This is a genomic window from Lysinibacillus sp. HST-98 (assembly GCF_016757845.1).
Classification (GTDB): domain Bacteria; phylum Bacillota; class Bacilli; order Bacillales_A; family Planococcaceae; genus Lysinibacillus; species Lysinibacillus capsici.
This window is the reverse complement of sequence record NZ_JAENHX010000003.1, coordinates 288,358-345,764: the sequence shown is the minus strand read 5'-3', so window position 1 is coordinate 345,764 and position 57,407 is coordinate 288,358. Positions and strand designations below refer to the sequence as shown.

General features: G+C 40.3%; 65 protein-coding genes (1 of these 65 running past the window's edge). 11 read left to right on the top strand and 54 right to left on the bottom strand.

The genetic code is table 11. The features are described from left to right. Positions 1-128: 128 nt before the first annotated feature. Positions 129-683 carry a sigma-70 family RNA polymerase sigma factor gene (locus JIN86_RS10305; RefSeq protein WP_202341871.1) on the top strand — a complete coding sequence of 185 codons (555 nt, stop codon included), beginning with the start codon at positions 129-131 and terminating at the stop codon, positions 681-683. Next, positions 676-1,749, top strand: coding sequence for a hypothetical protein (locus JIN86_RS10300; RefSeq protein WP_202341870.1), 1,074 nt, complete (start codon positions 676-678; stop codon positions 1,747-1,749). Before JIN86_RS10305 ends, JIN86_RS10300 begins: the two co-directional genes overlap by 8 nt. Before the next feature lie 36 nt (positions 1,750-1,785). Here JIN86_RS10300 and JIN86_RS10295 read toward each other — a convergent pair whose 3' ends face one another. The 23 genes from JIN86_RS10295 to JIN86_RS10185 all read right to left on the bottom strand — a co-directional run bounded on the left by JIN86_RS10295 (position 1,786) and on the right by JIN86_RS10185 (position 20,758). Continuing rightward, positions 1,786-2,208, bottom strand: a complete 423-nt coding sequence (locus JIN86_RS10295) for a hypothetical protein (protein ID WP_202341869.1) — start codon at positions 2,206-2,208, stop codon at positions 1,786-1,788. Positions 2,209-2,844: 636 nt separating this feature from the next. Further along, positions 2,845-3,714 carry a DMT family transporter gene (locus tag JIN86_RS10290; RefSeq protein ID WP_202341868.1) on the bottom strand — a complete coding sequence of 290 codons (870 nt, stop codon included), beginning with the start codon at positions 3,712-3,714 and terminating at the stop codon, positions 2,845-2,847. 25 nt (positions 3,715-3,739) lie between these two features. Next, positions 3,740-4,285, bottom strand: a complete 546-nt coding sequence (locus JIN86_RS10285) for a GNAT family N-acetyltransferase (protein ID WP_202341867.1) — start codon at positions 4,283-4,285, stop codon at positions 3,740-3,742. Continuing rightward, the gene (locus tag JIN86_RS10280) at positions 4,275-4,808 is read right to left on the bottom strand and encodes a cysteine hydrolase family protein (RefSeq protein ID WP_202341866.1); all 534 of its coding nucleotides are present in this window, start codon (positions 4,806-4,808) and stop codon (positions 4,275-4,277) included. Before JIN86_RS10280 ends, JIN86_RS10285 begins: the two co-directional genes overlap by 11 nt. A 171-nt stretch (positions 4,809-4,979) precedes the next feature. Continuing rightward, complete coding sequence (gene mdh / locus JIN86_RS10275; RefSeq protein ID WP_202341865.1) at positions 4,980-5,918, bottom strand: malate dehydrogenase; 939 nt, start codon at positions 5,916-5,918, stop codon at positions 4,980-4,982. A gap of 47 nt (positions 5,919-5,965) precedes the next feature. Beyond that, a complete protein-coding gene (locus JIN86_RS10270; protein ID WP_004228984.1) occupies positions 5,966-6,358 on the bottom strand; it encodes a BMC domain-containing protein in 393 nt (130 codons plus the stop codon). Continuing rightward, positions 6,348-6,617, bottom strand: coding sequence for a EutN/CcmL family microcompartment protein (locus JIN86_RS10265; protein ID WP_004228986.1), 270 nt, complete (start codon positions 6,615-6,617; stop codon positions 6,348-6,350). Before JIN86_RS10265 ends, JIN86_RS10270 begins: the two co-directional genes overlap by 11 nt. Before the next feature lie 6 nt (positions 6,618-6,623). After that, positions 6,624-7,466 carry a phosphate propanoyltransferase gene (gene pduL, locus JIN86_RS10260; RefSeq protein ID WP_202341864.1) on the bottom strand — a complete coding sequence of 281 codons (843 nt, stop codon included), beginning with the start codon at positions 7,464-7,466 and terminating at the stop codon, positions 6,624-6,626. A 19-nt stretch (positions 7,467-7,485) separates the two neighbouring features. Continuing rightward, positions 7,486-7,758 carry a BMC domain-containing protein gene (locus tag JIN86_RS10255; protein ID WP_004228994.1) on the bottom strand — a complete coding sequence of 91 codons (273 nt, stop codon included), beginning with the start codon at positions 7,756-7,758 and terminating at the stop codon, positions 7,486-7,488. An 18-nt stretch (positions 7,759-7,776) separates the two neighbouring features. Continuing rightward, positions 7,777-8,547, bottom strand: a complete 771-nt coding sequence (gene fabG, locus JIN86_RS10250; protein ID WP_202341863.1) for a 3-oxoacyl-ACP reductase FabG — start codon at positions 8,545-8,547, stop codon at positions 7,777-7,779. Positions 8,548-8,577: 30 nt separating this feature from the next. Then, complete coding sequence (locus JIN86_RS10245; RefSeq protein ID WP_004228999.1) at positions 8,578-8,868, bottom strand: BMC domain-containing protein; 291 nt, start codon at positions 8,866-8,868, stop codon at positions 8,578-8,580. Positions 8,869-8,883: 15 nt separating this feature from the next. Further along, the gene (locus JIN86_RS10240; RefSeq protein WP_004229001.1) at positions 8,884-9,504 is read right to left on the bottom strand and encodes a hypothetical protein; all 621 of its coding nucleotides are present in this window, start codon (positions 9,502-9,504) and stop codon (positions 8,884-8,886) included. Between the two features lie 5 nt (positions 9,505-9,509). Then, positions 9,510-10,124, bottom strand: coding sequence for a phosphate propanoyltransferase (pduL, locus tag JIN86_RS10235; protein WP_202341862.1), 615 nt, complete (start codon positions 10,122-10,124; stop codon positions 9,510-9,512). A gap of 16 nt (positions 10,125-10,140) precedes the next feature. Beyond that, positions 10,141-10,422 carry a BMC domain-containing protein gene (locus JIN86_RS10230; RefSeq protein WP_004229005.1) on the bottom strand — a complete coding sequence of 94 codons (282 nt, stop codon included), beginning with the start codon at positions 10,420-10,422 and terminating at the stop codon, positions 10,141-10,143. Positions 10,423-10,436: 14 nt separating this feature from the next. Then, positions 10,437-11,918 carry an aldehyde dehydrogenase family protein gene (locus JIN86_RS10225; protein WP_202341861.1) on the bottom strand — a complete coding sequence of 494 codons (1,482 nt, stop codon included), beginning with the start codon at positions 11,916-11,918 and terminating at the stop codon, positions 10,437-10,439. A 15-nt stretch (positions 11,919-11,933) separates the two neighbouring features. Beyond that, entirely contained in the window at positions 11,934-12,224 is a 291-nt protein-coding gene (locus JIN86_RS10220) for a hypothetical protein (protein ID WP_202341860.1), read from the bottom strand. Positions 12,225-12,228: 4 nt separating this feature from the next. Next, positions 12,229-12,972: an HAD family hydrolase gene (locus JIN86_RS10215; RefSeq protein ID WP_103117885.1), complete on the bottom strand. Its 744-nt coding sequence runs from the start codon at positions 12,970-12,972 to the stop codon at positions 12,229-12,231. A 20-nt stretch (positions 12,973-12,992) separates the two neighbouring features. After that, positions 12,993-14,399, bottom strand: a complete 1,407-nt coding sequence (eat, locus tag JIN86_RS10210; RefSeq protein WP_202341859.1) for an ethanolamine permease — start codon at positions 14,397-14,399, stop codon at positions 12,993-12,995. Positions 14,400-14,424: 25 nt separating this feature from the next. Further along, entirely contained in the window at positions 14,425-15,444 is a 1,020-nt protein-coding gene (locus JIN86_RS10205) for a phosphotransferase enzyme family protein (protein ID WP_202341858.1), read from the bottom strand. Positions 15,445-15,487: 43 nt separating this feature from the next. After that, positions 15,488-16,753, bottom strand: a complete 1,266-nt coding sequence (locus JIN86_RS10200; protein WP_202341857.1) for a class-III pyridoxal-phosphate-dependent aminotransferase — start codon at positions 16,751-16,753, stop codon at positions 15,488-15,490. A 13-nt stretch (positions 16,754-16,766) separates the two neighbouring features. Next, positions 16,767-17,558 carry a DeoR/GlpR family DNA-binding transcription regulator gene (locus JIN86_RS10195; RefSeq protein ID WP_202341856.1) on the bottom strand — a complete coding sequence of 264 codons (792 nt, stop codon included), beginning with the start codon at positions 17,556-17,558 and terminating at the stop codon, positions 16,767-16,769. Between the two features lie 317 nt (positions 17,559-17,875). Next, a complete protein-coding gene (locus tag JIN86_RS10190) occupies positions 17,876-18,826 on the bottom strand; it encodes a stalk domain-containing protein (RefSeq protein WP_202341855.1) in 951 nt (316 codons plus the stop codon). A 162-nt stretch (positions 18,827-18,988) separates the two neighbouring features. Then, positions 18,989-20,758, bottom strand: coding sequence for a glycerophosphoryl diester phosphodiesterase membrane domain-containing protein (locus JIN86_RS10185; protein ID WP_202341854.1), 1,770 nt, complete (start codon positions 20,756-20,758; stop codon positions 18,989-18,991). Positions 20,759-20,970: 212 nt separating this feature from the next. Here JIN86_RS10185 and JIN86_RS10180 point away from each other — a divergent pair, with 212 nt between their 5' ends. Beyond that, positions 20,971-21,180: a hypothetical protein gene (locus tag JIN86_RS10180; RefSeq protein WP_004229027.1), complete on the top strand. Its 210-nt coding sequence runs from the start codon at positions 20,971-20,973 to the stop codon at positions 21,178-21,180. 35 nt (positions 21,181-21,215) lie between these two features. Here the strand turns inward: JIN86_RS10180 and JIN86_RS10175 are convergent, their stop codons facing one another. From JIN86_RS10175 to JIN86_RS10135, 9 genes are all read right to left on the bottom strand, one after another. Beyond that, positions 21,216-22,781: an amidohydrolase gene (locus JIN86_RS10175; protein WP_202341853.1), complete on the bottom strand. Its 1,566-nt coding sequence runs from the start codon at positions 22,779-22,781 to the stop codon at positions 21,216-21,218. Positions 22,782-22,799: 18 nt separating this feature from the next. After that, complete coding sequence (locus tag JIN86_RS10170) at positions 22,800-23,351, bottom strand: biotin transporter BioY (protein ID WP_202341852.1); 552 nt, start codon at positions 23,349-23,351, stop codon at positions 22,800-22,802. A gap of 140 nt (positions 23,352-23,491) precedes the next feature. Then, positions 23,492-24,154 carry a TIGR04104 family putative zinc finger protein gene (locus tag JIN86_RS10165; protein WP_202341851.1) on the bottom strand — a complete coding sequence of 221 codons (663 nt, stop codon included), beginning with the start codon at positions 24,152-24,154 and terminating at the stop codon, positions 23,492-23,494. Next, the gene (locus JIN86_RS10160; protein WP_202341850.1) at positions 24,141-24,659 is read right to left on the bottom strand and encodes a sigma-70 family RNA polymerase sigma factor; all 519 of its coding nucleotides are present in this window, start codon (positions 24,657-24,659) and stop codon (positions 24,141-24,143) included. The genes JIN86_RS10165 and JIN86_RS10160 overlap by 14 nt, the downstream gene beginning before the upstream one ends. 104 nt (positions 24,660-24,763) lie before the next feature. Then, positions 24,764-25,519, bottom strand: a complete 756-nt coding sequence (locus tag JIN86_RS10155; protein WP_202341849.1) for an ABC transporter ATP-binding protein — start codon at positions 25,517-25,519, stop codon at positions 24,764-24,766. Positions 25,520-25,524: 5 nt separating this feature from the next. Beyond that, on the bottom strand, positions 25,525-27,843 hold the full coding sequence (locus JIN86_RS10150) for an ABC transporter permease (RefSeq protein WP_202341848.1): 2,319 nt from the start codon (positions 27,841-27,843) through the stop codon (positions 25,525-25,527). Positions 27,844-27,899: 56 nt separating this feature from the next. Next, complete coding sequence (locus JIN86_RS10145; protein WP_202341847.1) at positions 27,900-28,550, bottom strand: TetR/AcrR family transcriptional regulator; 651 nt, start codon at positions 28,548-28,550, stop codon at positions 27,900-27,902. Positions 28,551-28,669: 119 nt separating this feature from the next. After that, positions 28,670-28,891 carry a helix-turn-helix domain-containing protein gene (locus tag JIN86_RS10140; protein ID WP_004229042.1) on the bottom strand — a complete coding sequence of 74 codons (222 nt, stop codon included), beginning with the start codon at positions 28,889-28,891 and terminating at the stop codon, positions 28,670-28,672. 10 nt (positions 28,892-28,901) lie between these two features. Beyond that, positions 28,902-29,372 (bottom strand): DUF2975 domain-containing protein, encoded by a 471-nt coding sequence (locus JIN86_RS10135; protein WP_004229044.1) that lies wholly within the window; start codon positions 29,370-29,372, stop codon positions 28,902-28,904. A gap of 165 nt (positions 29,373-29,537) precedes the next feature. On the opposite strand from JIN86_RS10135, the gene JIN86_RS10130 reads away from it, so the two are divergent. Beyond that, complete coding sequence (locus JIN86_RS10130) at positions 29,538-30,086, top strand: GNAT family N-acetyltransferase (RefSeq protein ID WP_004229045.1); 549 nt, start codon at positions 29,538-29,540, stop codon at positions 30,084-30,086. A gap of 51 nt (positions 30,087-30,137) precedes the next feature. Here the strand turns inward: JIN86_RS10130 and JIN86_RS10125 are convergent, their stop codons facing one another. The 3 genes from JIN86_RS10125 to JIN86_RS10115 all read right to left on the bottom strand — a co-directional run bounded on the left by JIN86_RS10125 (position 30,138) and on the right by JIN86_RS10115 (position 33,497). Continuing rightward, positions 30,138-31,586, bottom strand: coding sequence for a tetratricopeptide repeat-containing diguanylate cyclase (locus tag JIN86_RS10125; RefSeq protein ID WP_004229047.1), 1,449 nt, complete (start codon positions 31,584-31,586; stop codon positions 30,138-30,140). Positions 31,587-31,807: 221 nt separating this feature from the next. Then, entirely contained in the window at positions 31,808-32,998 is a 1,191-nt protein-coding gene (locus JIN86_RS10120; RefSeq protein WP_009370945.1) for a hypothetical protein, read from the bottom strand. Continuing rightward, positions 32,991-33,497 carry a sigma-70 family RNA polymerase sigma factor gene (locus JIN86_RS10115; RefSeq protein ID WP_202341846.1) on the bottom strand — a complete coding sequence of 169 codons (507 nt, stop codon included), beginning with the start codon at positions 33,495-33,497 and terminating at the stop codon, positions 32,991-32,993. The genes JIN86_RS10120 and JIN86_RS10115 overlap by 8 nt, the downstream gene beginning before the upstream one ends. Before the next feature lie 123 nt (positions 33,498-33,620). On the opposite strand from JIN86_RS10115, the gene JIN86_RS10110 reads away from it, so the two are divergent. Then, positions 33,621-34,046 (top strand): MerR family transcriptional regulator, encoded by a 426-nt coding sequence (locus JIN86_RS10110; protein WP_004229052.1) that lies wholly within the window; start codon positions 33,621-33,623, stop codon positions 34,044-34,046. After that, complete coding sequence (locus JIN86_RS10105; RefSeq protein WP_202341845.1) at positions 34,047-34,400, top strand: DUF4260 domain-containing protein; 354 nt, start codon at positions 34,047-34,049, stop codon at positions 34,398-34,400. Positions 34,401-34,662: 262 nt separating this feature from the next. Here JIN86_RS10105 and JIN86_RS10100 read toward each other — a convergent pair whose 3' ends face one another. From JIN86_RS10100 to JIN86_RS10065, 8 genes are all read right to left on the bottom strand, one after another. After that, a complete protein-coding gene (locus JIN86_RS10100; protein WP_202341844.1) occupies positions 34,663-36,438 on the bottom strand; it encodes a cation:proton antiporter in 1,776 nt (591 codons plus the stop codon). Positions 36,439-36,541: 103 nt separating this feature from the next. Next, positions 36,542-36,757: a hypothetical protein gene (locus JIN86_RS10095; RefSeq protein WP_048390387.1), complete on the bottom strand. Its 216-nt coding sequence runs from the start codon at positions 36,755-36,757 to the stop codon at positions 36,542-36,544. A gap of 109 nt (positions 36,758-36,866) precedes the next feature. Next, complete coding sequence (locus tag JIN86_RS10090) at positions 36,867-37,088, bottom strand: hypothetical protein (RefSeq protein WP_004229062.1); 222 nt, start codon at positions 37,086-37,088, stop codon at positions 36,867-36,869. Positions 37,089-37,097: 9 nt separating this feature from the next. Further along, positions 37,098-38,171 (bottom strand): LolA family protein, encoded by a 1,074-nt coding sequence (locus tag JIN86_RS10085; protein WP_237497209.1) that lies wholly within the window; start codon positions 38,169-38,171, stop codon positions 37,098-37,100. Beyond that, positions 38,168-39,616: a HAMP domain-containing sensor histidine kinase gene (locus JIN86_RS10080; RefSeq protein ID WP_004229065.1), complete on the bottom strand. Its 1,449-nt coding sequence runs from the start codon at positions 39,614-39,616 to the stop codon at positions 38,168-38,170. The genes JIN86_RS10085 and JIN86_RS10080 overlap by 4 nt, the downstream gene beginning before the upstream one ends. After that, on the bottom strand, positions 39,613-40,311 hold the full coding sequence (locus tag JIN86_RS10075; protein WP_202341843.1) for a response regulator transcription factor: 699 nt from the start codon (positions 40,309-40,311) through the stop codon (positions 39,613-39,615). The genes JIN86_RS10080 and JIN86_RS10075 overlap by 4 nt, the downstream gene beginning before the upstream one ends. Positions 40,312-40,596: 285 nt before the next feature. After that, on the bottom strand, positions 40,597-41,613 hold the full coding sequence (locus tag JIN86_RS10070; RefSeq protein ID WP_004229076.1) for an inorganic phosphate transporter: 1,017 nt from the start codon (positions 41,611-41,613) through the stop codon (positions 40,597-40,599). Between the two features lie 15 nt (positions 41,614-41,628). After that, positions 41,629-42,249, bottom strand: a complete 621-nt coding sequence (locus tag JIN86_RS10065; RefSeq protein WP_202341842.1) for a DUF47 domain-containing protein — start codon at positions 42,247-42,249, stop codon at positions 41,629-41,631. Positions 42,250-42,639: 390 nt separating this feature from the next. Between JIN86_RS10065 and JIN86_RS10060 the strand changes: the two genes are divergently transcribed. From JIN86_RS10060 to JIN86_RS10050, 3 genes are all read left to right on the top strand, one after another. After that, positions 42,640-43,401, top strand: a complete 762-nt coding sequence (locus JIN86_RS10060; RefSeq protein ID WP_004229080.1) for a sulfite exporter TauE/SafE family protein — start codon at positions 42,640-42,642, stop codon at positions 43,399-43,401. 101 nt (positions 43,402-43,502) lie between these two features. Beyond that, entirely contained in the window at positions 43,503-44,879 is a 1,377-nt protein-coding gene (nhaC, locus tag JIN86_RS10055; protein WP_004229084.1) for a Na+/H+ antiporter NhaC, read from the top strand. A gap of 217 nt (positions 44,880-45,096) precedes the next feature. Further along, positions 45,097-45,861 carry a class I SAM-dependent methyltransferase gene (locus JIN86_RS10050; protein ID WP_004229086.1) on the top strand — a complete coding sequence of 255 codons (765 nt, stop codon included), beginning with the start codon at positions 45,097-45,099 and terminating at the stop codon, positions 45,859-45,861. Between the two features lie 44 nt (positions 45,862-45,905). Here JIN86_RS10050 and JIN86_RS10045 read toward each other — a convergent pair whose 3' ends face one another. The 3 genes from JIN86_RS10045 to JIN86_RS10035 form a co-directional block, all read right to left on the bottom strand. Next, positions 45,906-46,226, bottom strand: coding sequence for a YnfA family protein (locus JIN86_RS10045; RefSeq protein ID WP_004229297.1), 321 nt, complete (start codon positions 46,224-46,226; stop codon positions 45,906-45,908). A 41-nt stretch (positions 46,227-46,267) separates the two neighbouring features. Further along, on the bottom strand, positions 46,268-47,002 hold the full coding sequence (locus JIN86_RS10040) for an urease accessory protein UreH domain-containing protein (protein ID WP_202341841.1): 735 nt from the start codon (positions 47,000-47,002) through the stop codon (positions 46,268-46,270). A gap of 76 nt (positions 47,003-47,078) precedes the next feature. After that, positions 47,079-47,933 carry a LysR family transcriptional regulator gene (locus tag JIN86_RS10035; RefSeq protein WP_202341840.1) on the bottom strand — a complete coding sequence of 285 codons (855 nt, stop codon included), beginning with the start codon at positions 47,931-47,933 and terminating at the stop codon, positions 47,079-47,081. A gap of 111 nt (positions 47,934-48,044) precedes the next feature. Here JIN86_RS10035 and JIN86_RS10030 point away from each other — a divergent pair, with 111 nt between their 5' ends. Further along, complete coding sequence (locus JIN86_RS10030; RefSeq protein WP_202341839.1) at positions 48,045-48,812, top strand: sporulation protein; 768 nt, start codon at positions 48,045-48,047, stop codon at positions 48,810-48,812. Between the two features lie 68 nt (positions 48,813-48,880). After that, positions 48,881-49,555: an HAD family hydrolase gene (locus JIN86_RS10025; RefSeq protein ID WP_202341838.1), complete on the top strand. Its 675-nt coding sequence runs from the start codon at positions 48,881-48,883 to the stop codon at positions 49,553-49,555. A 41-nt stretch (positions 49,556-49,596) separates the two neighbouring features. Here the strand turns inward: JIN86_RS10025 and ptsP are convergent, their stop codons facing one another. The 8 genes from ptsP to JIN86_RS09985 all read right to left on the bottom strand — a co-directional run. Then, positions 49,597-51,309, bottom strand: a complete 1,713-nt coding sequence (gene ptsP / locus JIN86_RS10020) for a phosphoenolpyruvate--protein phosphotransferase (RefSeq protein ID WP_202341837.1) — start codon at positions 51,307-51,309, stop codon at positions 49,597-49,599. Further along, entirely contained in the window at positions 51,306-51,572 is a 267-nt protein-coding gene (locus tag JIN86_RS10015) for an HPr family phosphocarrier protein (protein ID WP_202341836.1), read from the bottom strand. The genes ptsP and JIN86_RS10015 overlap by 4 nt, the downstream gene beginning before the upstream one ends. Beyond that, entirely contained in the window at positions 51,569-52,273 is a 705-nt protein-coding gene (locus JIN86_RS10010) for a glucosamine-6-phosphate deaminase (RefSeq protein ID WP_004229307.1), read from the bottom strand. The genes JIN86_RS10015 and JIN86_RS10010 overlap by 4 nt, the downstream gene beginning before the upstream one ends. Before the next feature lie 20 nt (positions 52,274-52,293). Beyond that, positions 52,294-53,004: a sugar isomerase domain-containing protein gene (locus JIN86_RS10005; protein WP_004229309.1), complete on the bottom strand. Its 711-nt coding sequence runs from the start codon at positions 53,002-53,004 to the stop codon at positions 52,294-52,296. Between the two features lie 66 nt (positions 53,005-53,070). Next, on the bottom strand, positions 53,071-54,231 hold the full coding sequence (nagA, locus tag JIN86_RS10000) for an N-acetylglucosamine-6-phosphate deacetylase (RefSeq protein WP_202341835.1): 1,161 nt from the start codon (positions 54,229-54,231) through the stop codon (positions 53,071-53,073). Positions 54,232-54,328: 97 nt separating this feature from the next. Beyond that, on the bottom strand, positions 54,329-56,272 hold the full coding sequence (gene nagE / locus JIN86_RS09995; RefSeq protein WP_004229313.1) for an N-acetylglucosamine-specific PTS transporter subunit IIBC: 1,944 nt from the start codon (positions 56,270-56,272) through the stop codon (positions 54,329-54,331). A gap of 179 nt (positions 56,273-56,451) precedes the next feature. Then, positions 56,452-57,393: an ABC transporter permease gene (locus JIN86_RS09990; RefSeq protein WP_004229314.1), complete on the bottom strand. Its 942-nt coding sequence runs from the start codon at positions 57,391-57,393 to the stop codon at positions 56,452-56,454. Beyond that, positions 57,371-57,407, bottom strand: the end of a protein-coding gene (locus JIN86_RS09985) for an ABC transporter ATP-binding protein (protein WP_202341834.1). The gene runs 884 nt beyond the window's last position; the window shows 37 of its 921 coding nt (coding positions 885-921); its start codon lies beyond the right edge, outside the window; its stop codon occupies positions 57,371-57,373. The genes JIN86_RS09990 and JIN86_RS09985 overlap by 23 nt, the downstream gene beginning before the upstream one ends.

The following is a 57,407-nucleotide window of genomic DNA, read 5'->3' as shown; positions in this document are numbered from 1 at the left end:
CTATTGAATAATAACATAAAAACCACTCATACTCTCTTTTACTGCTATTACAAATCACTCGTTATTATAGTAAATTGATTACAACCAAATAGCACCAACTCCGTCTAATAATTGAAAGGGTGTGGAGGATGCTTGAACATGTGAGAACATCAATAGAAGTTAGCAGTGAATGTAGTAAGGAGGAGAGGCTTGAATGGTTGATGAAGGCATACGGAGATGACATAGCACGTCTTGCCTTTACGTATATAAAGCACAAGCAGCTTTCGGAAGATATTGCGCAAGAAGTGTTTATAAAGTGCTATGAACATTTAGATAATTTCAGGAATGAATCTTCCTATAAAACATGGTTATATCGAATTACTGTCAATCTATGTAAAGATAAATTAAAAAGCTGGTCTTATAGAAATATTGTTCTGACAGAATTTTTCTCAAAAATTAAGAGTACTAGTCAATCCCCTGAGTTGGAATTAGTCGGACAGGAGGATAAACGATTACTTTCTGAAAAGATTCTTGCTCTACCAATACGGTACAGAGAACTTATTATTTTATATTATTATGAAGAGCTGTCCTATAACCAAATAGCTGATTTGTTAGATTTGCGTTTACAAACCATTAAGTCTCGACTTCATAGGGCTCGCCTTTTGCTCAAAAAATCAATGGAAGGGTGCAAGATAAATGAATGATATGTTTAAAAATATAGGCAAGGCATTGGATGACACGGCATTCAAGGACATTCATTTTAATGAGAAACATAAAGAAAAAGTAAGGCAGAGGCTTCGAAAAGGTCACAAGAAACAGCCCCAATTTCAATCCATTTTCAATCATTTGTTACCTATAGCTGTCATTGTTTTTTTTCTTATAGGGGCTAGCTATTTTATGGTCACGGAGCTGACAGAACAACCAGTTGCTAAGGGAGACCGTTCACACGAACCTACAATGGAAACTTCTCTTTATCATCCCCCGATCCAAGAAGAATTTTATGGGGATATGACGAAAGAGGAAGTCGTGAGTAAATTATTAAATTCGATCGATTATTTTCACTCTGCAGCTGGAAAATTTGAAGAACATAAAATTTCTCAAGACGGTTCCACTAGAACATTAGGTGTTACTTATAAAATAAGTACCAAAAAAGAAATTGGAGGCTATGAAAAAATAATCGCTTTAGATGATAACACGACGGGAATCAAGAACGATACACAGGAGTATTATTATAACAACAGAAAGAGCTGGTTAAAATATACAGCACTTAATGGACAAAAAGTTTCTACAGTTAGTGAAACGAAACAGAAATCAAAACGAGACATAGTTACTCCTGAGCAAGCTTTTAGTATAGACTTGAAATATCCGCCTATTTCATCTAATAAATTGAGAGAAAGACCTTCATTTGGAAGTTCAAGTATGTCGTTGTTCGCTTATGAGAAAGCAGCTAGTTATTTAAGAAATATGGAACATTGGGAGATTGAAAAACAAAATGAAGCGTTGTTAGGTCATAATACAATCGTATTAGCTGGGAAAATGGATGAAACGGTGACAAATAGTGAAAATTTAAAAGGCACGACAGAAGCGTTTCGTTTTTGGGTGGATAAAGATACTGGCATTCTCGTTAAAAGTGAAACATATGACCAAAATGGTGAGCTGACAAGCTATGTTCATCCAGAAAGGCTTGAAGTGAATGTGCCGATTGATCCACAAGAATTTATTCCAGACTTAGAGGGCTATCAGCTTCCTAGCAAACAGAAAAAAGATTGAGGCTTATTGCTTCAATCTTTTTTCTGTTTGAAGGTTTTAGTTTCTCAACATCATCAAACATTTCTCATCGATTTCTACCTCTTCTACTGGCAGTTGGTCTAACGAAAGTTCGAATTTTTTCTCATGGTCCTCCCCTTCTTCTCCTATCCAGCAAATGTAGATTTCGCAATAATCTCCATTGGGAAGGAAATTCTTTAGAAAGTCACAAACATGAAGAAAAGTTTTTTTGGCTTTTTCATAGTTATGTGGGGAAGACACTTTATTCTCGTTATGCATTTGCCAAATGGGCTCTCCCTTTGTTTCGATTTCATATACATAGGGTGTTGTAAAATGCTTTGCCTGTACAATTTGGCGATTCTCTTCTACTGAGAAAAAATAATTTATGTCAACTTCTTTTTCTGAATAATCATCCTGTATTTCAACTGGAAAATTGAAGCCTATATAGATTACCATACTCATATTTTGCTCCTCCTATTAAAAAAACCCTGTAAATGTACAGGGTGTCAGCAACGTAGCTGTTGATCGTGTAAATAGATACGCTTTTGGGTTCGTGCTTCTACGAAATTTTCTTGCATCACCATTTCTTGGGCCACGCTTTGAAGAAATTGCTTGAAGGAAAAAGGCTTCAAGCGACGGGCTGTCCGCTTCTTTTTGTGAGGCTTGCTACCGTAGTTGGTCTACCGTGATGGCTGTTGCTTTGATGGTTTGGTGTTGCGGCGGTGTTTTTGGTTCAATATAGAGCGTTGTGTAATACGCATCCGCAATGACAATCACGTAAATAATGAATAGTAATCGTTTTGTTCAATGGTTCAAAAAAATCATTTCTCCCTTTTTTATAGCTGACAATGAAAACTTGTCTACTTATCATACGAGCAATTGATCAAAAGGTTTCAAAAATATTTAAAGGGAGACAAATTTCTGTCTCCCTCACGCCTCTAAACTTCTACCACCATCATTTTCCCAGCGATCAATGTCCCAGTGATCCTCATCTTTTTCTCTCCTAATACCCATCGCATTCAATGGAACGAATGACATTTTGTCCCTCACCCTTTTCAAGCGTTCTTCTCTAGTTTATGAAGGGAAAGGGGTTTTCGTTCATCGTAAAATAGGCTTAATTTTAAAGCCTAAGGCAATCGCAGCTCCAATGCAGCTAAACAGACAGCCTAGAATTAAATAAATACTGAGTGTCGATTCGCCGATGACAACAGACGCAATACCGCCAATCACGGGGAATAATGCAACCATATAGCCACTTTTTGCCCCGCCAATTCGTTCGACTAGTTTTAAGTAAAATAACCATGCGAAAAAGGATGCAATAAGCGTTAAATACAAGAGCGCCGATAAGTAGGTAAAGGATTTGGGTATTACGACTGTTTGTCCCTGTAGCCAAACAATGGCACACATGACTGCACTGCCCACTGCAAAACCAATGGCATTCGCATAAATCGGGTTGATTTGATGCTTGGCATTTCGGGCAGAGCTTGCATCCCCAATTGCTGTCAGGACAGTCCCTACGAAGGCAATTAACACGCCTTTTAACTCCATATTATGTAAAGATGGATAAATCAGCACCCCCACGCCAATGACGCCTAAAATGCCGCCAATTAAAACACGACGATGCAATGGCTCCTTGAGAAATATCCGTAGAGCGATGGGTGTTAGTATGACTTTTAATGAAAAAATTAATGTGACAATCGCAGCCGAGCTCCATATCGTCGCATAATACAGCGCTAAATAGCTGAATGCAAAATTACAAACGCCAAAAACGATGATAAAAGGTACATCGCGCTGTTGTGGTTTACCCTGAGGTTTCAAGAACCAAGCAAGGATGAAAAATAAAAGGGCTGTCATGACTATACGATAGGTTAAAGATAATTCTAAACTGACTGGCGTTCCTTGAATCTTGACTGCAATAAAATTAAGACCCCAGACAATTAAACAAAAGATATACATAAAATTTGTCATACTGTTTCAAATTCCTTCTACGTTGCTAGTCCTGCCATCTTCCCATAATGATCGTGTGATAGAACCTGCCATCTGCAAGGCATTTATCATTTTTCAGAATGCCTTCCACTAAAAAGCCCATTTTTTTATAGAGCTGTATCGCTTTCTCATTGGTTTCTAACACTTCTAGTGCTATTTTGCGAATACCATTGGCATCTGCCCAATCAATGGATTCTTGCAGCAAGGCTTTTCCGATGCCATAGCCCCAAAACTCTTTACTGACTCCAACACCAAAGGTTACTTTATGGGCAAGCCTTTTGAGTGGAGAGCCCTCACATCTTGAGAACCCAACGATCCGATCACCGACAACCGCTACTAAACATAAATTTTTTGAGCTTTCGCTATCCTGTTGAATAAGCCGCTCAAAGCCTGCTCGATCAATCAATGCCTCACCCTGTTCACGATCGAAGTTTTCCGTTTCACCGTCTAATTGCCAGCGTAAATCCGATAAGGCTTGAGCATCTTCACGTCGGGCACAACGAATTGTATAGGATAGCTCTTTTATCTGGAGCTCTTTCTGATCAATCAGCATGTTGGAATCCTCCAATTGACTGAATCCGCACAAAACGATTATGCCAAACGGATTCGTGATGTTGAATAATTTGTGGTGCTGCCAGTACATTACTATCTAAGGTGCTATGTGCATCTTCTATTAAAATATTATGATGGTAGCCATGACTAAAAGCACTACGGATTGTTGTATCAAGACAAAACTCTGTTTGAGCACCCGCGAAAATCAATTGCTCGATGTGATGCGCTTGTAAATAAGCTGCAAGCTCCGTTTGATAGAAAGCGTCCCACGTTGTTTTTTGAATCACTTGATCCTCCGCCTGTCTAAGTAATCCATGATAGAGTTCCCAGCCTGGTTGACCTAATGCAAAATCCACATCATCTACGTCTGTATGCTGAATAAAAATAACGGGGACTTCGTTGCACCGTGCCCATGTAATGGAGGCATTAATATTTTTGATAATAGCTTCACTGTTCCAAAGATTTTGCTGGCCATCTAGAAAGAAAGCCTCCTGTATATCGATAATGATGAGTGCCTGTTTCATCGTATCCTCCTTTGTGCATCAGTAGTAACTTTTTTAATTGTACAGAAAACGATCTTCCATTAAAAGAAAATTTTGCACAACAAAAAGCACCTTTACAACATCGTAAGGTGCCTCAACTATGTAAAGTACCATCTAATACATGCCACTATTAGATGGTGTCATGCGCTTGCATCATTTGATATAGGCTAATGTTTGATAAACTTGGTGAACCGAATGATTAAATGCTTGCTGTTCCTCTTCGTTTAAATGCAATTCAATTACACTTTCAATACCAGCTCCCCCTAAAACAACAGGGACACCGATGCAGGCATTGTCTACTTGATATTCGCCCTGTAAATACGTAATGATGGGCATTACTTTCCGTTGATCCTTCACAATCGCTTCAATCATTTGGACAATGGCGGCGGCTGGGGCATAGTAAGCACTGCCATTGCCAAGTAGGGCGACAATTTCGCCTCCACCTTTTCGCGTTCGCTCCACTAATTGCTCAATCTGTGCATGTGGCATTAATTTTTCTAGTGGTATTCCTCCGACATACGTATAGCGAACGAGTGGCACCATTTCATCCCCATGCCCACCCAAGACAAAGCTCGATATATCCTCGACAGCAAGCTGAAGAGCTTGTGCGATAAAGGTATTAAAGCGCGCTGTATCTAAAACGCCTGATTGTCCCATGACACGATTTTTGGGAAAACCCGTTGTTTCCAGACAAACAAAGGTCATGGCATCGACAGGGTTACTTAAGACGATAATATAGCTAGTTGGTGCATAACGTTTGATCTGCTCGCTTACCGTGCGGACGATTGCCGCATTTGTATGAATTAAATCCTGTCGTGTCATGCCAGGCTTTCTTGCAATACCTGCCGTGATAACCACAATATCAGCATGAGCTATTTCATGATACTTTGAAGTAGCCGTCACCTGTACGTTAAATCTTTCTATGGGTCCAGTTTGGAGAATATCTAGTGCCTTCCCTTTCGCAGCATTTTCGAAATCTGGTAAATCGATAAGCACAATATCCCCGATCTGTTTCTGTGCGACCATTAACGCTACGGTTGCACCTGTATGTCCAGCGCCAATGATGGCGATTTTCGGTCGCCTAAAGCTCATCTGCCTCTCCCTCCTAACGACATAGATTCATTGCTAAAGATCGCCGATTACTTATCTGCCTGCTCATCCTCGACAAGTTTTGTTTGCTGAGGCTTCTGGCGAGCGCTTGTTTTTTTGGCTGCTGTCTCCGTCGCTTTTGTCGCTTGTTTTTCATCAATAATCGCTGTGAATACTTCATTGGCTGCTCGTGGAATTACATGTGCGCTTAGTAGCTTGCTCGTTCGCGTTGCTGCCGCTTTGCCAGCCTCAACCGCAGCCTGTACTGCACCCACATCTCCCTCCACAATAATGGTTACGATACCACCGTCTACTAACTCCTGTTTCACTAATTGGACATTGGCTGCTTTTAGCATAGCGTCCGCAGCCTCAATGGAGCCAATCAAGCCATACGTTTCGATCATTCCTATCGCTTCTGTCACTGTGTTCACCTCACGATTCATCTGTGCCATCTATAATGCCAACAACAATGGCATCAATTGGACAAATACTGGTCGTAGAAAAACTTCGTACGGCAGCACTGCCCATTGTTAAAATGACATTATCCCCAACACCTGCACCTATACGATCTGCAGCAACAATTTGTTCATCACTCAGTTGACCATCCAGCTTTATTGGCTGGATAATGAGTAATTTCAATCCCTGTAGCCCTTCCTCTTTACGTGTTGCCCAGATATTTCCGACCACTGTTCCTATCCGCATGCATCCTCATCCTTTTTCGTGAAACTGAAGTTCAATTTCTAATTTTTCAACGGCCTCCTTCGCCAGTGCCGTCAACCTTGCCTCTTTGGGGACTATCACTGTCTCACCTTGATAACGGCTTACATCATTTGCCGTTATAATCTTTTGTTTAATTTCAATTGGAGGACGGACGAAATTATTGTAAGGCTCTCCTGCCATCTTACCTGTTATAATTGTACCTGTTTCGCCCTGTTGGATGAAGCCTGCGTTTGCTTCATCGGTATCTATATGCATTTCTAATTGATAGTGATCAGCCACACGAATTTTCACTTGCTCAAAGGTAATGGGACGTCGCCCTTGCACCTTAACGGAGACATATTGACCGTTTTGAACACCTAACTGCTGTGCATCAGCAGGTGCCATATGAATATGTGCTTGTGCGATAATGACCCCTTCTTGTAAAATCAAACGTCCCCTGGGTCCTACCAGGATACAGCTAGCTGAGCCAGCAATTTCGCCCGATTCACGCAAAGGTGGTTGAATTCCTAGGGCAATCGCAGCTGTATGACTAATTTCAATTTGTGTGAAGGTGCGAGCTGGACCTAATACACGTACATTTTGAATGCTTCCTTTTGGTCCCACCACCTGTAGCGTTTCATGTGCTGCAAACTGGCCGGGTTGAGCTAACATTTTTTTCACATTTAACGTAGCACCTTTGCCAAATAGCTGCTCGACATGCTCTTGTTGTAAATGAATATGCCTTGCAGAGATACCTATAGGAATTTCATTTGATGTAGGAGCTGCTTCTTTTTTAGGTAGTAATTCGGCTATGACATCATTAACAATTTGCATTATTGCTTGTTCATTCATATAGCCACCTCACTCATTATTACACTTTTAAAATCGCTTCCAATTCTGCATGTGGTCGCGGAATGACATGTACAGATAATAACTCTCCAACACGTTGTGCAGCTGCTGCTCCTGCATCTGTTGCGGCTTTCACAGCCCCTACATCCCCACGAACAAGTACCGTGACAATACCGCCACCCACATGGACTTTACCAACAATATTCACATTGGCAGCCTTGACCATTGCATCGGCCGCTTCAATAGAGCCCACTAAGCCCTTTGTTTCAATCATTCCTAATGCGCCTGAATTCATTTCGTATCCCTCCTTCATTTAAAATGCCTCTGCATCCTCAGGTAATGTTTGGCCACCATCAATAATGATCGATTGACCCGTAATAAAGCCTGCCTCCTTACTACTAAGGAACAATGCAGCATACGCTATATCCTCCACACGACCAAGGCTCCCAAATGGAATCGCCTTCGCCATCTTTTGTAGATAGGATTCACCAAGACCATCTAAGCCTTCTGTTGCAATATTTCCTGGTAACACGGCATTGACCGTAATATTATAAGGGGCTAATTCAAGAGCCGCAGTCCGCATAAACCCTAATTGAGCTGCCTTACTTGCGGCATAATGTGTCCATCCAGCATAGCCAGTCACCGGACCCGTTATCGATGAGGTAATAATGACCCTGCCAGCATTCGCTTTCTTTAAATGGGGCACGCAAGCTTTGACAGCAAACATCGTTCCTCTGGCATTGACATTTAATACCTGATCCCAATGGGCAGTCGTCATGTCCTCTAGTTTCATGGAGGGAAAAATACCAGCATTGGCACATAAAATATCGATGGAACCAAAGGAGCTAGCAACCTCCGTAGCCATGCTTTCAACAGATTCATAGTTTTCAACATCAACAGTAGCAGCAGAAGCTGAGTATCCTTGCGCTTGTAATTGATTTGCTACATCTGTGGCAGCTTCCATACCTCTTGCCGCAATCACCACATGAGCGCCCTGTTCCGCAAATACGGTAGCAATCCCCTTCCCAATTCCTTTACTACCACCAGTAACTATGACAACCTTCCCCGTTAAATCGACCTTCAACTCGTTCCTCCACCTTTCCTTTTCTTCATTTTAAGTACTTGGCTTTTTCGCAATTTCTGTTACTAATCCATTCACCGCAATATCTGGCCTTAAAATAGTCGAAGAGGCAATCCATTGGTTGGCTGCTTTAGCTAGTTGCGTACCAATGGCTATCGCTTCCTGAATGGCCGCTGTGTCCCCTTCAATGGCAATGGTTACTAGAGCCAAATCGATGGTTTCTTGTCGAAGTATTCGAATATCTGCTGCTTTGAGCATAGCATCTGCGATTTGTATTGAAATCGCAAGCCCTCTTGTCTCCACAATACCAATCGATTTCATCATGTAACAACACTCCTGCTAATATCTTTGTATCGTCATCCCTTTTTCCTGAATCATTTCTTGTGCTAGTGGCGTAAGTTTTGTGTGGGCAGGCAGTGTCAGCTGTTGTCCCTTGTACGATTGAAGCATCTCTGCTGTCAAATAGTTTGCCACTATAGTCGAACGAGTCGGTTCCTCTTGCTGCTTTAAAAATCGAATAAGCTGTGCAAATAACTGAATGTCACAGCCAAACTCCTTTAGGCGCTCTATATGATGCAACAACATTTTCATGTAAGGATTCGGTTCCTTTGCTGTGATAACAGCAGATAATTTTTCATTAGGAATTAAAATTGCTGTTCGATTGTTCACCAGCAACTCAGACAGATACAAGGCTGCCGGTGTAGTAGGCAAGCCTTGGGCACTGCTGACGATAAATGTTTGATCCACTTCGAGAAAAACAATAGCATCGTAGAATAGCTGAGTGGGACTGATGGTATCATTTGCCTGCCACTCCTCAACATGGCAATAGCTTTGTAATACGTCCACCTGTTTCTTAGAAATGGTCGTATGAGAATGGACAAGCAAAAGTCTTTTATGCTTTTTTTCCATCATCGATGTGACTACTTCTTCGATGATTCTCTGTAATTCTTTTATATCCATACCTGTCACTCCATTTTAATAAGCTTGCCAATTGAATACTGTTGAAGAGCGGCGGCATTCGCCTCATCTGTATCTACATGCATCTCAAGAACGAATGCTGGTGAGACGCGTATGACCACATTCATTAATCGTAGTTGACGTACATCCCCACAGATTTCTACCGTCACGATTTCCTTATCTTGGACATTGAAGGCAATAGCATCGGATATATCCATGTGGATATGTGCTTGGGCAATAATCAATCCTTGCTTTTTATGGAGAGTTCCTTGAGGCCCAATCAATGTAATCGATTCAGATTTTTCTAAGTCGCCTGACATACGAATCGGTGGTGTTACGCCAAGCTTGATGGCATCCGTTTGACTGATTTCGATTTGGGTTGCATTGCGAAATGGGCCTAAAACCCGAACCTTGTCAATTTGGCCTTTGGGTCCTTTTATCGTTAGAACATGCTGTGATGCAAATTGACCTGGCTGGGAAAGTTCCTTCCAGCTCTGTAACGCTGCCTCTCTACCAAATAAATAATAGAAATCCTCCTCATTAACATGACAATGACGGGCAGAAATCGCAATCGGGATACTTTGTTTGGTAACTTCAGTGGCATGTATTTGCTTGTTTGTCATCACACTCCCTCACTTTTCACTTAGGTAAAATTGCGTATAATTCCGAATGAGGGCGTGGAATAACATGTACCGATAATAGCTCACCTACTCGACGTGCGGCCTCAGAGCCTGCATCCGTCGCTGCCTTGACTGCCCCGACATCACCTGTCACCAGCACCGTCACAATACCGCCACCAACATGGACTTTCCCTACAATATTGACGTTTGCTGCCTTTACCATGGCATCTGCCGCCTCAATTGATCCGATTAATCCTCTTGTTTCAATCATGCCTAAAGCTCCATTTATCTCTACGCTCATTTCCTTTTCCTCCTCTAATTACTTAGCTTTGTGAGTACTTCCTCTACAACCTTTTCAATGGTCAGCCTGTCAATAGATACCCCTTCAATTGTTTGCATCGCTGGAGCCTGTATATTTTGTGGATGCTGTGGGGGAGGAATCGTTAGTGCCTTCACACCATAGGCCACTCTTTTTTTATTTAATAAATGATGTGCAGAAATATTATCACTCGTAATATTTCCCCCATAGGCCCCACAGCCCAATGTAAAGGAAGGCGTTAAACTTGTCGTACCGCCTGCAGCTCCAACAGATGCTAAAGTATTGACTACTATTCTGGACACGGGCATTTGAGCGGCAAACTGCTTAACAAAATGTTCATCCTGTGCATGAATAGCCAGGCTATGTCCTCTCCCTCCAACATCAAGCAAGCGACGGCAAATCTTTACGGCTTCTTCCTGCGAACGAGCCGTATAAAGACCTAGGATGGGAGAAAGCTTTTCCATGGAAAATGGATACTCCTTCCCAATCTCCTGTTCCTCCGCCACTAATACGCGTGTATGTCGAGGGACATCAATATTGGCCATTTGGGCAATTACGGTTGCTGGCTTCCCAACAATTTGGCTATTTAATGTACGAGCTACTGGTGAAATCACCTTTGCTAATTTTTCCTTGTCCTGCCCACTAAGAAGGATGGCCCCATTTTCTGCTAACGCGGCCATCACCTGCGCTTTTACCTCCTGATGCACGACAATAGCTTGCTCTGTGGCACAGATCGTACTATTATCAAATGATTTACTATCGATAATTTGCTTCATTGCCTCGTTCACATGTGCTGTGCGATCAATATAGACAGGAACATTCCCAGGGCCAACACCATAGGCTGGTTTCCCTGAGCTATAGGCAGCTTTGACAAGCCCTGCTCCACCAGTTGCTAGAATGAGCTGTACATCACGATGATGCATTAATTCCTCTGTTCCTTTTATTGTTGGATGGCTAATCCATTGAATAAGTCCCTCTGGTGCTCCTGCATGAACCGCTGCCTGCTGACAAATTTTCAATGCCTCGATGGTGCAGTTGACTGCTGTTGGATGAGGACTAAAGACAATGGCATTTTGCGCCTTTAAGGCAATTAGCGTTTTAAAAATGGCTGTAGCAGTCGGGTTCGTGACAGGTGTAACTGCCGCAATAACACCGAATGGATAAGCAATTTCCACCTGCCTTGCTACCCTATCCTCGTGTATAACGCCAATTGTCTTTTCATGCCGAATGGCTTCATAGACACCTTGAGAAGCCAACTCATTTTTTATTTTTTTATGTTCAATAATGCCCATCTTTGTTTCTGTAACAGCTAATACAGCAAGATTTTCTGCCTGTTTATACGCAGCTTGGGCAATGGCCTCGACAATTCGATCGACCTGCTCTTGCGTAAAGCTGGCATACATTTTTTGCGCAATCGAAGCTGCTGCTATTCCGTCTCTTGCCTCTTGTATCGAAACCAAATCTTGGTCTCTCACCATATGACGAACCTCCCGTCAGGTAAATTTTTTTAGGGCAATTAAGTCGCTCGAATTAGCTACTGAGACAGTGCCTGATGATTGCTGGTGCAGACTTTGCCAATGCTGTAATTCATGCGTAGATAATGCTTCATAAGCAGGTTCAGTTGTTTGCAGCGTCTGATGTTGGTTTTCTTTTATTAATCGAAATGATTGCCATTCCTGTAATTCATCATTTGATAACGTTTTAGAAGCTTGTTCAGGCTGAGAGCCTTGCGTTAGTTTTTCCAATACCAATTCAGTAATCTTGGCAATTAGCTGATTGTCCATATGCTCACTCCTTTTCGATTAGCATGGTGAGAACAGATTCGTCATACGCTTCAATAATTGCGGTTGCATCAGGTAAATAATCCTTTGGGTATGTGGCACTAGGAATGATGCCAATTGAAAAGCACATGCCAGCATTTTTAGCAAAGAGCATATCTGCATTCGAATCGCCAATCATCACGGCTTTCTTAAGCGATACTTGAAATTGTTCCTCTGCCACATATGCTAAGTCTGGGAAGGGCTTACTGGATGTAGCTTGGTCACTTCCTAGAACGAAATCAAACAAAGCTAATAACTCTAGCTGTTGTAAATGTGATTTGGCTCGTGCCGTTTGATCAGCTGTAATCACCCCTAATTTCATCCCTTTATTTTTTAAGGTTATTAAGAGATTACGAATACCTGGTAATGCCTGTACCTTGCTATTTTCCTGCTGCGATGTGGCTAAGTTGGAAGCTGCTCTTGCCAGTGTTACCCCTTTGCTCCATGGGATTCCCTGCTGATAGAGTAAAAATGCCACGATCGTCTCAGCTTCTTGTATACTTCCAATGGCTAGAGGACTCGTTGGGTCAATCGTTGCTCCATTGTCGTTAACCCCTATGTTTCTTAAAAAAGTTTGTAAGGAAAAACAGATTTTTAAGTCTGAATTTTCTGTTAAATTAACATATAAATTTTTTGCCCAGGCAATCCATAAAGAATCCATTTCAATAATTGTTCCATCCTTATCAAAAATGACCCATTCCACTTTTGTCATAGGAAAACCCATCCCTTTATTTATTCTCGTATAGCCTCTATTGGCGATACCGGTACTTGCACCTCTACCTGCACCGTAGTGTCCTTGGCAAAGCGTTCCTCTGGTGCATCTTCATTAATATGGTGTCTTGCCCACACCCAATAATAGATCGTTGCCACAGCAAAAACAGCCAAACAAACGATGAAAAAAGTCAAATTCGCAAAGAAGCTCGCAAAGATAGCAATGACGGCTAGCACAAGTGAGACAATAGGCGTAAATGGATACAGTGGTGTCTTAAAGGTACGCACTAAATGAGGTTCTTTTTTACGCAAAATCAACACCGATAAATTCATCGTAATATACGATACTAATGCCCCAAATGTAGAAATTAAAATTAAATCATCTGGATTAAATAAAATGACTAACACTAACCCGATAAAGCCTGGCAAAATAATAGCCATATATGGTGTCTGACGCTTTTTATGCATCTTCGATAACATGCTTGGCAAATAGCCTGCACGTGATAAAGCATAGACCTGACGAGAGTAAGCCAAAATCACACCCGAAAAGCTTGCGATTAGTCCTACTAAGCCAACCGATGCTAAAATCTGCGCCAACCAATACGTATTTCCAAACACAGCGGCAATCGCTGCTGGCAACGGATCTTCAGCAACCGTCATAACATCGATGCCTGCTAGCCCAATGGCAACAGTTGTTGTCAAAATGGATAAAATCAGCAAGGTCACCATACCTGAAATTAACCCCTTCGGCATGTCCTTCTGTACATCTCTCGTCTCCTCCGATAACATAGGCAACATCTCGATTGCTAGGAATAGCCACATCGCATAGGGCAATGCTGACCAGATACCTTTAAATCCACCTGGTATAAGATCACCACTCTCAGGGAATAAATGCCCTACATTAATTTGCGGCAATCCAACGAAATACATTAATACTAATAACCCTAACGCGATAAAGACAAGCACCATTTCAATTGTGGCATATTCTTTAATGCCCATAATGTGAACACCCATGAACAGAGCATACATAAAGGCAGCTGCCACAACTGTCGGTACGGCTGGAAATAAAAAGCTAATATAACCTCCAATACCAATCGCGATAATTGGTGCGGCAATGACATATTGCAGCACGACACCAACCCCTGTAATAAAACCGATATAACGACCCATCGCCCGTCGAGCAAAGGAGTAAGGGCCTCCTGCATAAGGTAACATCGTCGATAATTCAGAAATACCTAAGGTCATCGTTAAATACATAATCGCCATAAATAGTGTCGCAATGAGCATTCCTAAAAAACCAGATTGACTTAAACCAAAATTCCAGCCAAAGTAGTTACCAGAAATCACAATGCCGACGCCAATTGTCCATAAATGGATGGGTGTAAGGGCTTTCTTTAATACGATGATTTCATCCTTTTTCGAAGACATGTTATTCGCCACCTTTTATCGTTATTTAGTTGTTACAGTCTTGATACTTTTCTACATAGGCTTTCACTAAATCATCACTCTGAAGCGTGTAATTTTCACCAAGTAAGCGCGTTGTCTCATTATCTCGACTTCCAATCCACGAAATAAGCTGTAGTCTTCTCATTAATATAAAAGTTGGGATCATCTCTTTTTCTTCGTCTGTTAATAATCGAATTTTGCAGTAGCCCTTAACCCATGAAGCAATCAACTCATCAAGATACGGCATATGCTCAATAAAGCTCACTGATGTGGCTAAATCATATAAAAACCAACCAAAACCACAATCATCAAAATCAATCACTTTAATTTCATCCCCATAGATGAGTAAATTAGCTAAGCGTAGATCCGCATGGATAAGGCCAAATTTTGTTTTATCTTTCCCAAATACCTCAAGCTTCTTTTGAATGATATGTGATGCTTCCTCATATAAAGCGATTCGTGCAGGGGTCATTCCAAGTCCATCCTGCCATCTCGCCCATTTCGGAGATTGACCTAGAATCGTATCATAATCCCATGTCATGCGCTGAAAGGCTTGGTAATAATCATGCTGCTCGATTGTATGTTTATGAAACATGGCTGTTATTTCGCCTAATGTTTCAAATTGCTGAATTAAATCATCTTCATTATTCTCATCAGGAGCAGTACCCTCCAAAAATGTAAATAATGTGCTATAATAGATCGTGTCATTATACGAATGAGCATGTACGTAGTCACCGTCATCTGCTCGCATCGGTAATGATACATCAATAGGAGATTGCTCATGGAGCGAGTTTAACCAGGCAATCTCCGCTTCGATTTCCTCTTTTTTATGGTAATTTGGTCGGCTGATCCTCAGAATATATTTTTTGCCCTGCCCATCTTCTACGAGATACGTTGCATTTTCGGAATAATCAATCATTTTACATGATGCTTCTAGTAAACAACTAAACTCCTTTAATGCATTATTTGCTGCTTGATGAAAGTTGGAAAGGACCAATTCTAAATCTATGAAATCCATTTGACCCATCTAGAAAACCCCCTGTTTACTAAATTGATAAGCTTTCTTTCCTTTAATAGCGTGCAAATTTTACAAGCTGCGCTGCTTCTTTAATGCCCGCCTCACATTTTTCAAGCAATTCATCACAGTACGCTTTATCACATAATAGTCCTGGCTTAAATTGCAACACACGTGTATCCAGCATTGAATAAATAGCCCATACCCCATGTTTGTACAAGGAGCTCATCACATATTTAGCCCCTTCAGGATGATTAAACTCTAGGCCCATAACAACGCCAAGCTGACGAATGCCCACAAAGAAATCTGGATATTGTTGTTGAATACGCTCTAAGCCACTTCGTAGATAACGAGCAACATATTCTACATTCTTTACTACTTCAGGACGTTGGGAGATTTCTAATACTTTCATCGCCACTACACAACCAAGTTCTGCTCCACCAAATGTAGAAATATGGGCTAGTCCATCTTCTTCCATCCAGCCGCCTGCTCGTTCATTGACTACTGTAGCTGCAATTGGATAAATACCGCCACTTAGACCCTTTGCTGTCACCAGAATATCTGGTTTCACACCATAGTGCTCAATACCCCACAGTTTACCTGTTCTCATTAAGCCCGTTTGCACCTCATCTGCAATATATAATGTTCCGTATCGTTCACAAAGTGACTTGACATCAGCCAAGTAATTAGCAGTGGGCAAGGGGAAACCATATGTCGCAGGGATGGTCTCGATAATTACGCTTGCTACATCCCCTCTAGCAAGTTCACGTTCCATTGCCGCCAGATCATTGAATGGCACGTGCACAAATTCATGTGGACTGCCCTCACTTAAAAACGGTTTTGAATAGCGTTCATTGCCAAGCGAAACTGCAAGACCTGTGTGCCCATGATATCCATTTTTAATGGAAATCGTTTTCTTACGTTTTGTAGCATAACGCGCACACTTTAGGGCAACATCAATTGCTTCACTTCCACCACTAGAGAAAATAGAATATGTTAAGCCTTCTGGTGTGCAGGCTGCTAATTTTTCAGCTAACTGTGCACGTGCAGTAGATGGAAAATGATGATTACCAATGTCAAAATAATTGGTTCCTTCCACTAATGCAGCAATGACTTCTGGATTACGATGGCCAAGGTTATATGTTCCGCCATTGAGATGCGCATTCATTAATTTTTTGCCATCCACATCGTAAAAATAATAGCCCTCTCGTTTCCCGATAACGACATCAACACCATCGATTTGCCACTGTTTCGTTTTTCCTGGATTCCACCAGTCAATTGATTTTTGTAAGGTTGCCTGTTTATTTGCAAAATAGTCCATAGTTTCCACCTTCCTATACATTGACGTCATCCAACATTTCACCTGCAATGAATAATTCCACTTTTTTCTGCTGTAATCGTTCCTGCCATTGTGTGGAGCTCTTTTGATCTGTAATCACCATCGAAATGTCCTCTAAATGACAAATATGCGCAAATGTAGAGACACCAAATTTCGTATGGTCTGCTAAAATAATCGTATTTTCTGCCCGCTCTATTAATTTCTTTGAAATCGCTGCGCCCGTAATATCATAGTCGGTAATACCATCAGCTAACGAAATCCCACCTGCAGCAACAAAGGCTTTATTTGCCTTTAGTTGATTAAAAAATAAATCAGCTAATGGACCTCCCATAAATTTTTGTCGATGTTCATATTCTCCTCCCGCAAAGAGCACCTTCCCTTGAAAGCATTCTGCGGCTAATGATAAAACTGGGAGTGAATTTGTGACGACAATGACGTTGGGCTTATCACCTAAATAACGAACGATTTCATAGGCTGTTGTACCATGACCGATAAAGATAACATCACCGTCTTCCACAATACTTGCAGCAGCCTTACAAATCCTTCTCTTCTCTATATTGTTAAGTGACGTTTTCTGTTCAAAGGTCCTCTCATACTTTTCCTTTGCCTTCACAGCCCCCCCATAGACTTTGTGTAGAAGCCCTTCCTTCTCCAATCGATCCATATCTCTACGTATAGTCTCGCCTGATACATTTAATAGCTGCTCTGCATCACTTACCTTCACTTTTCCTTCTAAATCTAAAATATCTAAAATCACTTTTTTACGTTCCTCAAACGAAAGAGACATACATCATCACTCCAAACACAAAGTTAAATCCAACAAAATCCACAAATCCAACACTTTATTTCTGTATTTATGTGGATTTGTTTTGAATTTTAAATAATAGTTTAATAATTGTCAATACTCTGAATCTTATTTTCTGTATGATTTTTTCTCTCTAAAGCCACTTATTTCTCTTAAGCGTAAAATGAAAACGCCACAAAAAACCAATTTCAGTTGTCTCATAATGCTCTCTAAACCTTTTTCAAAATATTTTTCTACAACTATTTTTTCCCATAAAAAATCCCCCTTCATGGTAGAAACCATAAAGGGAGATGACGAGATTATTTTGTTAATTCCTCTACAAATTCAACAGGTACATATGTTTTGCCGGATTCTAATAAAGCAGGGGCTACTTTAAATTGGCGAAGCGCTTTATTATAACCATATTCTTTTTGACCTCGTGTAATTGTATACGAAAGGGCTCCTTTTGAAACAATGGCACCTTTTGGCGTTACTTCTACTTTAAAGCCTAGCTTTTCAGCGATTAAGCGTAGCGGCACCATTTTTGTCCCATCTACTTCGTAAAAGTCTTTATTGATAATTTCTTGAACCGCTGAATCAACTGGAGCTGGTTCTGGTGTTGGAGCTGGATCCACTTCAACAGGCTCTTCCTTCTCAATTGTATCTAATACGATCACTTTTGATGGCGGTGTTTGAGCAGGGATGCTCATCGTTGCGATTGTGTAGAACACCACTAAATGCTGCTCTTTTAAATCGCCCACTTTCACATCTTTGCCAGTAGCACTTGCTAGCTTCGTGTCTTCCCCAACATTTAACTTAAGGTTATTTTCAGTATCCACTAAATCTTTATTGAAGAAATCTACTTCCACGCTACCCATTTCTTCTGTTTCTACAATGATTACTTCTGGGTTGTATTGTGGTGGATAAATCGCAAGCATCGGCTTCTTGGCATAAGAGTAAGCTGAGACCTTATTTCCTTTTTGAAGCTTGGCTTCTTTTCCCATATTGTCGAAAACTAATGAGTCTTTATTGGCAATCACAATATTTGTATTGTCACCATCCACCACTGTATAGTATGTGGCATTTTCACGTACTTCTACGTTTTCAACAGTACCTGTCACTTTAATAAAAATAGGCTGCACTTGTTGCACTGAAGTTTCTGCGTTAATCACAGTAGGTTCCCCTTCGTTCGCTGATGCAGTTGGAGCTCCAATCGCGCCCCCTAATAATAATGCTGACATAGCAAATGGTACGACCTTCGTCATTTTCATACAAAAAGCATCTCCTTCATTTTCCCGAATTCAATAAAGTAGTCGTATACAAAAGAAAAAGGTTACAAACTGTCTCCATTTTTATGGCTAGAGCTTTGCTTTCGCGGGTATCTACCTTCTCTTCGCGGATATTCGCTTCTTTGCGATTTTATTCTTCCCCCATCAAAAGATAAATCTCAGCCGATTCAGGATGCGTTGTAAGAAATATTGGTTTTCGCCTTGCTGAGTTCTTAGTTCGCGGGCGACGTCAGGATGGTCGGTGATGACGCCGCTGACATTCTTTTCGATGAAGGTTTGTAGGGAGCGATCGTCATTGAGTGTCCAAACAAATAAATCGGTCGGATGTTGCTTCAATTCTTCGATAAGCTGCTCCGTTACCCAGGATTCCTCCAGTGCGATAAAATCAACATTTTCCTCCATTGGTCCAATATTGAGTGCATAGACAATACCGACGCGCAAATTCGGCACCAATTTTTTTAATTGTGTCATTTTTTGTCCATCAGCGGATTGCACATAGTAGGAATCTAGCACCTTGTATTTTCGTAGCTTCTCTACTAATTTAGGTAAAACATCTTCTGTTTCCTGACCATGCACCTTTAATTCGATTAGTAGCGCCACATCTAACGCTTTGGCAATTTCAATACAATCATCTAATGAAGCAATTTTATCGCTAAAGCCATTTTGATGAATGGTTAACGTTTTTAGTTCGCTCAGGGTCATATTCGCAATGACACCATTTTTACCTGCTAACCTTCGTAATGTTCGATCATGGAAGACAACGAATTCCCCATCCACAGTTTGTTGAATATCGATTTCAATTAAATCTGCCCCCGCATTGGCTGCACTCACCAATCCACTAATTGTATTTTCTACATTACCTGCTACATAGCCTCGGTGGGCAATAATTTTGGTATCTGGGGCATAGACACTTTTCTCTAAGGAATTGATATTCATCATACTTAATACGAGAAACACAATGCCACTGATCAACAGCAATGGCTTATAGCGCCGCTTCCGATGTGTAGTAGCGCTGATTTTGCCCATCACTGGCGTATTATACGTAATGGCGACCATAACTTGTGAAAACATCGCCTGCAATAAACTAAATAGCACCACAAAGACTATTTCTAAAAAGGCTAGTGTCAGCCCAGCCGTAATCAAGGCTGCACTTGGTATTAAACGTTCAATTAAATAGAGTGGAAACGTAGCGACCACTGTTATACCAAGCATCATCAACAGATGACCTGTTAAAAGCATAGCTAATAGCACGACTAGTTCAAATAATCCACGCTTGGAAAATCGCCAGCTTTGCTTAAAAGAACGCAAAATAGAGATGTGCGGCTGGATTGTAAAGATAGGTAACGTTAAGATACTTCGAATGCCTATCATCACAATGCTGCTTGCCACCACAGCATATGCTAGCCTACCCGCTCGACTACTCATGATTTCTTCAGTTAGAAAATGTGGTAGGGAGATGGATTGAGTCAATGTAAGGGGTAGCATAAAGGAAGCTAGTGGCATTAATAGCGCTAGATAGACGATGAGAAATAAAACTTGCACACTAAAAAAATAAACAACCTTGCGATTTAATTGTTGCCATAAAGGAAGAAATCGGTAGCGAAGTCCTCGTTGCTGATGAAAGGCCATGAGAAATAGAAAGCCCATCTCATAATATACAAATAATAAAAACAGCAAAATTAATAGACAAATCATTATCATCACAAAGGGATGCGTCACAAAGCTTTGCCAATTTTGCTCAGTAATATGTGTAAACCCAGTTACTCGTAGCATGAGCTTCAAGACGATAGAGGTTACAGGGATCATTAATAAAAACTGAAAGATTCTAATTAATGCGAAAACCTGTACATAATCGAATCGATAAACATAAATATTATGGACAGCCTGTCGCATTACTTGTCCTGCCTTGTGCACATACTCACCCCTATCATGCTGTTAAAATCGCTCACTACTAACGTATGTTTTGACTGCTATGGCCCATTCCTCAAAGCCAATAAAATAGCACTCCTCTACACCAAAGTAGGTGTCAATTTTTGTATTAATCGTGACATTCACCATTTTTTTGAAACTTTTTAACATGTCACCCTGTATATAACTAGATACCCACTACAGAAAGGAGCGCAAACATGAAATTCAACCTTGGTGATATCATTAGTACAACCGTTCTTTTATGTATGTTTCTAGCAATCTTTTTCGTGATGATCCATATGATCAAAAAAATGAAATCCACTGCCCCTGTGTCTCCTCCACCAACCATGCAACAGCAAGTAGAGGACTTATCAAAACGTGTGTCGACCTTAGAACAACAAGTAAAACAACTAGCTGACAAACAATAGTCCCATAAAAAAAATCGCTGTGAAGGATAACCTTCTCAGCGATTTTCATATACTATCTGACCATTCACAACCGTGCATGCGACTTGAATGTGTGGAAGCTGCTCCATCTCTACTGTAAAAACGTCCTCTTGTAAAATCGTAAAGTCTGCTGCAAAGCCTTCTGCAATTTTGCCACGCATAAATTGCTGTCCAATGATTTCAGCCGCCCCTACTGTGTACAAACGGACTGCCTCAAATCGGGAAATTTTCTCATGAGGGTTATAGCCATCATGTGTCTCCCCAAAATTTCTTCTAGTGACAGCCGCATAAATACCATACAACGGGTTTGGCACTTCAATCGGAGCATCACTGCCGCCTGCGACAATCAGCCCTCTGTCAAGAAGAGACTTTAAAGGATGTAAGCCCTGTGCGCGCTCCTCCCCAAGTCTCGATAGCTCTGCTTGGTATTCTCCCTGTACAAACTGCGGCTGCATATCCACTGCCACTGGTAATGCAGCTAGCTTGGCTAAAAGTTCCTCATCGACTAAGCTACAGTGAATCACGCGATCAAGCTGACCTTCCTGAGGAGGATATGCCGCAAAAACGTCTAAAATCGTGTCTATTGCTAAATCGCCAATGACATGCACGGCAACGGTTTGTCCATATTGACGTGCCAGCTGAACATAGCTTGTTAATTGCTCAGTTGTATGAATAAGCATCCCTGCATTGTCCGGATCATCACAGTAAGGCTGACGTAGTGCAGCCGTACGACCTCCAAAGGCTCCATCAATAAAAATTTTCATCGCACCAAACTCCAAAAATGGTGAGGAAGCTAAATCCATCTTCGCAACCTCTTCAAAGACTGTATGATGCTGTAATAAATGCACCTTAAAGGATTGCTGTACCTCTACTATTTTGCGATAAGCCTGAATCGGCTGGCCTGGCGGTCCATAATAGCTTAAATCCTCTGAATGTCCCCCTACTAAACCATAGGATTGCAATGAGGTCACCGCCTTTGTCAGTGCATCCTCAATATACGCAGGTGTAATATGTGGCATCTGGTTAACAATTAAATACAATGCTGCATCCTTTAGTATCCCTGTGAGCTGACCATCTACTTTGTCAATGACACCCCCCTCTGGCGAAGGAGTCCTATTTGTAATTCCTGCAAAAGCGAGTGCCTTGGAATTGGCTAGGATCAAATGATGACAGCTCCGTTTAATGATTAAATGAGCATCTCCAAGGGCATCTAGCTCCGCTAAGGTCGGGAAAATGGGCTCCACAAATTGGTTTTCATTTAGTCCAATCGCAATGACCCATTCATGTGCTGACGCCTCAGCCATTCGCTCCTGAAGTTTCACAAGTAATGCCTCTTTACTCGTAACCGCCGATACATCAAGATGCTTGAGCTTTTCCCCGTAGCCAATAATATGTAAATGACTGTCGACAAAGCCTGGAAACATGATATTGCCCTCTAAATGTTGGATAGAAGCAGCTAGTGGCGACAAGCTCTCCACTGAGCCTGTCGCCACAATTTTTCCATCTTCAACAAGGACTGCATCCACTGTTTCACCAACCTGAGCCATTGTGTAAATCTTACCACCTGTCCATAATGTTGCCAAAACAATTCCTCCCATGTCCTATGCTATTGCTTCAATTAAGTGCGCTCTTTCTAAGCGACGACGAACAATTACACCAATCCATGCTGCAAGTACCGCTTTGACAATACCCACCACGATAAATGGTGCAACACCACCCATAAAGGCAGCTGTCCATGTATAATCTGCTACAATTTTTAACCACACTGTCCCAAACGCTAATGTAACAATCATCCCAATGATATTCGCAATAATAGCTTGAGTAAATGCAATACCAAATTTATCTAAGTATAAGCCCATAATAATAGCTGTGGCAAGGAAGCCTACAATATATCCACCTGTTGGACCAACTAAAATCCCAAGTCCACCTGACATACCGCTAAATACAGGTAAACCTGCTGCCCCTAGTAAAATATATAACAGAACAGATAACGTGCCTAATCTTGTCCCTAAAATCGTCACGATGATTCCAACCGCTAACGTTTGACCTGTAATCGGGATAAGTGGTAGTGGGATTGTTACCTGTGCTAAAACTGCGATTATTGCTGCCCCAAATGCTGCTAACACATATTGATATGTACTTCCTTTTTTCAATGTAAAAAGCCTCCCCTTGTGCGTTAACTAATAATAAAAATAAGTTAACACAAAGATAAAGCAAATGAAAACCATTGTCAATCTATTTTAGAATAAAAAAGAAATTGCTAGATTAGCCTAGCAATTTCCTGCCGAAATCATTACCATAAAGGTTCATTCATCGGATCTTTCTCTTGTAGCTTAAACACATATGGTGCAATTTGATAATGGTAAAAGAACATGCCCACTAAAAAGAAAATGAGACCAATAACAAAATGATGGAAAACATGCTGCAACATAATCAGCAATGGCACTGGCATCGTCATTACACCACTGATTTGCATGGATTTTTTTGTGCGGTATTGTTTTTGTCCACAATGAGGGCACACAATTTCACTATTTTTGCGATATAATTTACGTGCATCCTTCTCAGACCAACTCTCCCCACATTCAATACAAACAGGTACACCATATCCCTTTTTCAATAGATAGCGTTTGACAATAAAGGTCACCCCTATAAAAATGCTCAATAAAATAAAGCCTCTTACATAATCCGAAGCAAAAAGTGACCACCAATGCCAAGTATCCAACTGTAGGGTAGCCGCATGATGGCTTGAACTCTGTTGCCCCTTCTGCTGTGTCAAGATATAGCTAAAACCGATAACAAAAATAGTAAAGGTTGCGAATACGATACGATACGTCCATTGACTACCTGCTTTGCGTTGAACTTTTCGTTGTGCTTTCTCCGCGATTACTTGTTTGCGCTGCTGTGAGAGCTTGACATCTTGTAGCTCCTTTAATAGTTCCTCTTTAAATTGATTCATGGCGTAGCACCTCCCAATCAAAGTCACCCATTGCTGTTGCTAATTGTTTACGAGCTCGCTGTAATCTTGTGCGAATCGTTGCTTCTGGACAGTGTACAAGCTGTGCAATTTCCACTGTCGACATCTCCTCAAAATAATACAAAATCAAGACCTCTCGATAGGCAACTGATAATGTAAACAATGCCTCTACCAGCTCTTTTTTTACAGTTTTCTCTAGCATCTCCTTTTCAGGTGTCATAGCCGTTGTGCGTCCTATGATCTTTTCAAACAATGTCAGTCGTTTACTTTTCCAACTTCGTAAATAATCGTGACTTCGATTAACCGTCATTTTCACTAGATATGTACGTAAGGATGCTTCCTGACGAAACTGTCCCTGCTTCTGATAAAAGGCGATGAACACGTCCTGCACGATGTCCTCCGCCGTTGCCTTATTTTTCACATAGAGATAGGCGACCTTTAGTAAGTAATCACCGTGCTCCTCGATTATCTGTTCAATAGCCATCATTGCCCTCACCTACTTTCTAAACTACTGACGGTCACCATAATGAATGCGATTCATTTTATCAAAAAAAAATCCGTAATTTTTAAATCATTACGGATTTCTTCAAGCTAAATACCTATTTTTTGCATAGTAGAGACAACTTTGACCATTCGATCATCTAAATCGGTGCCTGTGAATCGAGGCAATCTCAGTTCATTCACGATAGCGCCATCAGACATAAAAAGGATACGCTCTGTTCTTGCGGCAATTTTTGGGTCATGGGTCACAAGCATCACCGCTGTGCCTTCACTATTGATGGAGGCTAATAAATCCATGATTTCCTGAGCAGACGTTGAATTCAATGCGCCTGTGGGTTCATCTCCAAAGATCACTTGCGGGTTGCTAATCAAGGCGCGGCAAATGCCTGCCCGTTGAAGCTGCCCACCAGAAACCTGTGTAATATCTCGCTTTGCCAAGTCTGCAATCCCCATTTTGTTCATAATCTGTAGTGCCCTTTCTGTCAAGGCCCTCACATTTTTTCGCTCATCACGCATCGCAGGTAACAGAATATTATCAAGGATATTTAAGCTTTTTAGAAAGGTCGGCTGCTGAAAGACAAAGCCCATTTTCGTTCTACGCAAATCAGCTAGTTCTTTGTCACTTAATGTCGTTAAATCCATTCCATCAAAGATGACCTGACCTTGATCAATACTGTCCATCCCGCTAAGGGCATACAACAGTGTCGATTTACCACAGCCTGATGGGCCCATAATGGAAATAAACTCTCCTTGATTGATTGCAACTGATACATCCAATAAAACGGGATGCTGTTCTTTGCCTACCTGAAACGTCTTTGCTATTTGCTCACCACTTACTATATTCATAGGTTCTACTCCTTTATATGCTCAATAATTTTTACCTTACCTGCCCTTGACGTACCAAATAGCGTAGCTAGCAGTACAACGCTTGTAAGCGCTAGTGGGCAAAAAACATAAGCTGCTAGTGGATTAATCATAAAATCAAATGATGCCGCCCCGAATGAGGCAATGACTGTACTAGTTAAATATTCACCTAACGTGTTTGCGAGCAACGTCCCCATCGAGATGGCAAGCAGTAATACAAAAATCGAACGTGCTGCATATTGTGTAGCTATATCGACATTCGTGAATCCTAATGCCTTCATAATAGCGATGGGCGCTTGATCCTTCGCAATCAGCATATTCATAAATAATAATGTCACGAGCACACACAGCAATAAGGCAATGACGAGTGCTGCACGAGCTGCCTTTTCGATGGCATGAATCGTCGTGCCAAAAGTTTGATGAATATAATCATCAATACCTGACACCTTGGCAAACGAGAAGGTTTTTGCATATTCCGCCCGTTTATCTGCAACAAGCGATGGATTAGCCATCGTACTATAGATGACACTCCACATGCTATCTGTAGACTGGTCAGAGAAAGCTGCCTTAGCAGTCTTACCGCCATTGGTAATATCTGAATAAATACCGCTGACCCTCAAATTTTTCTTCTCTCCATTCATGACCACTGCTAAACTATCGCCAACCTTTTTTTGAAGCTCCTCTGCATTGAGTACCGAAAGTGCCACTTCATTAGGAGCGACTGGAGCCTCTCCGTGTGCATATTCTAAGGGGAATATCGTATGGTCACCCAGCTCTATTTTTAGGTTTTGCGCTGTTCCGTCCTCGGCAATCGTTGTGAATTTTTTTGTTGTCAAAACAGTATAATTCTTAATGGATGTGTCATGCTCAAGCCTATCCTTCACCGCTGCCACCTGTTGTTCATTTTGCTTGCCTTGTGGGATATCAATTCGGATGTCACTGTTCCCAATACCCATATACGTAATAAAGCTTTTAGCTGCAATTGTGTTGTGTAAGTTTTGAGGGACGATAATAATAAATGTTGCCAATACTAATACTGCGAGCATTGTCGCATAAAGTGTTTTTCGTGATAATACATCCTTCATGCCAAGAAAAAGATTGATCGGTAGCCTTTTATTGGCGCTGAGGTTCAATAATTTTGCATGCTGCACTTTTCCTTGTGTTGTGCCAAAACGCATAGCCTGCGTGGCTGATAGCTTGCGAAACTGTTTGAGTACTGATCGTACATAGCTCATAATCACGAAAAATACGAGCAACAATCCCAGACCCGTGAACAACCAAATGAGTGAAACTTTGTCCGTTTCTCCCATGAACAGACGGATATTTTCTAATAGAATATCTCGAAGGAAAAAGGAACAGGCAAAACCGAGCATACAACCAATCACAGCTATAACGCCATATTTGGCTAGATACATTTTCTGAATATCTGCCACTCGTAAGCCAATTGCTTTCATCACACCGATTTCTCGATAATCCTCTTCTATTTTAGTGAGCAATGTAAATCGAATACACATAAAAGCAATAGCGACAACAAGGACACTGATGAGTAAGATAACAGCAATCATAAGGCCATCTGATATGGCATTCAGCATTTGAAAAAGCTTATAAGTAATGGTTGGTCCGTTTGCTTCTAGCCCTGCACTTGTATAGGCCTCTTCAAACTTCTTTAAATCCGCCAAATTTTTCAAACGAAACTCAATTAAATATTCAACTGTTCCCGCTTCCTGGATTGCTGCATAATCTTGTTCACTGACAAGAAAGCGTTTGGAGGAAGCCAGCATAGAGTTCATCTGTGAATCCCTTAGAAATCCAGCTATTGTAAAGGTTTGATCATGAACGATGACAGTATCCCCCAAGTCAGCGATGCCGTCCTTCCAATAGCTTACAGGTACATAAATATCACCATTTGCCACTTCAATCACATGACCATCAAGATCAAGTAAATAATCAAATTTCTCACTTTGTGTGCTGAAACCATTGTCCTGCACACTATGTGCCAAGGTGGTACCCGCAATATTGATCTTCGTGCCCTCCACATTTAGAAATTCATTCATTTGATATTCATCTACATATTTATTTTGCTCTGCAAATTCAGTCAGCCGCACTTGATCGATTTCCCCTGCATGCATCTGAAGAAAATGAGACGTTTCTGCTTGTTTCATCAGCGTGTCAATTGCACTTGTCAAATGGACAATAAGTACTGCTGATAGTGTGACAAGTAAAGCTGCTACCGCCACAAATAGCATGGTCATACCTGTAATTAGCTTGCTATTCGCCATATCATTTCGAACAATTTTCCAATACATAAGTCACCTCTTTGTATATTGTTAACCTCCATCAAACCTAACAAGACCTAAAAAACTTAGTTCGTACTGCCTTCTTCTTTATTTCCAAACATTTGCATCATATACAATAAGCTACCATTCTCCACCCCTAGCATTCGTTCAATATTAAAAATCAATGCCGGAATACGGGCAGCTCTTTCCTCATCTGTCATCAAGACGAGATCATCATCGAACACCGTATTGGTATAAGCGATAATCATTTCCATACACTCATAGGGATAAGGCGTTTGGTAAATACCTTGCTCAATGCCCTCACGAATAATGGCAGTGAGGATTGGTGGTACTTGATTGATGACCACTTGCTGTATTTTACGGTGCATCAAAGCATTTTGCGGCCTATGAACATGCTCCATCATTTCCTGTCCGCCCTGTTCATTTTGCATATTCAATGCCATGACAACGCGCAATATCCGCTCATTTACAGCTATAGTCTTGTCTGCTGCAACGTTTTTTGCCTTTGCTAGCATCGTGCTTGTATAACGCTCAATGAGCGCATCCATAATATCTTCCTTAGATTTAAAATGATAATAGAGGGTGCCTCGAGCAATGCCTACTTTTTCCAAAATATTACTCGTACTAGTGCCATCAAATCCCTTCTGTGCAAATAATTCATCCGCAGCATCTAATATTTCATTTCTACGTTCTTCCGCTTTTTTTATTTCCCTCATAAGACACCTCCTTATAATTGACCGACTGCCTGTCGATATATCTATTCTTTATACTAGCATAGGATGACTTCAGTTGGCAATAATTTCTACAAAAAAAAGAATCTGCTTTACGCAGATCCTTATTTTTGTAGTTCCTCGTTCTTCCGATATTCCAAAATATCGCCAGGCTGGCAATCCAATGCCTCACAAATAGCCTCTAATGTTGAAAAGCGGATGGCTTTGGCCTTGCCGTTTTTTAAAATCGAAAGGTTCGCCATCGTGATGCCAACTTTTTCTGAAAGCTCTGTAACACTCATTTTTCGTTTCGCCAGCATTACATCAATGTTAATGATCATTGCCATAGTATTCACCTCAAACCGTTAGATCATTTTCTGATTTGATATCGATGGCATTTTTTAGAAGCTTTTGCAGCACAGCAGCAAAGACTGCCACGACAAAGGAAGCAAAAATAATGACCATTCCAATAAGTATAAGACCTGGGGCATCGTCTACTTCCGCAGCATAGTATATCAGTGGCATGCCAACCACGTAAACACTACTAATAAGAATTGCACAATATTTGATCTTAATTAAAGCTTTCACTGACAGCTCTGAAAATGCAATGTTTTGGTCAATATAGCTTAATAGCTTGATCGTCGTAAATAGCGCAACAAAATAAGCAATAGCCGTTGCATAGACGCCAATTAAAGCAACAATGGTTAGAATGGGAGAATGCTCCACTGTATTCAAAGCAACACGAGGCACCACCCATACACATAAGGCAAGAACGGGTATACCTATTAGAAAAACAGCTATCTTTAAAAAGAGCGTTTCTCGTTTCATCTTACGCACCTCTTTTATTTATTCTCCTGTTTAATTTACCACATAATTTATCGTTTTTCAATAAATTTTTATTCCAATTCAAGATATAATAAGATATCCATTATTTGGTTTACTTTGCTTTTTATTGTGCTATAATCAATCCAACCATTGAAAAGGGGGTATTCGATGATTTATTCGCCAACCGAAAAGACGATAGAAACGACACGTTTAATACTTCGACTTTTTACGCAAGCAGATGCCCAAGAAGTAAGTGTTTTATGTAACAATTATGCGATCTATAAAAGCACATTGAGTTTACCATATCCTTATACATTAGAATGTGCATTATCGTGGATTTCCACGCATCAACAAAACTTTGAGGAAAATCGAAGTTACGAATTCGCGATAACAGACAAACAAAGTGGACAATTATATGGAGCGATAGGACTGTCAAATCAATCCCAACATCAAAGAGGAGAAATCGCTTATTGGATTGGAGAGCCCTATTGGGGTAATGGCTACGGAACAGAAGCTGCTCAAGCGATGATTGAATTTGCCTTTCAGGAGAAACAGTATCATCGTATTTATGCCCGGTATTTCCATTCCAATCCCGCCTCTGGGAAAATTATGGAGAAATGTGGCATGCGCTATGAGGGAACATTAAAGGATCATATTTATAAAAACGGTACTTTTGAAGATATTGTGTTTTATGGCTTGCTTAATCCATCACACTAGCAACACGTTTACGAAAGAGGCACTTCCCGCGTAGATATGCCTCTCTCTCTTTTAAATACCATTTCCCACATCGCAATAATGATTATAGTGCGTAATTTGGTTGCGGCCGTTACGCTTTGATTTATAGAGCGCTTCATCCGCATGCTGGATAAGCTCTTCTACTTTCTGAATTTTGCCATGATCATTCGTACTGACACCTATACTAAATTCCAACTGAACAGTTTGATTATTCACTGTTAGTGACAGTGCCGTTAAGGTTTGATACAGGTTGTCAGCCAATGTTTGCACTGATTCACCTTCCTTTACTTGACTCAACACAATGAATTCATCCCCACCAAAACGGGCAACAATGGACTCAAAGGGCTGAAAATAGTCCTGTAAAGTTTTGGCTGTATTCGTCAAAGCATCATCGCCAAATAAATGGCCATTCATGTCATTGATTTCTTTAAAATGGTCTAAATCCACCATCATCAAGGCCAATTGCTGATGATTTTCAGCCGCCTTTTCGACCATCTTTTTGGCCTGTTCATCAAAATAGCGACGATTGTAAATATTGGTCAGAGGATCAATATAGGCATTTTTTTCAAACTGCTTCTTATGATCGTTATATTCCATTTCAAACAATACATGTGAATAGTTTTCACGCTGGATTTCTAACAAAATATTTATATATTCCTTTTGTATCGCACATAATACAATTTTATTGCCTTGCTCCTCAATGAGCTTCACTAAAGAATTATAAATTAGTTGAAGTAGAGAAAGGTCATTGTTTTGTAAAGCATAATGCTTTGTCTTTTGATATAAATCGATGGCCTCACTTATACGTCCCTGTCTTTCACACAGGAAGGCATAGGCATTGAGTACCTCAAGTTGTACTTTCGAATAGGGTGGATGATGAATCGTTGCCATTAATTCTTGTAATATCGTATTGGCTTCCTCAAATTCTTCAAGCCAAATAAGTGCAACAGCTAGGTTTGTCTTCGGATGGATAATCCCTGTATAAGGCTCTTTATGCTTCATTTCAAACGCATTCGCATAATATAAACTCTTTAAGGCAAATTCCTTAGCTGTCCGATAGCTTCCCATGGATATTTCTAAGTCGCTCAGATTGTTATAGATTTTCCCCATGCTCTCCACGTGCTGGATTGCTTCAGCAATTTTTAAGCCTTTCAGCATCAACTCTTCTGATTTCTTTAAATGACCAAATGTTCCCCAATAAATGGCTGCTAAATTGTAATATTGAATTAAATCAATATCGTTGCCATGTTGAAAGGTTAACTCACGATATTGTTCAAGGACACTTATAGAAAGCTGTAAATCACCCGTTTGAAAATAACTGGCACAGCTATAACGTAATAGAAGGATAGCCTTATCATACATTTCAAGCTTAATGGCACTTTCAATTGCGGCACTACTTATTTCTATATATTCTAAAAAACGATCCGCATTATATAACTCATTAAGCGTAATCCATAGTTCTTCAAATTCTTGTGCGTTCATACCGCCCCTCCTTTTCTTCATCCTTACTTCTTTAATACTACCTTCGCCCTTAAAATATTACAATTCTTTGGACTCATTTATTTTTTTGGCATTAAGTAATTCAGCCTAATAAAGAAAATCACTGTGTATTTTTTCCTACATTCAATTAAAGGTTATTTTAACATGGTACTTTCACTATAATTTTCCCCTAAATAAAAAACAAGCCTCTTGCAAGAGACTTGTTAAGATTCTTCTATGCCTAGGATGGCTATTAATTCCTTCGCTCTATTGGCACTAAGGTGAATTTCTCCGCTACCAGCCTTTTGGAGATAAATTGAACCGCCATAGCCCTTCCACATTTCAATACGCACGCCTTCTACTTCAAATGAATATTCGGGTGGTCTTTTCATATAATTTGCGGGCTGCCAAGGGATATCCTGTAAAAACTGAGCAACCTCTTTGTTATTTTCTAGCTCAAGCATTTTTGTATTGATTGGCTCTAGTTTTTCCAGTTTAGATAATAAACCATATTTTCTGACGACCCCGTTTTCCTCCATACTGCCTGTTCCCATAGAAGTTAAAGTAATATAATCCCCCTGCTTGACAGGAAAATCATCCAGCACAGGATACCAATTGGCCTGTTCATATTTTTCAGCAAGTTGTTCTTCTGCCATATGATCAAGGTCCTCAGGAATCACCCCTTCAATAAATAAGAAAACATTCGATTCAACCTTTGCAACTGTTCCGACCATTGAAGAGCCATGTGAACTAGCCTGTAATACGATGTTATGCTCATTTTGAAAGGCTGTTGCCTGCTCAGTATAATGCGCTTGGAAATATCGTTTGGCATCAATATTGGCTACTTCTTGGTAAGCATAAAAAGTTGGATATTTTTCTTTATAGAAGGCATATAGCTTTGTTCTTGTTGTATACATTGGTAAAAGGGGCTCAAGATATGTTTCAACATACTGTTTCGGTGCTAATCCCTGAAATAGTGATTCGTATTCAGATGCTTGATAAAGCATTTCCAACTGTTCTACTTGCTTCTTGCTCTCCACCTCTAGCTCGGCCTTTGAATAATCAATCCCTAATGATTTTGCAAAATAGTAGGCGGCAACGAGCTTCTCATACGATAGATAGGCTTCCTCTTTATAAAATTCCTGCTCTTTTCCTGGCCACATTAGCCGATTAATACGTTCGAAATGCTCAAGCTGTCTTTCATGAAATAATGAGGATGTTTGCTCTGTTTCGTTTGTAAGAAGCTGCACCATCATAAACCCAACCATACAAAGTGTCAGTACAACGGTTAATAGGGTGAAACGAAAAGGCTTCCTTCTATTGATAGACTGTTGTAGTACATGTTTTTTGACTTGTTCTTTGCTTGCTGTCATATCACCAGCGACTTTGAGTAATTCCTTCTGTATTTCATTCATGTCTTAGCACCTCCCATTCCTCCTGCTTCAGATGAGGCTTTAATGCTTCTCTTGCCCGCTTCAGTCTTGTTTTCACCGTATTCTCTGCAATGCCAAGTAGCTGGGCAATATCACGAATCTTCATTTCTTCAAAATAATAAAGGATAATGGGCTCCCGATAGGTAAGTGAAAGCTTTAAAATAGCTGCCCCAATGTGAGACCGTTCCTCTGCTGCCACGAGCGCATCTCGTTGTCTATTCCCCTGAACAGGAAATATTTTTTCTTGTAATAGTAATTTCTTATAATGCCAGCTTTTTAAATAATCCTTGCTTTGATTAATCGTTAGAGTGGATAAATACGCACGCAACTTCCCACGTTCTTCATAGCCACGCTGGGAAAATTTAATAAAGACCTCTTGCACAATATCCTCAGCGGTTTGTCTGTTTTTCACATAAAAATAGGCGAGACGTAATAAATGTGCTGCATGTTCTTCGATTATTTCCTCAAGTATGCCGTCCACCTCCCCTTCTTACACTATAAACGACTTTCACTGAATGACCGTTTCATTTTTTCAACTTTTTTCCTCAAGTATCTTGACCTTGGAGCATACTCCAATGTTAGGATGAATTTAGGAGGTACTTACATGAAAATTAAACAATTCGCTGAGAAATTTCAATTAACAACGGATACCGTTCGCTATTATGAAAAAGAAGGACTCTTACAGCCGCAAAAACAAGACAATGGCTACCGTGTGTATAATGCCATGTGTGAACATACAATGAAATTTATTATCGTTTTACGTCAGCTAGGCTTTACGCTCCAAGAAATTAAACATTTACTGACTCTCGAACAAAAGCCTATTTCAACAGCATGTAATGAGGAAACGGTACAGCTATTTTCAACAAAGATTGCCCAGATTGAGCAGCAACTACAATTCTACCAGCATGCGCTTCATTCGTTACAACTGACAAAAACGTTAATGGCTGACGGACAATACGAAGAAAACCAAGAAAAAATTTCCTTACTCATAGAGGATATGTATCAAAATTTACTGGAAGGTCGTGGTTAAATGTCACTACGTAAAATCATCTCAATAGAATATATCCTTGCTTTCATCATCACTGTTTCTTTCTATGGTCATCTAAATTTTCCATGGCTTTATTTTATTGTGTTTTTATTGCTCCCAGACATCACCATGGTTGGCTATCTCATCAATACAAAAATAGGCGCTCTTTTCTATAATATGGGGCATAGTTTTGTGCTACCTGCCATATTGATGGTGATTGGTTTACTAACGACTACATCAATACCTCTGATGGCTACCCTGATTTGGCTCGCACATATTTTCTTAGATCGCGCACTTGGCTATGGTTTAAAATATGATGACGCTTTTAAGAAGACACATTTACAGCAGATTGCGTAATGAGGAGGAAAGTATGGCTAGCCATTTAACACTGCGATTTTTAGTAGAAATGGGTTAGAAAAATCTCCTAATTAAATGCTCTCTTGGGGTGGGATTACCATTATTCCTCATCGGAATATGGAGTTGCTCTCTTTAAGCTAGCTGTTCTTGTTTTATATAAAACAGGCAGAACACTAATTACAAGCATGGTCATTTTCAGTCAACTAGTCTCCTTTCTCTTGCATCAAAAAACCAGCCGCCCTGCACAAACAGGTGGCTGGTTTTAGCGAATTAAACTAATAATAGTATGTGGTTCATGTTTTATATCGTCATATTTATTGACCATATCCAACACGATAGCTCCATCCTGTGTTATAGCATACACCCAGACGGCATGAGGATTTTGTTCTACATAATCCTTCCATGTAAATACTTCTGTAATTTTCGTTTGACGAAGTTGTGCACCTTGCTCTATCAGTTCATTGAGCTGATGAATATCATGCTGTGCATCGACAAGAAGCTGTCCCCCGTACTTCCGTGAGTAATTTTTGGGGTCTGTAGAATGTAAAGCCGTTTGAAAAATATTGAGACGCCCTAATTCTGGAACAAAGTCTGCACAAACAAGGACATTATAGGCGTCCTGCTTTGTTGCTACAATTAATTGATCATATGGGGTTAAATCAACATAAAACTCAGTATGCTCGCTTAAAATATCACCTGTTTCCGTCTTAATACCATTTTGTCGAGCAGCAGATAAATCTTCCCATGCACGATCCATCATCAACACATCAATTCCGTTATTTTGCAGGGACGTTGCAAGCTGTGTTGTAAATGGAGAAGCGCCTACAATCACAATACCTTTCCCAGTGGAAGCTTGTAGATCTAATTTTTTCGCAAGCCAGCCAATGCTAAAGCCATGGGCAACCACTGTCGCAAAAACAAGTGCTAATGTGAGCGCTGTTAATAATTGTGCACTTTGAAAACCTACGTCTTGTAGTGCCGTTGTAAAGTAACCTGAAACGGTTAATGCTACAATCCCTCTCGGTGCAATCCACCCAATTAAGGCCCGTTCTTCCAATGTTAAGCCCGTATTAATGGTTGCAATCCAAATTGATAACGGTCTAACAATAAACATCATTGCTAGCACGAATAGTAGCATACGCCAATCAACGATTTGCCATAACGTATCGATGGTTAAAGACGACGTCAGCATAATAAAGACACTTGAAATTAAAATAACCGAAATATTTTCTTTAAAATGCAACAGCTCATGATGACTTGTTAAATGCATATTTGCCATCACAAGCCCCATCACTGTCACAGCCAGTAAGCCCGTCTCGTGCATGATGGCATCGCTTAGGGCAAAAACAAGTAAAATAGTAGCAAGTAACAAAGGTGATTTCAAAAACTCTGGAATTAAACCACGCTCCAAGCATTGCCCCATTACATAACCGACGACCCCTCCTAACAGGGCGGCTAAAAAGGCGGAAACAAAGAAAATGGTTAGAGATGTCCCACCTTCTAAATGATATATACCCAAAACGATCTGATACGCAAATAGCGCTAACAATGCGCCAAAAGGATCTACAACGATGCCTTCCCACTTTAAGATAGCTGCTGGTCGCTCCTTCAATTTTGCTTGTCTCAATAAAGGCAAAATAACGGTTGGACCTGTCACAATAAATAATCCACCAATGACAAAAGAGACTGGCCATGATAGCCCTGCAACAAAATGCGCGGCAGTAGAGCCTGCAATCCAAGCGATGGCTGCCCCTACTGTGGAAATACGCAATATGGACTTCTTAAAGCCACGTATTTCTCGAAAATCAAGGCTTAAACTTCCTTCAAATAATATAACGGCAACTGCCAGAGAAATAATGGTATGAAAAATAGGGCCAAATGTCTCTTTTGGAGACACTAACCCTGTAAATGGACCAATAATTAGCCCAGCGATACTCATAATGACAATGGCAGGCATGCGAAAACGCCATGCTAACCACTGTGAAAACAAACCGATAAAAATAATAAAAGGTAACTGAAATAGTAAATTGTCAAACATATGTACCACCTACAATATCCTAGGATGAATGTATATTCCCTCATTTTAGAAGGACTAAACCTGTTACCTTACATTATGTACGTATTGTGCCAAAATTATCACTTTACCTCATCATGACCATAAACGTAATCACATTATAAAGCGCTGGTGCAACCAAAGCGAAAGCTAAACATACCACTGCAGCCCATTTTGTGTTCTTAATACCACGATCATCGCCTGTCTTTAGATGATGAAAATAAGTTAATGTGAAATAAAAGCATAAAATCATAAACAGGGGGAAAATGAGTTGTTGAGCAAAGCCATGTAGAAATGTAGCCACTGAAGAAACCTCCTATTAATATCCTCTTTACATAAATATTGTAATATACCAACTCTATTTCTACCATAAAAAAAGCAGGATCCTCCACTCTGATCCTGCTCCTAATTATTTAGATGAATCTTTTTAACAATGATTCATATAGACCCACCATTAACAATCCAATTAATATTGGAATGAGGGATGTAAAACTGAAATAAAAGCCTACATCCTGATATTGTCCCGTAAAGTGAAATTGTAGCCAAGACACCTCATAAGTTTCCCCTACCCCATATAAGAAAATAGTGGTAAATAAAAATAATGCCAGACATTTTAGTCCTTGCGCTTTTTTCATAGTATCACCTCATTGTACAACGGTCATTTGTTGCGCATAGCTTAAAAGATCCTCAACTGTTAATTCTGGATTTTGCCCAACCATACTATATTGGTAGCCGTTTTCTTGCCAAGCAAGGGAACGGAAATTTTCACCATCCATAACAGTGCCTTTTTGTCCTCGAATATCTATTTCTTTTTCATTTAAAATGGGACCAATATCTGCAACACTAGCATCTGCTTTAAAAATCGTGACAAAAAAGGCTAGCTCTCCATCTAAAACATAATCGAAAGAGTATTCTGGTCGTTCCTCTATCCCTTTAACCATGGATATGTTGTCTAACGTTAGACCATTTACTTCTGGTACTAATAAAAACTTTTCAAGCTGCTGCTTTACGTCGTCCAATGAAACGGATTCAGAAGTATCCTGTCCGCTAATTTCCTGAATCGTTACATCCTTTGGTAGATCTAGTGTAAATTGTTGAGCATCTATTTTTTCACCAAAATTAATCTTAGAATATTCAGTGAGCATATGAGTCCCTGCACTATCTGTCTTCATTTTTAATGTCAGCCAAGTCTTTTTATCAATCCAAGCTTCAATATCGCCGAATAACGATTCCGTATTCTTCGTTTTTGCGACGATTTTATAGGTATCTCTACCTGCAACCTTCTCTTCTCCTGCTATCTTAATATCATGCGTATCTTTAACCATATTAAAAATAAGCTGTACCTGATCTTTAGGTGATTGCAAGCTGTCTAATTCGGGTTGTGAATAATCCATTGTGTAGGCTGTTTTTTCAGTGACATCATAGCTAATCACTTTAGCATCATTTTTGACTGTGATAACATGTTCACCATTATCGCCTGTCATTTCTATCCGTCTATTGCTATCCTTTACCCATTCCTTCACTTGAGCTTTACCACCTAGCTCTCCCATATCTAACGTATATTCGCCATAGTAAGTGAGTGGCTCTTTCGATTCTTGAAGGGCTTGGTCGATAATTTCCTGAGGTGTATAAGATGGCTCTGAATTACAGCCCACTAAACTAAATGTCATCACAGCAATTAAGCCTGCTGCTTGGCAAGATTTTTTCCAATTCATCATTCATTTACTCCTTTATAAGGTGGTAGCCAGCAAATTACCGCTGTTCCAATGTTCTCTTTAGAAAGCAGTTCGACAGTGCCACCATGTTTTTCAATAATTTGTTTTGTAATATTTAAGCCTAGTCCTGTTCCTCGTTCACCAGCCTTTGATCTCGCATAATCTGCTTGATACATAGGCTCGAATAATTTTACAATGTCCTGCTGTGGTATACCTCTTCCGTGATTTTGTACAATGATATACATACCCTCTTGCTTGTTTAAAGCCGACTTCAAGAAGTCAAAGCCCCATTTGGGATCATTTCCAGCATTGACTGCCGCTAAGCCGATTGTTGTCCCCTTTTCCCCATAACGCCATGCATTGCTTAATAAATTATCAATGACACGCTGAAGTTGTTTAGGATGCACAGCATAGAGCCCATCCACGGCACAGCAGACTTTTAATGTAAATCCTTCTTCCTCACATAAAGGTTCATAGTCAGACAAGGCCATGTCAAAAAATTCTTCTCCATCCACAGCAATGAGCTCTAATGTATAGTTCGTTGATTGAAGTAATGTAAACATCATTAAATCCTCTAGCATATGCTTCATCCGATCTGCCTTCGTAACGATGACCTGCTGATATTCTGCTTCCTGCTGTTCTGACAAGCCTTTATTTTGTAAAGATTCCGCATAGGCTTGGATGGCTGTAAGGGGTGTTTTCAAATCATGGGAAATACTTGCAATCATCATTTCTTTTTGCTGTTGTTCCGCTTTTAAAGAAGCCCGAGTCTTTTCAATTTCATCCTGCATCGCCTCAAATGTTTTGGCGAGTGCCCCAATCTCATCTTTTCTTACGCTTAGATTTGATTTAACATGCTGACCTTTCGCAAAATTACGCATTTGCTGCATCAGTTCACGTAATGGCCGATTCAATTTCCGATGAAGCAACAAGATGACAGTTAAATAAATGATAAGAAACAACAGAATCGTGCTTGCGATGACAAGCCACGAACGCTTTTCTACACCCTTTACCCAATCTGTTCGTAGTAATTGAATTTCATAGATGCCAAGCAAATCACCTTTTAGATATACAGGCTCCTTGTATGTAAAGGCGTTATATGCTTGCTGTAAATCATATAAACCATTTAACATACGCTCTTTCCCTACATAGCCCGTTAGCAAGGGGTTGGAGGAATATAAAACATAGCCAGATTTCGTATAGAGGGTAATCGCCAGCTGCTCATTGCTAAGTTCCTCTATCTCCTCAAAATCGGCATTTTTTTGATAAAGCACTGGATTGTCAACGACATCTTTTACCTGATTTAGCTCTGTCCACTTGTCAAAGTACTCCGCCACATTTTTATCTTGGTAATAAGCATTAATCCACACATAAAGGCTATAAGCTCCTACTATGGGTAATACCATTACAATAAAAAACATAATTAGTAACCACGCTTTTATTTTCATAATGGTTCACCAATAAAACGGTAGCCCTTACCCCACACAGTTTGAATGAAATTTGGGTTTTTCACAGAATCCTTGAGCTTTTCTCGCAGTGCCTTAATATGCACTGTGACAGTATGAGTGTCCTCTAACGTTGCTTGCTGCCAAATATGCTGATACAGTTCTTCTTTTGTAAAGGTTTGACTCGGATTTTTAGCTAGCAGCCTAACAAGAGCAAACTCCTTTTGAGTTAATGCAATTTCTTGTTGATAAACACATACTATTTGTCGTTGCCAATCTATTGTTAATCCATTCGCATAGGCAGTATGCTCTTCTATCACGTCTTGCTTGTGGTAGCGTCGCCATCGTCTAAGATGAGAGGCAACTCGTGCCTTTAATTCTTCTAAGCTAAATGGTTTAGCTATATAATCGTCTGCCCCCTGCAAGCCCTCCACCTTATCCGCATCTTCCTTGCGGGCACTCATCATTAGGATCGGCACATCACTCTCCCAACGGATATTTTGACAAACCGTTAACCCATCCATTTCTGGCAGCATCCAATCCACTAGCACTAAATCGAAAGGTTGCGTTTGAAAATCTGCCAGTCCCTCAAGGCCCGTAGTAGCCCATGTCACATAATAGCCTTCCTGCTCTAGCGTATCCTTCACAATGCGTCCAATTGCTGTATCATCCTCAATCAGTAGTAACTTTTCCTTCATCATTTTCCTCCTGTATTCACCTTACTACGGAAAAAACGATTTTCTCCGAACTTTACACTTTCTTTATAATTACCTTAGAGCGTATCCGCACTTTACACAAGTGGAGGAGGCTACCGATTTCACCGAAGCAGTTTTTCTTCCTGCCCGGGCTATCCGCCACTTTTGTGGGGCTATCCTTCACTTTGCCGGTTCTATCCGCTACATCCTTCATTTTTATCCTATCACCTGCTTCCATTTTCCAGCACAAAAAAAGGAATGCACTGTGATTGTGCATTCCTTAGCGAACTAGAAAAATAAACTTAAAATATAGTAAATCAATGCTGCCATGACAGCAGAGATTGGCATCGTGATGACCCATGTTGTAACGATTTTACGTGCCATCCCCCATTTAACTCCTTTAACACGGTGTGCTGTTCCGACACCCATGATGGATGAAGAAATAACATGTGTTGTAGAAACTGGTAAATGGATTAAAGTGGCTCCAAAGATAATCGATGCAGAAGCTAAATCTGCCGCTACCCCATTTACTGGGCGGATTTTCATGATTTTACCGCCAACGGTTTTGATAATTTTATAACCTCCGACAGATGTACCAAGACCCATCGCAGTTGCTGCAGCAAAACGTACCCAGAAAGGAATATCATCTCCTTGGTGTAGACCGCCCGCGATTAGCGCAAGGGTAATAATCCCCATCGCCTTCTGCGCATCATTTGTCCCGTGTGTAAAGGATTGTAAGGCTGCTGTCCCAATTTGCATTGTACGGAAGCCTTTATTCGTGCGATATAAATTCATATCTTTGAAGATGACCTTTAATAATGTCATCATCAGGAAACCAGCTGCGAATGCTAGTAATGGTGAAAAAATAAGTGCTTGAAGAATTTTAATAAACCCAGCATAGTTCAAAATATCAAATCCTGCTGCGGCAATAGCTGCCCCTGCAACAGAACCAATCAATGTATGAGAAGAACTTGATGGAATCCCAAAATACCATGTTAATAAATTCCATGTAATGGCAGATAATAGGGCTGCTAAAATAACAACAGAACCTGTAATATCGCCATCATAGGCATTTAAAGAAAATGGGTCCACAATATCTTTTGTTAAGGCTTTGGCTACCCCAACGAATGTAATCGCTCCGACGAAGTTCATTACCGCTGCCATATAAACCGCAGTACGTGGCTTTAAGGCACGGGTAGATACAGAAGTAGCAATCGCATTGGCTGTATCATGGAAGCCGTTAATAAAGTCGAACACAAGTGCGAAAATAACGACTAATATGGTGATTAATAAGATCGTATCCATTTCGTACACTCCATCTTATGCATTACGCATAATTATTGTTTCAATTGTGTTTGCTACTGTTTGACAGCTGTCCGCAATGTCTTCAAATTGCTCATAAATATCCTTGAAAACAATCAAACGCATTGGATCTTTTTCTTGGATGAATAATTGCTTCATTGAGGAACGGAAAATTTCATCACATTCACGTTCATTGTCCTTAATTTGAATAGCATGTTTACGCATTTCCACAAGCTTTTTACTATTTAACAGTTCCATGGCTTGTACCATTTCATCTGTACTCTTCGCAATATATGTGAGGAATTGGCGCATTGGATCTGTTACTTCTGTTAGATTGTACATATTGAAGTGCGCAATACAGCCTTCCATTCCATCAATTACATCATCTAATTTATTGGCTAAAGCTAAAATATCTTCACGCTCAATTGGCGTCATAAAAGATTTATTCAGCATAACAATTAGCTCATGGATTAATTTATCGCCACTTGTTTCATATTGCTTCATTGTATCTGCGATTTCTTTTAATGCATCTATATCTTGAATACGTGCATTATGAGCATAGTAAATACCCTCATTCACGTTTTTCGCGATTTTTAATAGTGACTGAAAAAATGGATCTTGCTTGTTTGAGTTGAACATCCTGTTCCTCCTGTTGAAAAAATATTGTCGATTTCTGAACCATCATAACAAAACATTTACACAATTCAACAAAATTTTAAACACTTAGCTGTTGATTTTACAAAACTGTAATATAAAATTTGCCACATTTATTTTAATGCTATTTTCCAAGTTGCAAACGTTGGAAATCAAATATTAAAAATCACGATTTTTTCTTTAAAAATGACTATTTTTTCTTTTATTTTTATAAAAATACTTGAAATAAACTTTTTTCTGCTTATTTGTTTACCTTGTGAAATGTTAAGGAATTGTAAACAAAATTTACATGAAAATGTTGGAATTTCATTGTGATTTTTTGACTTTCGCAGTACGCTATGTTAAAACGCGATGAAGAAAGATGGGAGCATATTTATGGATATTGATTTACTTTCACTCACAATATTATTACTACTTGCTTTTATCGCCTCTTTTTTAAATGCGATTGTTGGAGGTGGTGGGCTCATCTCCTTACCTGCATTAATGGCTGTTGGTTTACCTCCAAGTACAGCTATTGCCACAAATAAACTGGCCAATACCATTAGTAATGGTACAAGTATGCTAACTTTTTTACGTGCAGGTAAAGTAGACTTCAAGAAAATTGGAAAAATCCTCCCCTTTATCTTTGTAGGATCTTTACTCGGTGCCTTTACTGTCCATCTTGTATCCCCCGCTATTTTAAAACCACTTATGCTTGTTATGCTCGTCCTTGTAGCTGCTTATACAATGTTTAAAAAAGATTGGGGACAGCAATATCAAGAACGTGTACTTAGCACAGCTAAAAATTTAGCCTTTATAGGTGCATTTGCAGCTATTGGCTTTTACGATGGCTTTTTTGGACCAGGTACGGGTTCATTTTTTATTTTTATTTTATTAATGATGGGCTATGATTTCCTCCAAGCTGCTGGTAATGCGAAGGCTTTTAATTTTACCTCAAATTTAGCGGCATTAATCATGTTTTTAGTTTTAGGAGAAGTTCATTTTCTCTATGGTTTTTCAATGGGCTTTGTCATGATCTTTGGGGCAATTCTTGGATCCAAATTTGCGCTGAAGCGTGGAACGAGCATGATGCGTGTCATTTTTATTGTCATGACATGTTTATTGATTTTGAAAAATGCCTGGGATTATCTCTTCTGAGACCACCAATTTTCAGTCAATTGACAAAAAATATTAGCGTGCTATAATACTTTTGGGCTTCACCGCATTGAAGCGCAGAAGTATGTATTAGGAGGATTCACATGTTTCGAATAGAAGCAAAGAGTAACCCTCGATTTCTTGAGGCAAGCTTTATCACTATTTTAATTATTGCCATAATGGCTTATAGTATTGGCTATTTAAAGGCTACGCCACATATCCCAATTTTTCTTGTGATTGCCATTTTACTCGCTTATGGACTACTGAAAAAAATACCCTTTCGCGATCTTGAAGGTGGTATGATTGCGGGTGCTAGCGCTGGACTTGGCGCCGTTTTTATTTTCTTTTTTATCGGCATTTTAATTTCAAGCTGGATTATGGGAGGAACGATCCCAACCCTTATCTATTATGGCTTTTTAACTGTTTCGCCAAATTTTTTCTTTGCCATCGTGTTTTTAATTTGTAGTATCGTTGGTATTTCTATTGGAAGCTCCCTGACAACTGTCGCGACGGTTGGTGTGGCATTTATGGGCATTGCCGGTGCCATGGATATCTCGCTAACCATTACTGCTGGAGCGATTGTTTCTGGGGCCTTCTTTGGTGATAAAATGTCACCCTTATCCGATACAACCAATCTTGCTTCTGGTACAGTTGGTGTAGACCTTTTTGAGCATATTAAAAATATGGGCTGGACAACCATTCCTGCTTTTCTTATCTCCTTTGTAATCTATGCTATTATCTCGCCAACAGGAGCTGCTACATCCTTTGAGACTGTGGAACAATTTAAAGAAGGTTTATTGTCTACAGAACTTATTCATTGGTATACATTATTGCCAATTGTTGTTCTTGTTATCATGACTTTTTATAAGGCACCAGCAATCATTACATTGGCTGTTGTATCCATTATTGGAGTAGGCCTTGGCTCTCTACTTGACCCAGTTCCCGCTTCAGATATCTTCAAGATTCTGTTTGATGGCTATGTCTCTCAAACTGGTAATAAAGATGTAGACGCCTTGCTCACTCGTGGTGGGATGAATAGTATGCTATTTACAATCGCGCTTGTTCTACTTGCTTTAACAATGGGTGGCCTTTTATTCACATTAGGCATTATTCAAAGCATTTTAGCGAAGGTACAAAGTTTATTTAAAAGTGCTGGATCGGTTATTACCGGTGCTGCGATCACTGGCATCGGTGTCAATACATTGATCGGTGAACAGTACCTATCCATTCTATTAACTGGTGAGGCCTTTAAGGCTCAATTTGCAAAGGTTGGTCTTGCACCAAAAAACCTTTCACGCGTCATGGAGGATGCAGGTACGGTCGTCAACCCACTAGTGCCTTGGAGTGTTTGTGGTATTTTTATCGCAAGTGTCCTCGGTATTTCCACATTGGATTACCTACCGTTCACCTTCTTCTGTTTACTTGGACCAATTCTTACGATCATGTTTGGCTGGAGTGGCAAAACATTAACAAAGCTTTAACCATAACAAAAGGTAGCTGAAAAAACATCAGCTACCATTTTATTTTACTCAAAAATTTTATGGACTTCATTTTTCATCGAATTGGAAATTTGATAGCGTGTAAAGCTAGCTGTTGTAGAAAAAGCTATCATTCCAATTTGGAATCAAAATTCATGATTTTTCGCATTTCTGATGGTTGTCCTCCTTTGCTATGCTCTACTAAAGGAGATGAAATAGGATGACAACAAAAACAAAATGGAATGCTCATTTATATGATGAAAAGCATGATTTCGTGTCAAAATTGGGTACAAGCTTAGTCGATCTACTAGCGCCACAGAAAAATGAACATATTTTAGATGTGGGGTGTGGTACAGGAGATTTGGCTAATGACATATCAGCACATGGAGCTTCTGTGCTCGGAGTAGATGCCTCGGCTACGATGATTTTAGCTGCTCAGCAAAAATATCCTGCCATAAACTTTCAAACGATGGAAGCTACAGCGATGCATTTTTCTCAGCAATTTGATGCCGTTTTCTCCAATGCCGCACTTCATTGGATGAAGGAACCTGATGTAGTTATCGAAAACGTCTATGGCGCACTGAAGAACGATGGACGCTTTGTTGCTGAAATGGGTGGACAAGGCAATATTGCATCCATCGTTTGGGCCCTGCAAAAAAGTATGGAATCTTTACAATTTCCCTATATCGACCACTATTTCCCTTGGTATTTTCCAAGCATCGAGGAATATCAATCAAAATTAGAAAATGCAGGCTTTGAGGTCGAAAATATCACACTCTATAAACGTCCTACACCACTTCAAGGGCAAGATGGGCTTCGCAACTGGTTGGTCATGTTTAGTGAAAATCTTCTACAACACTTAAAGGCGGATGAGAAAGTGCAGGTTTATGCGACATGTGAGGAATTATTAAAGCCAACGTGTTTTCAACAGAATGAATGGGTCATTGATTATTATCGTCTGCGCTTTATTGCCCGTAAAAAATAGATTAAAAAAGGTTACTATTCTGTTATAGTAACCTTTTTTCCATGCTAAGAGCGAGGCAGCAATATCACAATGACACCTATTAAGCATATCCCTGCGCCAATAAAGTCTAAATGATCGGGCTTTTTGCCATCAATGCCCCACCCCCATAAAATAGACAACACGATGAATACCCCACCATAGGCTGCATAAACTCTGCCAAAGGTAGGAAAGGACTGGAATGTTGCAACAACACCGTACAGAGCAAGTGCAATACCTCCAATAATGCCCCAATAAAAAGGTTTGCCCTCTCGTAACCAAAGCCAAATTAAATAGCCCCCACCTATTTCACCAATTCCCGCAAGAATAAATAATAATATAGCGATCATACTGTAACTCTCTTTCTCGTTTTGACTCTATTATACATGTCTTACATGCCCCAATATGTAATAGTGTCCGTTATTCCGATTAAAATTAATAGGATACCTGCTGTTAGTTGAATAGCCCTTCCCATCTTCATACTTTTTCGTAGGATAAGGCGCTTGGCATCAAAGACATAGATCAACAGAAGCATGATGATAAGCGGTACAGCGGTCGCTACGCCAAAAATACTAGGTAGAAGCAATCCATAGGAAGTGCTCGCCACAAGGGGCATTAACCACACAAAGAATAAAACAAACATAGTGGGACAAAAGGCTATAGAAAAACTAGCACCCATTAAGAACGAGCCAATTTTCCCCTCTTTTACTACAGGTGGCAGCAGCAATGTTAAGCGTTGTAGAAAGGTTAATTTGAATAAACCGATTAGCACCAGCCCTGTTAGCAGCATTATCGGCCCCATAGCCTGACGAAAGATTGGAAAATAGACGGTCATCTTTGTTTCAAATGATTGTCCAAAAAGCCAAGCACAAAAGCCAAGCGCACTAAAAACAACCACTTTCCCCACAATAAAAAACATAATTTCTTGCCAATTACTGCTCTTTTGAAGTGTTCGATTTCCATAAAATGTAATGGCGCTCATATTTCCAGTTAACTGACATGGAGCAAAAGCGCCTATTAAACCAAGAAGAATGGCCATCATCAGGGCCGAATGCTCATAGCCCTGTACAACTTGCGTAAGTGGTTCACTAATCAACTGACTAATGCTGGACAATACACTATACACCTAAACACCCTCTATCTATTATTTTTACTAAAATAGTATAAAGGTACTTTATGAATAAACCGTGCAGAAAACGGCTTTACCCATACACGCTATTACACGCTACTAAAAAATCATCATAATCAGCTGAGACATACTTTGTAAGCAAGTAAGTATCTGATACAATATGAGAAAATTCTTTTACTGAATAGCTATGTAGAAGATGGTGCTGACAATCCGCTTCAATCACACTCTTAGGCAGCAAGGCAATACCAAGACCATGCTTGACGAAATGCTTGATCACCTCTGTTTGATTAATATGCATTGTTTGATGGCTGGTAAATTGCTGTAGCACCTGTTGTACTTCCTGCCAATAGGGCGCATATTCATGTGTGAGAAGTGTTTCCTGCTGTAAAAGAGTGAAAGCATCCAATTCCTTTTTAGCAATAGGAGCAATTAAATGCAATGGTTCTTGTGCGAGCATCACCGTGTGAAGCTCACGAGTTGAGGTTAATTTGGATAAGCCAATATCGATTACACCCGTAAATACCGCTTCCCCGATTTCATTGGATTTTAAAAGTTCTATCACTACCTGAGTAGTTGGCTTTCGGTGCTGGAATGCTGTGATAATAGCTGGTAATGTTGAATTTGCTATTTGCGGTGCAACGCCAAGCGTAAGCTTAGCGGTGTAGCCTTTTACGAAGGAATCCATTTGTTGTAGCCCTTCATCTAAAGCGGACAGGATTTTTTGTGCCTGCTGACGAAAATAAGCACCCTGCTGATTTAACGTCACCTGTTTGCTCTGTCGATCAAATAACGGGGTTTGCAATGCCCTTTCTAAATGCTGGATATGCTTCGTGACAGTCGATTGTGTAATAAATCGTTTTTCAGCCGTTTCTCGAAAGTTTTCAGTTTGTGCTGCCACTATAAATGTACGTAGCCACTCTGTTTCCATCGCCATCCCTCTTTCGTTTTCAACTAGTATAACGAAAAATTTATAAGTCTTGAAACCTTTTTTCATCATAAGCGTATGTATAGCTAACGATGTCAGTAGGAGGAATGAAAAATGTCTTTTTTTCATAAAGCATTAGCAAGTATTGGTATAGGTTCAGCAACAGTGGATACAAGATTGGAGAAGGATACTTATCGTGCTGGAGAGGTCATGCAGGGGGAAATTATTGTGCGAGGCGGTCAAGTTGAGCAACAGGTCGACACGATTTACCTATCCGTCAATACGACGTATATCCGTGAGTCGAATGATCACAAACATACAGAGATTGCCACACTGCAGAAGGTCAAAGTAACAGAGCCTTTCACACTGGGCGCAGGCGAGGAAAAAGTCTTCCCAATTTCATTAACATTGCCATTTGAAACACCGATTAGTGCAGGTAAAACACAGGTATGGATTCAAACGGGCCTTGATATTAAAAATGCGGTCGATCCGAGTGATAAGGATTATATTCGTGTCGAGCCAACAGCACTAGCAGGTCATATATTAGATGCGATTCGTGGATTAGGTTTCCATTTACGTGAAGCTGAATGTGAACAAGCTCCTTCACGCTTCCGAGGCTACTATCCATTTGTCCAGGAATTTGAATTTGTACCCACTGGACAATATAGAGGCCATTTAGATGAGCTTGAATTAGTTTTCCTTTCTCAATCCAACCATTCTGCAGAGATTTTCATGCAAATTGATCGCAAAGTAAAAGGCATTGGTAGCTTTTTTGCTGAAGCATTAGATATGGATGAAAGCTATGTTCGCACAACGGTTACGATGCATGACCTACCGACACTGCAAGCAAAGCTTCAGCAAATCATTTCAAAACATGCCTAATGGACTAAAAAGTAGTTGAAGCCTAACTTCAGCTACTTTTTTTATGATCAAATAGGAGGGTGAAAAGGATGACGATGAAAGCGGCATTATTTGATTTAGACGGAACATTATTAAATAGAGATGCATCTGTTGAACTCTTCATTAAGCAGCAATATGAGCGATTAAAGGGAGTACTAGGTTTCATTCCAAAAGAACAATATATCGCTCGTTTTATCCAATTAGATAAGCGGGGCTACGTTTGGAAGGACCATGTCTACCAGCAATTGGTAGAAGAATTTCACCTTGTTCATATTACGTGGGAAGAACTTCTTCAAGATTACCTAAACGAATTTAAATATAGCTGTGTCCCTTTTCCTAACCTTATCCCTATGCTAGAACAATTGAAAAGGGATCAGTTGGCTTTAGGCATGATTACGAATGGCTATGGGCATTTTCAGATGGACAATATAAAGGCATTAGCAATTGAACATTATTTTGATGTCATTTTAGTTTCTGAATGGGCAGGAATGAAAAAACCCGATCCTCAACTGTTTTTAAATGCCATCGAAAAGCTGAATGTCCTTCCTCATGAATGTGTTTTTATCGGCGACCATCCTGTGAATGATGTCAAAGGTGCTCAACATGTGGGAATGAAGGGCATTTGGAAAAAAGATAAACAATGGCAACATGTTCAAGCGGATGCCATCGTGGAGGATTTATTAGAAATACCGATATTCATTGACTCTTTCAGCCCATCATGCTAAAAAACCCATCTACCAATAAGTAGATAGGTTTTTATTCTATCTTATTTCACAGCTTGCTTTACTTTTTCCAGTACTTCTTCAGCTGTCGCTAACTGTAATGCCTCTGTTGCTAAAGACTGCATCTCTGGGACAGATAATTGCTTTAGCAAGGCCCTCGTTTTTAGAATAGACGTAGCGCTCATGGAGAACTCATCTAAGCCTAAGCCTAGCAAGAGTGGAACAGCATGCTCATCGCCAGCCATTTCTCCACACATTCCTACCCATTTCTGTTCTTGGTGGGCAGCTTTAATGACCATTTGAATTAAACGTAAAATGGCTGGATTATAGGGTTGATATAAATAGGAAACTTTTTCATTCATCCGATCTGCCGCCATTGTATATTGAATTAAATCATTTGTGCCGATGGAGAAGAAATCCACTTCTTTTGCAAAAATATCTGCCATTACGGCTGTCGAAGGAATTTCAACCATCATCCCGACCTCTATGGAAGAGCCTACTGCAATACCTCCTGCTATCAGCTTTTCCTTTTCCTCAAGCAAAATGGCTTTAGCCGCACGGAATTCTTGAATGGTCGCTATCATGGGAAACATAATTTTTAAGTTTCCGCAGACAGATGCTCGCAGTAGTGCACGCAATTGTGTGCGGAATAACTCCTGTTGGTCAAGACATAGACGAATGGCACGGTGACCAAGGAATGGATTCATTTCTTCTTGCAAAGGTAAATACGGCAGGTGCTTGTCGCCACCGATATCCAGTGTTCGAATAACAACTGGCTTGCCCTTCATACCTTCCAAGACTGTTTTATACGCTGTAAATTGTTCTTCCTCAGATGGCAAATTTTCTCGGCCCATATATAAAAACTCTGTTCGATATAAGCCAATTCCCTCTGCTCCATGACGCAATACACCATCCAAATCACTTGGCGATCCAATATTAGCCGCTAGCTCAACTTGCACGCCATCTTTAGATACGGTTTGCTCATTCACTAAAGTAGACCATTCCGCCTGCTGTACTCGATAATTTTGTGCCTTTTCCTGATAGTCTGCAATCACATCGGCACTTGGATTCACTAGGACTTGACCCGTCAAACCGTCAACAATTAAATAATCGCCATCCTGAATTGTTGTCGTAGCAATCCCTGCTCCTACGACTGCTGGGATTTCTAAGCTACGAGCCATGATGGCCGAATGGGATGTTCGCCCTCCAATATCGGTAATAAAACCGAGAACAAAGTTGCGATCTAATTGGGCTGTCTCTGAAGGAGTCAAATCATTCGCTACGATAATTACCTGTTCGTTCATATTGCTTGGATTTGGAATATGTACACCGAGTAAGTGTGCTAATATGCGATTTGTCACATCTCTAATATCTGATGCTCGTGCACTCATGTATTCGTCATCCATACCTTCAAATAATGCCACAAACATAGAGGATACTTCATGCAATGCATACTCCGCATTCACCGATTCGTCTGCAATTTTTTGATTGATGGGCCCAATTAATTCGGGATCATGAACCACTAATAAATGTGCCTCAAAAATTGCAGCTTCTTCTGCACTAAATTTTTCGAATGTTTGCTGTCGAATAATAACTAGTTCTTGTTCTGCTTTGGCAAGAGCAGCTGCTAAACGTTGTTGCTCTGCCTCGATATCATGAACAGTTGTTTTAGCGAATGTTAAATCTGGTTGGACGAAACGATATGCTTTTGCAATGGCAATGCCGTCTGAAGCGGCAATACCAGTGAGTTGTGTCATTGTGCAAGCCCCATTTCCGTGATGAGTGTCGTTAGTGCTGCTAATGCTTGCTCTTCGTCTTCCCCCTCTACAACAAGTGTAAATTGTGAACCTTGCTTTAAGGCTAATCCCATCACACCTAAGATTGATTTCAAATTAGCGGCTTTTTCTTCTGTACGTATTTCTATAGATGAAGCAAACGATGTTGCTTTTGCCACAAGCTGGCTCGCTGGTCGTGCATGAATACCTAAAGGATCGACTACTGTAAATTGTTGTGTTTTCATAATTTATTCTCCTCTTCTTGTAAGTCTGTTAAAACCATTACATTTGGATGTTTCGATAAAGCAGTTGCTGGTACGTCTTCTGTATAATCAGATGCCACTAAACGCTCTAACACCTCACGCTTAGCTTCTCCCACTGCGAGTAACAAAATGCATTTTGCACGCATAATCGATTGAATACCCATCGTGTATGCCTGTGTTGGCACTTCATCAATGGTTGAAAAGAAACGCGCATTAGCTTGACGTGTAGATTCTTCGAGTGTTACAAGATGTGTTAAAGAAGCAAATGACGTACCAGGCTCATTGAAGCCGATATGACCATTTTGACCGATACCAAGCAGTTGGAAATCTAAGGGATATTGTTGCAATAATCCTTCATAGCGAGCTGTTTCCACTAGAGGATCTACTGCTAATCCATCTGGTAAATACGATGCTAAAAATGGTTTTTGATTAAATAAATGTTTGTTCATATAATAGGCGTAGCTTTGCTTATGAGTTGCCTCAAGCCCAACATACTCATCCAAATTAAAGCTAATACATTGTGAAAAATCAATATCTGTTTTACAAATTTTAGCATATAGCGGTTCCATTGTTCCACCAGTAGCTAATCCGAACGTTGTGGCGCCATTATTTTTGGCTTCCGAAATAGTTGCTACTGCATATGAATATAAATCATCCATTGAGGAAAATCTTTTTACTTTCACCACATATCCTCCTTTGTACCCTAGAAATGAATACGCTGACCATACTGATCAATGAGCGCTTCGTTATTATTTTCCCCTAAATTACTGCTACCAAACACTGGTACACGAGCGCCCTGTGCATGCATAAGCTCAATGATTTGAGCGAATAAAGCATTTAATAAAGTCGCACCTAACACCGTTGATACAGGGGCATATTGCAATTGGTCAACGCTTAACACACCATCACCTAATGGCACATGCGTATTCAATACTTCATCTACTACTTGCTCTAAACGCTTGCCTGACGGATGGCGCGATGGCTGGTGCTGATATTCCAGTGATTGCAGTGAAATGGTCAAAGCGCCCGCTTCCTTTGCATAGATAGCCATATCAATGGGCGCTGGATTATTGGCAGAGGTCGAAATGATGATACAAACATCTCGGTCATCAAATTGCAGCTGATCCTTATAGGAGACTAAAAAAGCCTGTTTTTTTTCATTTTGTGAGGATTGCCGTGCACCCTGATGTAGCATTAACGATTCTATGTGTATCGGTTTGACAGGCACTAAGCCACCTGCTCTGTAGTAACATTCCTGTGCTAATAGCATGGAATGACCAGAGCCAAAGAGCTGAATAATGCCCCCCTTTGTAAGACGGTTAACAATTTGCTTGGCAATATGCATAAGCTGGTTGCTTTCCTGCTGTGCCATCCTTGTTAAATATCGATTTACTTGTTGAAAATAGGTATTCATGTTCTATCACCTTTTCATTTCCATCGTTTCATGCCAGATGTTTGTATACCTGCTGCATATTAGTGACTATTGTCCGCTTGAATTTACATCATATAAGACCTTGCCCGCCTTAATCGTTTGATGGAGCCTTAAATGGTTATCTAAAATCACCGCGTCCGCATCATAGCCTTGTACAAGCTGACCCTTATTACCTAGCTTCAATTGCTCGGCAGCATTAAAGCTGGACATTTTCACAAGCTCCTCCAGCGTACAATTCGTAATGTGATGCATATTCCGTACAGCCTGATCCATTTTTAAAATACTGCCTGCTAACGATCCATTTGACAAATGAGCGCCTGCTTCTGTCACATGAACTGTTTGACCGCCTAAATCATATGCTCCGTAGGGCATTCCCTTTGCGCGCATTGCATCTGTAATTAAAATAAGCCCGTCTGCTCCCTTTAAGCGATAGGCCATTTCCACCGCACCTTCATGCATATGGATAAAGTCAACAATTAGTTCTGCCTTAATCGCATCTAGCAGCAGGACACCGCCAACTACACCTGGATCTCGATGGTGGAATGGACGCATCTGGTTGTATAAGTGTGTCCCCTGTGTGGCACCTAATTGAGCCGCTTGTTGCATTTGCTCAAAGGTAGCATCCGAGTGACCAATTGAAACAATGACACCGCTAGCAGAAATACTTTGCACAGCTGCCATGCCATTCGGTTCTTCTGGTGCTAGCGTAATTTGCTTAATTTTATGGCCACTTAGTTGCTGCCATTTTGTCCATATTTCCAAATCTAGCTCAACAATATATTCAAGAGGCTGTGCCCCTGCTCGCTGCTTCGAGACAAATGGCCCTTCAATATGAATACCTAGTACCTCTGCTTCATCTGGCTGTGGCTGGAACTGTGCCACATTTTCAATAGCTCGTTCAATGTTGTCATAGCTTTGTGTCATCGTTGTAGCTAAAAAGCTTGTCGTTCCTTCTTTTAAAAGGGATTGAGCCATCATATGAAGCCCTTCATCAGAAGCATCCATCGTATCCATTTGAGCGGATCCATGAATGTGCATATCAATAAATCCTGGCAATAAAAATTTCCCTGAACCATCAAGCTGTTCGACATCGTGGATATCAAGCTGAGGAGCAATTTGCGCAATTTTACCATCCTTCATCCATACATCTACCTGTTCATCTCGTCCATTGCCATTCACTACTGTGATATTTCGAATGAGTAAACTCAAGAAAAACATCTCCTTCTTGAACAAGGGCTGTCGAAAAGGCATCCGTGTGCAATAGCTCATTGCCTCTGTATACCTTCGCTAACAGCCCCATTAGTTGTTACTTCTTCATTGTAATAATATTCGTTGAGCCTGCTCGTTGATAGCCAGTCTTTTCAAGTGTAATCGCTTGCCCCATTAAGCTTGTGAAGACAACTGGTGTGATGACAGAAGGTACTTGCCCTTCAATCTGTACAAGGTCTGCTTTTAATAACGCATCCCCACGCTTAACTTGTTGACCATCTGTAACGAACAGATCAAAACCATCACCATTTAGTTTGACCGTATCTAAGCCAACATGAATTAATACTTCAATGCCCGTATCAGATTTTAAGCCGATTGCATGCTTTGTTGGGAACACCATCACTACTTGACCATCGAATGGTGCATAGACTGTTCCATCTGTTGGCCGAATCCCGAAACCTGGGCCCATCAAGCCTGCTGAAAATGCCTCATCAGGCACTTCTGTTAAAGGTAATAAATCGCCAGTCATTGGCATTTCGAAATCACGGAATGTCATCGTGTCTGTCTCCACTGTTTCTTCTAGGACAGGCTGTGCTGTTGGAAGTCCTGCATTGGCTGGTGCTGGATTGCCTTTTTTCAAACGTTCTTTTATGGCTTCAGCTAAAAACTCAACAGATGTCCCAATGATTACTTGGACATTGGTTTTACTGATACGCATAACACCTCTTGCACCTGTTTGCTTCAATGTTTTTTCATCGACGCTAGCAGAATCCTGTACTAATAATCGTAGGCGAGTTGTACAATAATCCACTTGCTTAATATTGTCTTTTCCACCTAATGCTTCAATTGTATAATATGCACGTAAATCGACATCATCAGCAATAGCATTTACTTCGCCATCCTCATCCTCATCGTCTTCACGTCCAGGTGTTTTTAAGTCTAATTTTTTGATTAAGAAATAGAATACTACAAAGTAAATCGCCCCAAAGCCTAAACCTAAAGGTAATAAGAGCCATGGTTTATCTGCCAGACCAAGGTTGAGTAAGTAGTCAATTAAGCCTGCGGAGAAGCCAAAGCCGTCACGGAATCCAACAAGATAGGCCACAGCCAACGAAATACCTGTTAATACAGCATGGATACCATAAAGAACTGGAGATAAGAACATAAAGGAAAATTCAATAGGCTCTGTAACACCCGTTAAAAAGGCTGTTAAAGCGATGGAAACGAACATCCCTCCAACGATTGGGCGCTTTTCCTTTTTCGCTGCAAAATACATTGCTAGACAGGCTGCTGGTAAGCCAAACATCATGATTGGGAAGAAACCAGCTTGGAAATGTCCAGCTGATGTGTCTCCTGCTAGGAAGCGGTTGATATCCCCTTTCACGATTTCGCCTGCAGCATTTGTAAATTCACCGAAATCAAACCAAATAATTGTATTGATTACATGGTGGAGACCCACTGGAATTAATAGACGGTTGAAGAAGCCATACATCCCTACGCCAAGTGATCCTGCACCAATCATCCAATTGCCGACAGCATCAATGCCACCCTGAATTGGTCCCCAAACGATCGCTAAAATACTACCTAAAATTGCCATGGTAATGGACGTAATAATTGGTACAAAACGCCGTCCACCGAAGAATGATAACCATTCTGGAAATTTCACATTATAATATTTGTTATATAATAAGCCTGCCGTAATACCGGCAATAATACCACCAAACACACCCATATTTAATTCTTCGTTAACAGTCCCTAAAACGGCGACTAAAACAAGATGCGCAATCGCACCTGCTAGAGCTGCGCCGCCACTACTATCATGTGCAAACCCCATCGCAATACCGATCGCAAAAATAATTGGTAAATTCCCTAGTATGGCATTACCAGAAGCGGCCATAATACTAGCAATGTACTGGATGGCTTCATTCGGTACAGCCCCAAGCATATCCGCTGAACCTAAACGCAATAGTAATGCTGCTGCTGGTAAAGTTGCGATTGGAAACATGAGCGACTTACCGATTTTTTGTAAGAAAGCAAACATTCATTATCCCCCTTTGGTATAGTTGTCTAGACCACTTTAGTAAAAAAAAAAGCGTTTTCACTAAGTTGCTATTATTATAGGCGCAATTCAAAAAAAAATAAATACTTTTTTAATATTTCGTGATGTTAAACAAAAAAACCGCACCCTAATCCGAAATTAGGGCACAGTTCTTCTATAGCTTATGCCGTGACATCACGTTTCATAAAGGTTGAATAACTAATGACAAGGAAAACTACTGCATAAATAGCAAGTACTGTTAAAGAGAAGGGCAACGTCACATCGGCAATCATGGAGCCACCACCATGCTCATACTGTGTTAAATCAGAATGTGTGAGCCAAATATATTTGACGATGTCGTAGCGGCTTAAGAACATAACTATCATGCCGCCTGTAAAAGAAAGGAACATCGTTAAACCGATTGCTAATGAGCTTGAACGGAATACTGAGCCAATCAAAAAGGCAAATAATGTAGACATCACAAAATCGCCACCAGATAATAGGTAATGATAAGCTAAATCGCTCCATACAGCCTTTTCAACGACCTGTCCATTGACCATTTCTAATTCCACACCTGTTCCCATGCCGAACAAGACTAAGCCGATAAGGGCACTTACCACAACATTGACCACATACAATAACAAACCAAAAAGGAATGTTGTCAGTAATTTAGACGTTAACACTTTGGCACGGGACATTGGACGCGTTAACAGCATTTTAATCGTCCCTGTTGAAAATTCGCTCGATACAATACTAGCTGCGGTAATGACTGTAAATAAAGTGACAAGCGTTAGCATACCGCTTGTAAAGGACATAAAGCTTGCAAGACTACTATCTTTTTGACTTGGTGCATCATTCGCTAAACGATATTCAGAAATAGCCATCTGCTCTTGAAAGTAAGCTTTATCTTCCTCCGTTAAATCTTCACCTGCTAGCGTCTCTTTATAGGATTGAATGGCCTCCTGCTCTATGTCTTTCCAGGAGCCTTCCGTCGGGGATTTTACTTCATAATATTTGGTGATTCCAGCAGGAACAAGAATGACAAGAATCAGCATGGCCACCATTGCCCATGTTCCTTTTTTATGCCATAATTTCATCCACTCATTTTGAATTAGCTTCAGCAATTTGTCCGCCTCCA

Bases quoted from the DNA above. Each gene is read 5' to 3' on its own strand.
- JIN86_RS10015 (WP_202341836.1), bottom strand. From the start codon at position 51,572: ATGAAAACACAACAATTTACAGTAGTCGATCCTTTAGGTATTCATGCA.
- JIN86_RS10035 (WP_202341840.1), bottom strand. From the start codon at position 47,933: ATGGAAACAGAGTGGCTACGTACATTTATAGTGGCAGCACAAACTGAA.
- eat (WP_202341859.1), bottom strand. From the start codon at position 14,399: ATGTCTTCGAAAAAGGATGAAATCATCGTATTAAAGAAAGCCCTTACA.
- mdh (WP_202341865.1), bottom strand. From the start codon at position 5,918: ATGAGCTTTAGGCGACCGAAAATCGCCATCATTGGCGCTGGACATACA.
- JIN86_RS10180 (WP_004229027.1), top strand. From the start codon at position 20,971: ATGAAATTCAACCTTGGTGATATCATTAGTACAACCGTTCTTTTATGT.
- JIN86_RS10155 (WP_202341849.1), bottom strand. From the start codon at position 25,519: ATGAATATAGTAAGTGGTGAGCAAATAGCAAAGACGTTTCAGGTAGGC.
- JIN86_RS10030 (WP_202341839.1), top strand. From the start codon at position 48,045: ATGTCTTTTTTTCATAAAGCATTAGCAAGTATTGGTATAGGTTCAGCA.
- JIN86_RS10270 (WP_004228984.1), bottom strand. From the start codon at position 6,358: ATGAATCGTGAGGTGAACACAGTGACAGAAGCGATAGGAATGATCGAA.
- JIN86_RS10110 (WP_004229052.1), top strand. From the start codon at position 33,621: ATGAAAATTAAACAATTCGCTGAGAAATTTCAATTAACAACGGATACC.
- nagE (WP_004229313.1), bottom strand. From the start codon at position 56,272: ATGTTTGCTTTCTTACAAAAAATCGGTAAGTCGCTCATGTTTCCAATC.
- JIN86_RS10280 (WP_202341866.1), bottom strand. From the start codon at position 4,808: ATGAAACAGGCACTCATCATTATCGATATACAGGAGGCTTTCTTTCTA.
- JIN86_RS10290 (WP_202341868.1), bottom strand. From the start codon at position 3,714: ATGACAAATTTTATGTATATCTTTTGTTTAATTGTCTGGGGTCTTAAT.
- ptsP (WP_202341837.1), bottom strand. From the start codon at position 51,309: ATGACACAACTCACTGGTATTGCCGCTTCAGACGGCATTGCCATTGCA.
- JIN86_RS10025 (WP_202341838.1), top strand. From the start codon at position 48,881: ATGACGATGAAAGCGGCATTATTTGATTTAGACGGAACATTATTAAAT.
- JIN86_RS10050 (WP_004229086.1), top strand. From the start codon at position 45,097: ATGACAACAAAAACAAAATGGAATGCTCATTTATATGATGAAAAGCAT.
- JIN86_RS10135 (WP_004229044.1), bottom strand. From the start codon at position 29,372: ATGAAACGAGAAACGCTCTTTTTAAAGATAGCTGTTTTTCTAATAGGT.
- JIN86_RS10130 (WP_004229045.1), top strand. From the start codon at position 29,538: ATGATTTATTCGCCAACCGAAAAGACGATAGAAACGACACGTTTAATA.
- JIN86_RS10305 (WP_202341871.1), top strand. From the start codon at position 129: ATGCTTGAACATGTGAGAACATCAATAGAAGTTAGCAGTGAATGTAGT.
- JIN86_RS10245 (WP_004228999.1), bottom strand. From the start codon at position 8,868: ATGATGAAATCGATTGGTATTGTGGAGACAAGAGGGCTTGCGATTTCA.
- JIN86_RS10300 (WP_202341870.1), top strand. From the start codon at position 676: ATGAATGATATGTTTAAAAATATAGGCAAGGCATTGGATGACACGGCA.
- JIN86_RS10045 (WP_004229297.1), bottom strand. From the start codon at position 46,226: ATGATCGCTATATTATTATTTATTCTTGCGGGAATTGGTGAAATAGGT.
- JIN86_RS10085 (WP_237497209.1), bottom strand. From the start codon at position 38,171: ATGATGAATTGGAAAAAATCTTGCCAAGCAGCAGGCTTAATTGCTGTG.
- JIN86_RS10090 (WP_004229062.1), bottom strand. From the start codon at position 37,088: ATGAAAAAAGCGCAAGGACTAAAATGTCTGGCATTATTTTTATTTACC.
- JIN86_RS10195 (WP_202341856.1), bottom strand. From the start codon at position 17,558: ATGTCTCTTTCGTTTGAGGAACGTAAAAAAGTGATTTTAGATATTTTA.
- JIN86_RS10295 (WP_202341869.1), bottom strand. From the start codon at position 2,208: ATGAGTATGGTAATCTATATAGGCTTCAATTTTCCAGTTGAAATACAG.
- JIN86_RS10080 (WP_004229065.1), bottom strand. From the start codon at position 39,616: ATGAAAATAAAAGCGTGGTTACTAATTATGTTTTTTATTGTAATGGTA.
- JIN86_RS10125 (WP_004229047.1), bottom strand. From the start codon at position 31,586: ATGAACGCACAAGAATTTGAAGAACTATGGATTACGCTTAATGAGTTA.
- JIN86_RS10100 (WP_202341844.1), bottom strand. From the start codon at position 36,438: ATGTTTGACAATTTACTATTTCAGTTACCTTTTATTATTTTTATCGGT.
- JIN86_RS10105 (WP_202341845.1), top strand. From the start codon at position 34,047: ATGTCACTACGTAAAATCATCTCAATAGAATATATCCTTGCTTTCATC.
- JIN86_RS10200 (WP_202341857.1), bottom strand. From the start codon at position 16,753: ATGGACTATTTTGCAAATAAACAGGCAACCTTACAAAAATCAATTGAC.
- nhaC (WP_004229084.1), top strand. From the start codon at position 43,503: ATGTTTCGAATAGAAGCAAAGAGTAACCCTCGATTTCTTGAGGCAAGC.
- JIN86_RS10120 (WP_009370945.1), bottom strand. From the start codon at position 32,998: ATGAATGAAATACAGAAGGAATTACTCAAAGTCGCTGGTGATATGACA.
- JIN86_RS10070 (WP_004229076.1), bottom strand. From the start codon at position 41,613: ATGGATACGATCTTATTAATCACCATATTAGTCGTTATTTTCGCACTT.
- pduL (WP_202341864.1), bottom strand. From the start codon at position 7,466: ATGAATGAACAAGCAATAATGCAAATTGTTAATGATGTCATAGCCGAA.
- JIN86_RS10190 (WP_202341855.1), bottom strand. From the start codon at position 18,826: ATGAAAATGACGAAGGTCGTACCATTTGCTATGTCAGCATTATTATTA.
- JIN86_RS10255 (WP_004228994.1), bottom strand. From the start codon at position 7,758: ATGAATTCAGGCGCATTAGGAATGATTGAAACAAAGGGCTTAGTGGGC.
- pduL (WP_202341862.1), bottom strand. From the start codon at position 10,124: ATGACAAACAAGCAAATACATGCCACTGAAGTTACCAAACAAAGTATC.
- JIN86_RS10240 (WP_004229001.1), bottom strand. From the start codon at position 9,504: ATGGATATAAAAGAATTACAGAGAATCATCGAAGAAGTAGTCACATCG.
- JIN86_RS10160 (WP_202341850.1), bottom strand. From the start codon at position 24,659: ATGATGGCTATTGAACAGATAATCGAGGAGCACGGTGATTACTTACTA.
- JIN86_RS10005 (WP_004229309.1), bottom strand. From the start codon at position 53,004: ATGAATACCTATTTTCAACAAGTAAATCGATATTTAACAAGGATGGCA.
- JIN86_RS10205 (WP_202341858.1), bottom strand. From the start codon at position 15,444: ATGGGTCAAATGGATTTCATAGATTTAGAATTGGTCCTTTCCAACTTT.
- JIN86_RS10215 (WP_103117885.1), bottom strand. From the start codon at position 12,972: ATGACAAAAGTGGAATGGGTCATTTTTGATAAGGATGGAACAATTATT.
- JIN86_RS10075 (WP_202341843.1), bottom strand. From the start codon at position 40,311: ATGAAGGAAAAGTTACTACTGATTGAGGATGATACAGCAATTGGACGC.
- JIN86_RS10165 (WP_202341851.1), bottom strand. From the start codon at position 24,154: ATGAATCAATTTAAAGAGGAACTATTAAAGGAGCTACAAGATGTCAAG.
- JIN86_RS10225 (WP_202341861.1), bottom strand. From the start codon at position 11,918: ATGGTGAGAGACCAAGATTTGGTTTCGATACAAGAGGCAAGAGACGGA.
- JIN86_RS10140 (WP_004229042.1), bottom strand. From the start codon at position 28,891: ATGGCAATGATCATTAACATTGATGTAATGCTGGCGAAACGAAAAATG.
- JIN86_RS10230 (WP_004229005.1), bottom strand. From the start codon at position 10,422: ATGAGCGTAGAGATAAATGGAGCTTTAGGCATGATTGAAACAAGAGGA.
- JIN86_RS10145 (WP_202341847.1), bottom strand. From the start codon at position 28,550: ATGAGGGAAATAAAAAAAGCGGAAGAACGTAGAAATGAAATATTAGAT.
- JIN86_RS10065 (WP_202341842.1), bottom strand. From the start codon at position 42,249: ATGTTCAACTCAAACAAGCAAGATCCATTTTTTCAGTCACTATTAAAA.
- JIN86_RS10285 (WP_202341867.1), bottom strand. From the start codon at position 4,285: ATGCTGATTGATCAGAAAGAGCTCCAGATAAAAGAGCTATCCTATACA.
- JIN86_RS10220 (WP_202341860.1), bottom strand. From the start codon at position 12,224: ATGGACAATCAGCTAATTGCCAAGATTACTGAATTGGTATTGGAAAAA.
- JIN86_RS10150 (WP_202341848.1), bottom strand. From the start codon at position 27,843: ATGTATTGGAAAATTGTTCGAAATGATATGGCGAATAGCAAGCTAATT.
- JIN86_RS10265 (WP_004228986.1), bottom strand. From the start codon at position 6,617: ATGCGGATAGGAACAGTGGTCGGAAATATCTGGGCAACACGTAAAGAG.
- JIN86_RS10060 (WP_004229080.1), top strand. From the start codon at position 42,640: ATGGATATTGATTTACTTTCACTCACAATATTATTACTACTTGCTTTT.